Genomic DNA, 56,590 nt, shown 5'->3' on the forward strand with positions numbered 1-56,590 from the left:
GTTCCTAAATTCCTATAATTCCTGTAAAAAAAACACACTCACAGAAAAAAATTATTTTTATGATGGCCAAAATCCCAAAAGATAAAAAATGACCGCACTTTATCCTTTAACCAAGTGACTACGTTCGCTTACCTGATATTAAACGAGATTTAATGATATTACTTGATTATTGCTTTTCCCTCATTTAGATTGAATTGGGATTTTAGATCCCTGTTTAGATCCCTCTAGACAAAAGCAATCAGAGAAGAACCCAGTAAAATCAAGGCTTGAGCGTTAAATGTTGCTGTTCCCTCTCACCGCCATGTAGCTTGTCAAATAACGTCTTTTCTGTCAAAAAACAACGTAAAAACAACACTTTAACAACTTTCTATTTGTTGTTTTCGTTCGCTATTGTTTGTTATTGTTCGCAGCTTTAACCCCCAGAATAACCCCCACTAAATTTTAGGGCTTTTTACTGGGGGTTAAAATGCGGTAGTTTTTCATTTTATTGAGAGTTACCACAATGGCAAAACTTGTAAAACCTTTAACAAATACTACCATTCAAGCGCTTAAACCTAGCACAAAAGAGTATTCAAAATCTGATGGGCGAAATTTAAATATTCGTATTTTTCCAAATGGTGCAAAGATATTTTATTTTGTGTACAAATGGGCAAATAAGAAAAAAAATTAGTTTGGGGGCTTATCCCACGCTTTCCCTTGCTTTAGCCCGTCAATTGGCTGAAGAATGCCGAACGTTGCTATTACAAAATATAGATCCTTTGGAATATCGAAAAAAACAGCAATTAGAAACCGAAGAAAAGAAAATCACCTTTGCAGAAATGGCGATGAAATGGCGTGATAAGCGCTTGAAATTGGGGAAACTCAAGGCTCAAACCGTAAATGAGGCTTTTCGCCGCGTGGAGTTGCATTTATTCCCTAAAATCGCAGATCTGCCGATTGATGAGGCAAATTATGAAACTTTTGCGCCGGCGCTTTCACCGCTGAAAAATTCCAATACGCTTTATAAAATCAATATTGCGATTAATCAGATTTTTAGAATGGCAGAGGATGAAAATTTAATCGTGAAAAATCCTTTTAGAAAGATTCACGATGAATTTACTTATGTGGAGACTAAGAACCATCCAACCATAGCCCCTGAAGATTTGCCGCACTTATTCAAGGTTTTGCAGAATTCAGATGTTAAAAAACCGACCGCACTTTTAATCGAGTGGCAGTTATTGAGCATTTTGAGAAGTTCCGAGGCGGTGACGATAGAATGGGCGGATATTGACTGGGAGGCGAAAGCCTTACATATTCCGGCAGAGCGAATGAAAGGCGGCAAACGTGCGCATAGTGTTCCGCTTTCCTCTCAATCCTTGAATGTGTTAGAGCAAATGCGCCGCTATACGGGCAACCGTAAATATGTATTTTGTAGTCGCGTTGCGCCTTATAACCGCCCTATGAATAGCGGTGCGGCTAATGTGGCATTAAAACGAATGGGATTTAAAGATTTGTTAGTCGCTCACGGCTTGCGCAGCATTGCCAGCACTTATTTACATGAATTAGATCGGTTTTCGTCTGAATCAATCGAATTATGCCTTTCGCATGAAAATAGGGGCAAAGTTCGCAAGGCGTATGATAAATCGAAAAAGTGGAAATCAAGACAGGCCATTATGCAATGTTCGGGCGATGAAAGCCTAGATAATCTGTAGAAGCTCAACCCCAATCTGACAGCCACGTTTAAAATTACAGTATCTGTCAGATTAATTTGAGATTAAATCCTTTTCTACCCAAATGCGGTTTTCCATCAAGCAATGTTTCCATCGATGTTTTTCTGCAGCACATTTTTCCCTGATGGGGTTGATGTTGGTTATAATACACTAACTATTCATCTAAATCAGCTTGCAATGTACTCAAATCCGTATAGATTTCCTTGTGAAAGGAAACTTGGTAAAATTCCTGCAAAATCGTCTTATGAAAGAGTTCACAAATTGTTAGTTTGTAGATGTTTCACTTTGTTACTGTGTTCTATAATCGGCAATAATGTTGCTGACTGTGCATTCTAAGACAATGGTATAAACCTTATCATTTCGTTTGAGAAACCCAAATACAATGGCTTTACCCGTAGTTCCACGATCAAGTTTCCTTTACGATCACCACAGGAGTTATTTTCATCTGCTTTAATTTCACCTTCAAATGTTTCTAAGTAAAGTCTGTTTTGATAGATGAGGAGACGTCAACAATGAAAGTAGTATGCTGCAGTCGTTTTGTTTACATTTACCAACTCTGCTGTTGGTTCCACCGTCACTCAAGCAACAAACAGCTCAATGAGTTTATATTGTTTGCTCTGACTTAGACGACTTTTTCTCATTAGGATATTGCATCCTAAATAGAAAATTTGTCAGTTATCTAGGATAGTCCCAAGTTTTAACTTACAAAAGGTCTATTTGCTGATATATCCCTCAAACAAAAAACCCGACTTAAAGTCGGGTTTTTTGTTTGAACGTATGAAGAAACTATTCAGCTACAACAATTACGTTTAATGATGCAAATACTTCACCGTGAAGTTGGAAACGAACATCATGTTCACCAAGGGTACGAATTGGACCGTTTGGTAAACGAACTTCACTTTTAGTGATTTCAACACCAGCTGCAACTACAGCTTCAGCAACATCACGTGTAGTAATTGCACCGAATAAACGACCTTCATCACCTGCTTTAGAGGCGATAGTCACAGCTCCAAGCGCTTCTAAACGTTCTGCACGCTCAACCGCTGCGGCTAATGCTTTAGCTGCTTTTTCTTCTAATTCGGCACGACGTGCTTCAAAATGTTCAATGTTAGCTTTTGTTGCCATAACCGCTTTACCTTGCGGGATTAAGAAGTTACGAGCAAAACCTGATTTAACATCTACTTGGTCACCTACATTACCTAGGTGAGCAATTTTATCTAAAAGAATAACTTGCATTTGACCTTCTCCTTCTTAGTGATGATGTGCATCAGAGTAAGGTAATAACGCTAAATAACGCGCGCGTTTAATTGCACGGGCTAATTGACGTTGGTACTTCGCACGAGTACCGGTAATACGGCTTGGTACAATTTTGCCGCTTTCAGAAATGTAGTTCTTTAATGTAGCGATATCTTTGTAATCGATTTCTACAACATTTTCCGCTGTAAAACGGCAGAACTTACGACGACGGAAATAACGTGCCATTTGGCTGTCTCCTAATCTATAAATTCGATTTGCTCGGCATGTAATACTAACTGACTAAAACCTCTTGAAGTTTTGTGTGAGGTAATGAAACCTACAATCAATAGTTGACTGCCGACCGTAATGCTTTGAGTTTTTTCTACTAATTGATTACCACTAATTTGAATAGGCATTTTTAACCAAGCTTGGCGTGATAAACCACTTTCAAACTGCTCGGAACGATGTTCCAACCAAAACTGGCAATGTTTAATGCCATTAGGGCTTTTATATCGCTTTGGTAATTGACAAACTGTGCCGATTAATGAAAAGCGATTATCAATTTTTGAATTACTCTTCAGCATCCTCAAAATCGTTGTTTTCAACTTCAGTTAAAACTTTACGATCATCTTTAGCTTTAACCATTGGGGACGCTTCTGTTACGGCGTGCTTAGTGTGAATAACAAGACTGCGTAATACAGCATCGTTATAACGGAAAGTCGTTTCTAGCTCGTCGATGACTTGTTGAGGCGCTTCTACATTCATAAGCACATAATGTGCTTTGTGTAATTTATTAATTGGGTACGCTAATTGACGACGACCCCAATCTTCTAGGCGATGAACTTGACCACCAGCTTCTTTAACAGAACCTGTGTAACGTTCAATCATACCTGGTACTTGCTCGCTTTGGTCCGGATGAACCATAAACACGATTTCGTAGTGACGCATGACTGCTCCTTACGGGTTAATCAGCCTTTGACATAGATTAGTCACCAATCTGCAAAGGCAAGGAACGAAAAATTGAATGTGACTAAGGGTTGCGGATTATATCAAAATTTTTGTTTTTTGCAACCGATTTGCAGTTTTTTAGGCAAGAAAAAACCGATAACTTATATCGGTTTTCTTTTTCCATTAATTCCATTAAAACTAACGACTACGGAAAATAATACGTCCTTTACTTAAATCGTAAGGCGTCATTTCTACCGTCACTTTATCACCGGTTAAAATACGAATGTAGTTTTTACGCATTTTGCCGGAAATGTGAGCCGTCACGACATGACCGTTTTCTAACTCTACACGAAACATGGTATTCGGTAATGTTTCTAAAATTGTACCTTGCATTTCAATGCAATCTTCTTTTGCCATTGTATCCTCTAAAAAATAACTGATTTTTTTGACCGCACTTTCAGCGGTAATTTAAGAAAAACGGGCGGATTATAGCCGTTTTTGCGTTGAGGTGAAAGGTGAAAATCAAGTTGTGTTGAAAAAATAACCTTTTTGTGTAGGAAGGATTCAATAGTTCAATGATTTACAAACCCAAATCACGTTCTATAATAACCGCACTTTAATAGAAGATAGAATATTATGAGCTCAAAAAAACACTTAGGGCATACCGCCCGCAAACGTTTCGGACAAAATTTTTTGCACGATAACAATGTCATTCAGAATATTGTGGCGGCGATTTATCCGCAAAAAAATCAATTTTTATTGGAAATAGGCCCGGGGCTTGGCGCATTAACCGAGCCGGTTGCCGAACAAGTCGATCGTTTAACTGTGGTGGAACTGGATCGTGATCTTGCCGAACGTTTACGTCATCACCCATTTCTACATCACAAAATTACTGTCATTGAAAATGATGCAATGCAATTTGATTTTGGCGAGCTTTATCATCAAGAGAATTTGTCAGAGAAAGGGCAAAAGTTACGTGTATTTGGAAACCTACCCTATAACATTTCTACGCCATTGATGTTTCACTTATTTCAGTATCATTACATCATTCAAGATATGCACTTTATGCTACAAAAAGAAGTGGTGAAACGTCTGTGTGCCGCACCAAATAGCAAAGCTTATGGACGATTAACCATTATGGCACAGTATTTTTGTCAAGTTATGCCCGTTTTAGATGTTCCGCCAAGTGCTTTCAAGCCTGCGCCAAAGGTAGATTCTGCAGTAGTGCGTCTTATTCCCCATGTAAACTTGCCATATCCAGTGAAGGATTTGTATTGGCTCAATCGTGTTTGTTCACAAGCCTTTAATCAGCGTCGTAAAACATTACGCAATGCACTTTCTACACTATTTTCTCCTGAAAATTTGACCGCACTTGATATTGATTTAAATGCTCGTGCGGAAAATCTCTCTATTGCCGATTATGCCCGCTTGGCGAATTGGTTAGCGGCTAATCCTCCTGCTGATGTAAACAAAAAAGATGAAATGGTTGAGTTTGAGTAATAGGATATGTAGTAAAAAAGAAAGGATTTATATCCTTTAGAAATGAAGTTGTGGGAATTAAAGTGTGGTGAAAAATGACCGCACTTTTTTATTTTTAACTTGCCAAAAAATGAAAAATCTCTAAAATGAACGCTCGTTCATTCCTGGGGTAAATGTTTCCCCTTTTTTATTTTCAAACCTAAGACTTTTTTATGCGGCACTCTAAAACAGATCTTGCCGAGCAAATTTTTATGGCGGTAGATTGCCTGATGGCAAAAGAGGGTTTAAATCAACTTTCGATGCATAAATTGGCAAAAGAAGCCAAGGTCGCAGCAGGAACGATTTATCTTTACTTTAAAAATAAAGATGAGTTGTTAGAACAATTTGCTAGGCGTGTGTTTGCTATGTTTATGGCAGCATTGGAGAAGGATTTCGATGAATCGGAATCTTTTTTTCAACAATATCGACGGATGTGGTGGAATATTTGGCAGTTTTTGCAAGAAAATCCGACGGTTTTATCAAACTTAAATCAGTATCAGTCTTTACCTAATTTTGCTGAACTTTGTCGGGAAATGGATAATAGTCGTTGGGATCATTTTTGTTTGCAAGCCAAGGCTGCAAATGAATTAGCGGATTTACCCGATGAGGTTCTTTTCCAGCTCAGTTTAAAAACGGCAATGACAATGGCATCGGATATTAAGTTTTTAAATGTGGGACTTACCCATGAAATTTTAGAATCTGTGGTTGAACGCTCTTGGCGGGCAATTCAGAAATAAGAGCAATTTTTTGTATTACGGAGCTTTAAACAACATGAGTCAAACTCAAATAACTCGACCAAAACGCTCGCATGTTTTCTTTATGAAAATTATTTTAGTAGTGTTTGTCTTAATTTTTGCCGGTGTTATCGGTTTTAATGTGTTACGTGGCATTATGATTGGTAAGGCAATTGCTAATATGCCGGAGTCTTCAAGTCCTGTTACTGCATTGGAAGTAAAGGCAAGCGAGTGGACTCCTGTGATTAATACCACAGGGCTTGTGCGTCCAAATCAAGGAGCGATGCTGAGCGCTCAAAACGCAGGAGCTGTCTCTAAAGTATTTGTTCAGAATGGGCAAATAGTTAAGAAAGGTGATTTGTTGGTTGAGCTTGATAGCACTGTTGAACGTGCGAGCCTTCAAGCGGCACAGGCACAACTTCCGGCATTACGCCAAACTTATCAGCGCTATGCAAATTTATTGGCAAGCAGTTCGGTTTCCCGTCAAGAGGTGGATAATGCTAAATCTGCGTATGATGCGCAAGTGGCGAATATTGAATCCTTAAAAGCAACCATTGAACGTCGTCAGATTGTGGCTCCTTTTGACGGTAAAGCCGGTATTGTAAAGGTGAATGTTGGTCAATATGTGAATGTGGGTACCGAAATTGTTCGTGTAGAAGACACTAGCTCTATGAAAATTGATTTTGCGATTTCACAAAATGAGCTAGATAAATTGCATCTTGGACAACGTGTTACCGCAACAACAGATGCTCGCCAAGGGGAAACCTTTTCTGCGCGTATTACGGCGATTGAACCGGCAATTAATTCATCAACCGGTTTAGTGGATATTCAGGCGACTTTCGATCCGGAAGACGGGCGTAAATTGCTTTCCGGTATGTTCTCACGTTTACGTATTGCGCTACCGACAGAGATGAATCAGATCGTTGTGCCACAAGTGGCAGTGAGCTATAACATGTACGGTGAAATTTCTTATTTGTTAGAGCCGTTATCCGAAGAAGATAAAGCGAAATTTGCCGATAATCCAAAATTAGATTCACTCTATCGCGCAAAACAAATCACGGTATTTACCAAAGATCGCCAAGGGATTTATTCCCAATTACAAGGTGATGAAGTGAAAGTGGGTGATAAAATTATTAACGGTGGTCAGCAAGGTATTGGTAATGGCAGCCTTGTTGAGTGGATTAAGAAAGATATCGTTGGTGGAACCGAACCTGCGAAGAAAACCAATCTCTAATAGGCTAGGAAATACGAATGAAATTTACTGATATATTTATTCGTCGCCCTGTTTTAGCGGTTTCGATTAGCTTGCTTATCATTATTTTAGGTTTGCAGGCGATTTCGAAATTGGCAGTGCGTGAATATCCTAAAATGACAACCACGGTGATTACCGTGACTACGGCTTATCCGGGGGCAGATGCGAGCTTGATTCAGGCGTTCGTGACTTCCAAATTGGAAGAATCCATTGCTCAGGCGGATAATATTGATTATATGTCCTCATCTAGTGCGCCAAGCTCTTCAACAATTACTGTGAAGATGAAATTAAATACGGATCCCGCAGGGGCGTTGGCGGATGTTTTGGCAAAAGTGAATGCAGTGCGTTCAGAATTACCAAGTGGCATTGAGGATCCTACGGTGGCGTCCTCATCCGGAGGAACGGGGATTATGTATATTAGTTTCCGTTCTAACAAGTTGGATTCCAGTCAAGTGACGGACTATATCAACCGTGTAGTAAAACCTCAGTTCTTTACGATTGAAGGGGTAGCGGAAGTACAAATCTTCGGTGCGGCAGAATATGCGATGCGTATTTGGTTAGATCCGCAAAAAATGGCCGCTCAAAATCTTTCAGCTTCACAAGTGATGTCTGCACTTTCTGCTAATAACATTCAAACGGCAGCGGGGAGTGATAACGGTTATTACGTCAGCTATCGCAATAAGGTCGAAACCACCACCAAATCCGTGGAACAGTTAGGTAATTTGATTGTTGCCTCTAACGGTGATGATTTAGTGCGTTTGCGTGATATTGCGACGGTTGAATTAAATAAAGAAAGCGATAATTCTCGTGCAACTGCAAATGGTGGAGAATCCGTTGTATTAGGTATTAATCCGACTTCTTCTGCGAATCCATTGACTGTGGCTGAAAAAATCCGACCGCTTTATGCAAGCATTAAGAAGCAGCTGCCGGACAGTATGGAATCGGATATTCTCTATGATCGCACAATCGCCATTAATAGCTCTATTAATGAGGTGATAAAAACGATTGTTGAGGCTACGGTGATCGTATTAGTGGTGATCCTAATGTTTATCGGCTCACTGCGTGCCATTATTATTCCGGTATTAACGATTCCGATTTCATTGATCGGGGTGCTAATGATGTTACAAAGTTTAGATTTCTCTATTAACTTGATGACATTATTGGCATTGATTCTCGCCATCGGTTTGGTGGTGGACGATGCGATTGTGGTATTAGAGAACGTTGACCGCCATATTAAAGAAGGGGAAACCCCGTTCCGAGCAGCAATTATTGGTACTCGTGAAATTGCGTTACCGGTGATTTCAATGACCATTTCCTTGATTGCGGTTTACTCGCCGATGGCGCTCATGGGGGGGATTACCGGGACATTATTTAAAGAGTTTGCCCTCACCCTTGCCGGTTCGGTATTTATTTCCGGTATCGTGGCATTAACCCTTTCTCCAATGATGACGAGCAAATTGCTGAAATCTAATGCTGAGCCGACTTGGATGGAACGTAGAGTTGAACATACACTGTCTAAAATGAACAATGTGTACAACTATATGTTGGATATTGTGATGCAAAATCGTAAATCCATGGTGGTGTTTGCCGTGGCGATTTTTGCCACATTACCATTCCTCTTTAACTCGCTTTCAAGTGAATTAACGCCAAATGAAGATAAAGGGGCATTTATTGCCATTGGTTCTGCGCCTTCTAATGTGAATGTGGATTATATCCAAGATGCTATGACTCCTTATATGAAGACAGTTATGGATACACCGGAGGTATGGTTTGGGATGAGTATTGCGGGTGCACCAAGTTCGAACCAATCACTCAATATTGTGACATTAAAGGATTGGAAAGAACGCTCACGTAAACAACCGGAAGTCATGAACGAATTGAATGCAAAAGCAAAAGCTATTCCGGAAGTGTCGGTATCTGCCTTTAATTTCCCTGAGATTGACACGGGGGAACAAGGACCTCCTGTTGCTATCGTGTTAAAAACAGCACAAGATTATAATGCGTTGGCAAATACCGCTGAGAAATTTTTAGCCGCAATGCGGGCATCGGGTAAGTTTGTTTATACCAATCTTGATTTGAAATACGATACCGCACAAATGACGATTTCGGTAGATAAAGAAAAAGCAGGAACCTATGGCATTACGATGCAGCAAATTAGTAACACATTAGGAAGTTTCCTTTCTGCTGCAACTATTACCCGTGTGGATATTGATGGACGGGCTTATAAAGTGATTTCACAAGTAAAACGTGATGATCGCTTATCACCGGAAAGTTTCAAAAATTACTATCTCACGGCAAGTAATGGGGAATCCGTACCATTAAGTAGTTTGATTAGTATGGAATTGGAGACACAGCCTACTTCTTTACCTCGTTTTAGCCAGTTAAATTCTGCTACGATTCAAGCGGTACCAATGCCGGGGACATCCACGGGTGATGCGGTGGCATGGCTACAACAGCATGCCGATACGACTTTACCACAGGGCTATACTTACGATTTCCGTTCGGAATCCCGTCAGTTAATCCAAGAGGGGAATGCGTTGGCGGTCACTTTTGCATTGGCTGTGGTGATCATCTTCTTAGTATTGGCGATTCAGTTTGAATCTATCCGAGATCCAATGGTCATTATGATTTCTGTACCCTTGGCGGTAAGTGGGGCGTTATTGACGTTGAATTTCTTATCTTTCTTTGGTATAGCAGGCACAACATTGAATATTTACTCACAAGTAGGCTTAATTACCTTGGTGGGCTTGATTACAAAACACGGTATTTTGATGTGTGAAGTAGCAAAAGAAGAGCAATTATTGCATGGCAAAAACCGCATTGATGCGATTACCGCCGCGGCTAAAGTGCGTTTGCGTCCAATTTTGATGACAACCGCTGCGATGGTGGCAGGTCTGATTCCATTGCTTTATGCAACGGGGGCTGGTGCGGTATCACGTTTTAGTATCGGTATCGTTATCGTGGCCGGTTTGTCGATCGGTACAATCTTTACCTTGTTTGTCCTTCCGGTGGTTTATAGTTATGTAGCAACCGAACATAAACCATTACCGGTATTTGAAGAAAATGAAGGCAAAGCCGCGCATTAATAAAATACTTTAAAATTCAACCGCACTTTTGGAAACGAAAGTGCGGTTTTGTTTTTTTTGCTCTCTTGTAGGGACACACTGCGTGTGTCTGTTTGTAACGTATTGAAATAATTTATTCTTTATAACGGACACACGCAGTGTGTCCCTAGGTTCTGTTAACATTTCTATTTTTGTGTGTTTGCTACATAATACTGAACGTTTTTTATTTTTTTGAGGCTTCGTAAAGTTTCATCGCCTCAGGGAGTAAACGGCGTAAGTTTTCTTGACGGTCTTCATCTGTTGGATGGGTCGATGCCAAGGCATCTAATGCCCCTTTTGAACCACCGGAAGCTTTTTTCATTTTATCCCATAACCCTGGGGCAAATTGCGGATTAAAGCCTGATTTTGCCATAAGCAATAAACCCACTTCATCTGCTTCGGTTTCAGCACTACGTGAATAAGGTTTATCTAATGCAAAATCTTTCGTTAAGCTAATCGCGATTCCACTTAAATCTGATCCCACAACAGTGGAAAGGGCAATATGCCCAATTTGAGCGGCAATGCCTGTGGCCATTCCAAAGTTCGCTTTCGCTTTACCGTGTTCTTTCAGGGCATGCGCCATTTCATGTCCCATGACGGTCGCAATTTCATCATCATTGAGTTTTAATGAATCCACTAATCCCGTATAAAACGCCATTTTTCCACCCGGCATTGCCCACGCATTTAATTCTTTAGACTTAATAACCGTGATTTGCCAGTTAAAGGGTTGACCGGTTTGATTTTCTTTATTGGCGTAAGGTACCATTTTGTTGAAAATTTGGTGAATCCGTTTTGCTGTTTGAGAAGTGGTATCCACTGCACCTTGAGTGCGAATTTTCCCCATTTCTTGTGCATAACTGGAGGCCGCTTGCTGATTGATTGAGGCTGAATCTGCACAGGCATTGAGCATAAAAGCCGCGACAGAAGCAAAGGCAAAAGATTTGATGTATTTTTTCATTTGAGATTCCTATTGAGAGAACAAGGGTTAGAGATAGTGGAATTATAAGGAAAGCTCACTTAAATTGTCTAATAAAAAACAATTGAGTTTTGAAATTGTACTACTATAATAGTGCAAAACTCACTTCAAGGAATCATTTATGAAACAACAAAAATCCCCTTCATTATTGGGCGGTGCGATGATCATTGCCGGCACCGCAATTGGTGCCGGTATGTTGGCGAATCCTACATCAACTGCGGGCGTATGGTTTATCGGTTCGATTATTGCACTGGTTTATACATGGTTTTGTATGACAACATCCGGCTTAATGATTTTAGAAGCCAATTTGCATTATCCCACCGGTTCAAGTTTCGACACAATTGTCAAAGACTTACTTGGCAAAGGTTGGAATGCGATTAATGGTTTGTCCGTTGCATTTGTGCTTTATATTTTAACTTACGCCTATATCACCTCAGGTGGTGGCATTACGCAAAATTTATTAAATCAACTGTTGAGTTCCCCTGAAAGTGCGGTTGAAATTGGACGTACTTTCGGTTCATTAATCTTCTGTATCGTCTTAGGAGCATTTGTATGGCTTTCAACCAAAGCAGTCGATCGTTTTACCACGATATTAATTGGTGGAATGGTGATAGCCTTTTTTCTTTCCACAGCAGGTTTGTTGGGATCAGTAAAAACGGAAGTTTTGTTGAATACTATTGCACAAGGTGAGCAACAATATTTACCTTATTTATTGACCGCACTTCCTGTGTGTTTAGTTTCCTTTGGTTTCCACGGCAATGTCCCAAGTTTGGTCAAATATTACCACCGTGATGGCAATCGTGTGATGAAAGCTATTTTTACCGGTACCGGCTTGGCGCTCATTATCTATATCTTGTGGCAGCTTGCGATTCAAGGCAATTTACCCCGTGCGGAATTTGCGCCGGTGATTGAAAAAGGCGGAGATGTTTCAGCATTGCTAGAAGCACTACGTAAATATATTGAAACGGATTATATTGCGGTCATTTTGAATTTCTTTGCTTATATGGCAATTGCCAGTTCTTTCCTTGGCGTGACGTTGGGATTATTCGACTATATTGCGGATTTATTTAAATTTGATGATAGTCTGATGGGCAGAACAAAAACGACGTTGGTGACATTTTTACCGCCTCTACTTTTAAGCCTTCAGTTTCCTTATGGTTTTGTCGTCGCTATTGGTTATGCAGGTTTAGCGGCAACCATTTGGGCGGCCATCGTGCCGGCATTGCTTGCGAAGGCGAGCCGTCAAAAATTCCCGAATGCCGATTATAAAGTTTATGGCGGTAATTTTATGATTGGTTTTGTTATCCTCTTTGGCATATTGAACATTGTGGCACAAGTTGGTGCTAATTTAGGCTGGTTTGCGAGTTTTATGGGATAATGTTATCCCCATCTTATTCCAAGGGGCGTATGTATGTCATACGCCCTTTTAAATTTTATGACAGGAATCATATGAAAAATAAAACCAGTGTTTACGATACGGAGAACTTCTTTAAGCTTTATCAAAAACTTCGTGCTAACCCGATTAGTCTGAATGAAATTGTGGAAAAACCGACAATGCTTTCCCTTTTGCCTGAGCTTCAAGGTAAAAAGTTACTTGATCTTGGTTGTGGTACAGGTGGGCATTTACAGCTTTATCTGGAACAGGGGGCTCGTACTGTTGTGGGCGTTGATTTATCCGCCAATATGTTAAAACAAGCGCAAATAGAGCTAGAAAAGTGCGGTCAATTTCACGGGCGTTTTTCCTTACATCAGTTAGCGATGGAAAACCTCGCAGATTTACCTGATGAAAATTTTGATGTTATCAGTAGTTCTTTTGCTTTTCATTATGTGCAGGATTTTCCGGCGTTATTGGCGGCAATTCATGCAAAATTAAAACCAAAAGGTACATTAGTATTTTCACAAGAGCACCCCATCACAACTTGCCATAAAGTGGGAGAACGCTGGGAAAAAGATGAAAATAAACAACAGGTAGCCTATCGCTTAAATTATTACCGTGATGAAGGAGAGCGTGATCGAAACTGGTTTAAGCAAACTTTTAAAACCTATCACCGTACCATGGCAACCATTATCAATCATTTAATTGAAGCCGGTTTTCAAATTGAACAAATGGCTGAACCTATGCTTGCCGAACAACCGGAATGGCATTCGGAATTTAGAGATTTAGAGCATCGTCCTGTGCTGTTATTTGTAAAAGTGAAAAAGAAAGAGGAAAAACTATGACAACCCCAATTCGTCATCTTAATGTATTATTATCATCAATGAAACCTGAACTCAATGAGGGGGCTTACTATTTTGCAACACTAAAACTGGAGCAAAATTTGCCCTCTGCCGCCCTGATTGCGACTATTCGAGAGAAAGAAGGCTTGTCAGTCGTGGTGACGGAAAAAACGGCGAAAGATTATCACCTTGATGTGCAATTTAAGGCCGCTTGGATTACGCTGACGGTCCATTCCGATTTAGCGGCTGTTGGTCTGACCGCCGCCTTTGCTAAAGCCTTAGGCGAGGCGGAAATCAGTTGTAATGTGGTGGCAGGTAATTTCCATGATCATATTTTTGTCCCCTATGAACAGGCTGCACTGGCTATGGAAACCTTGCATACATTACAGCGAATATCTTCGGAAAATTGTCAAAAATAAACTGGAATTTCAGTGCGCTTTATGATATAAAACGCACCGCTCTTTTGCTGTTAAAAAAGAGTAAATTTAAATAACACACACATATCGCTAAGGCTTCATCGGGGTGCCAAACGGTCGATGAGCTGATATGTGGAGGCTCAACCCCAATAAAAAGGAAAATATTATGGCACAAGTTTCAATGCGCGATATGATCAACGCGGGCGTACACTTCGGACACCAAACTCGTTACTGGAATCCACAAATGAAACCTTTCATTTTTGGTGCTCGTAACGGTGTTCACATCATCAATCTTGAAAAAACTTTACCTTTGTTTAACGAAGCATTGGCTGAATTAACGCGTATTGCAAGCAATAACGGTAAAATTTTATTCGTTGGTACAAAACGTGCGGCATCAGAGGCAGTTCAAGCTGCAGCATTAGACTGTCAACAATATTATGTTAATCACCGTTGGTTAGGTGGTATGTTGACTAACTGGAAAACCGTTCGTCAATCAATTAAACGTTTAAAAGATTTAGAAACTCAATCTCAAGACGGTACTTTCGACAAATTAACCAAAAAAGAAGCGTTAATGCGTACCCGTGAGATGGAGAAACTTGAATTAAGCCTTGGCGGTATTAAAGATATGGCTGGTTTACCGGATGCATTGTTCGTTATCGGCGCAGATCATGAACATATTGCTGTAAAAGAAGCGAATAATCTTGGTATCCCTGTATTTGCTATCGTTGATACAAACTCTACTCCTGCCGGCGTAGATTTTGTTATTCCTGGTAATGATGATGCGACTCGTGCAATTCAACTTTATGTTACTGCAGCAGCAGCAGCGGTAAAAGAAGGTCGTGGTAACGAGACTGCAGTAGCAGAAGAATTAGCGGCGGCGGATGCTGAATAATTCAGGGTATTAAAATAAGGCGTAGCCCTTATTAATCAAAACGATTAATTGGCACAGGGGCGAAAATTGCCCCTGTATTTTTATCTAAAAAATGTGGTGAAAAATAACCGCACTTTCAGACAGAGGATTGGAAAAATGGCTGAAATTACAGCAGCATTAGTTAAAGAACTTCGTGAACGTACCGGTGCAGGTATGATGGAATGTAAAAAAGCATTAGTTGAAGCTAACGGTGATATTGAGTTAGCAATTGACAATATGCGTAAATCCGGTCAAGCAAAAGCAGCGAAAAAAGCAGGTCGTGTCGCCGCTGAAGGTGTTATTATTGCACGTGTTCAAGCCGGTTTCGGTGTGTTGGTTGAAATGAACTGCGAAACAGACTTCGTGGCAAAAGATGCCGGTTTCTTAGGTTTAGCGAATGAAGTAGCTGATTACGCAGCAGCGAATAAAGGTACCACTATTGAGCAACTACAAGCACAATTTGAAGAAAAACGTGCGGCATTAGTGGCAAAAATTGGTGAGAATATGACAATTCGTCGTGTTGCTTACCTTGAGGGTGACGTGATTGCACAATACTTACATGGTGCGAAAATTGGTGTATTAGTGTCAGGTGAAGGTTCAGCTGAAGAATTGAAAAAAGTAGCAATGCATGTTGCCGCATCTAAACCTGAATTTGTAAACCCGGAGGATGTATCAGCCGAAGTAGTTGAGCATGAGCGTCAAATTCAAATTGATATAGCAATCAATTCAGGTAAACCAAAAGAAATCGCAGAAAAAATGGTTGAAGGTCGTATGAAGAAATTCACCGGAGAGGTTTCTTTAACGGGTCAAGCATTTGTTATGGATCCTTCAGTTTCAGTAGGCGACTACTTAAAATCTGTCAATACCAAAGTGACTAATTTCATTCGTTTAGAAGTAGGCGAAGGTATTGAAAAAGTAGAAGAAGATTTCGCAGCAGAAGTAGCGAAAATCACTGGTGGTAACGCTTAATTTTTCTGTTTTTGAATATAAAGCCGATAGTTATTATCGGCTTTTTTGTTATTTATACTGTCGAGGGCGAATATCAATCGCCGGATCTGCATCTTTACGGTACTTTTCATCAATACGTTTTTGTAAGCCTGAGTCATCTTTATCATCTTCATTGGAAAATAAATTTTCTTCATCAGTGAGTTTTGAGTTTTTAATTCCCATCCAATTTGCGATGCCTTCTAAAAAATTTAGTCCCGATTTAAACACTTTATATTCTTTGCGTTCAATGTCATCAGAGGAAATTTTAAAGAGGGGAACATCGTGGTGCTGACGACTAAAACAGTTTTGATTAAACAATATATTGTGTTTTTCATCTTGTTGGTGGCATAGTCCGTGATCGGAGAGATAGATCATTGAGAAAGCACGGTGATTTTTGTGTTCATTTTCTTGAAGCTGTTCATAAACTTGTTTTAGAAAATCATCAGTTTTTTTGATGGAAGAAATATAGCAGTTTAAGTAGGTATGGTTAGGTTCAATGTTTTCATCTTTAAATATTTTCGGATAGTCTTCCACACGATCGCAGGCAAGTGGGTGAGATCCGTAAATATGTAATACAATGAAACGTTTACCTTGTATTGGATCTGCTAATACTTGAGATAATTTGGGCAATAAATCAAAATCACTGTAGTTAGTTGAATTAAAGCTCCCCCCTTTTTTGAGAAAAAATGTTTCATCAGCTTTTGAGGCGAGAGAGGAAACGGGGGTATCGAACTCCCCTAATAACCCTTGATTTGATAGCCAATAAGTTTTGATACCGGCTGATTTGACCAAATCAACTAAACTTAATTCATAGTTTGGTTCCCATTTTTCTTTGTTTGGTAGAGTGAGCATTAAACGTAAAGAGGAAACAGTGTTGGTACCGGCAGACCGGAAGCCATCAATTAGAGTGCCTTTGGCACTAGACATAAATGGCGTATTGTTAATAGGGTATCCGTAAGCATGGTGATAGTCTTTGCGTGCACTTTCTCCAAGCACTATCACATAATCATCATAGCGAGAATGTTCTAGTGTTGATTCCCCCCATTTAGCTGACAGTGACATTTGTTTTAATTTCTTCATTTCGTCATAAACATTTAATGTGGCACTGAGGGTTTCTTTTATTGGCTCTGACAGCGGGAGATGATATGTAAAGAGTAAAGTAGTTAATACGATAAAGGTTTTATTTCGATAAAATTTGATGTTAAATTTGACCGCACTTTTGTATTGTATCAACACTAAAATAGGAATGCTGAGGGCGATAAAGTAGCTACTAAGGGGAATTTGTAATAGAAATTCTTTGGTTTCCAAGAGATCCGTGGAGAAAACAGAAGCGATATATTGGTAGCTCGGCGCACCAAAATTTAGTCCTGTTGGCGTGTAAAGTGCATGAATAAAAGCAAGAGGCAACATAATAAAGTAAAATGCTTTTTTGCTGCAGCTTAATAATAAAATAGTCGCACTCGTGAGAAAGATGATTCCAATACTTGGTTTGGGAAACATTCCGGAACCGATCAACATCAAATAGCCAGCGAGAGTGGCACAGGAAAAAACAAAAAGTGCGGTTAAAATTGGTTGTATTTTTTGTACGTTCATATTTTCTTTATTAAGCATAGTAATGCTGCTTATTATCCATCTTTCAATCAGAATTTCCATCTTTAACTTCTTCACTCTTGTTTCGTTATTCTATAAAATAAGTCAATTTTTTTAAGCCAAAAAGGAAAAGACAATGAGCCAACCAATTTACAAACGTATTTTATTGAAATTAAGTGGTGAAGCATTACAGGGTGATGAAGGATTTGGTATTGATCCTTCCATTCTTGATCGTATGGCGTTGGAGATCAAAGAATTAGTCGAAATGGGCGTAGAAGTTGGTGTGGTATTAGGCGGTGGAAACTTGTTTCGTGGTGCGAAACTAGCCAAAGCCGGTATGAATCGTGTCGTGGGCGATCATATGGGAATGCTTGCTACCGTGATGAATGGATTAGCGATGCGTGATGCGTTACATCGTGCAGATGTGAATGCGAAGTTGATGTCGTCTTTCCAATTAAACGGTATTTGCGATACTTATAATTGGTCTGAGGCGATTAAGATGTTGAGAGAAAAACGTGTGGTGATTTTCTCGGCAGGAACAGGTAGCCCATTTTTCACGACTGATTCAGCAGCTTGTTTACGTGGTATTGAAATTGAAGCGGATGTTGTGTTAAAAGCAACAAAAGTGGATGGGGTATATGATTGTGATCCTGCGAAAAATCCGGAAGCGAAGTTGTATCACAATCTTTCTTATGCGGAAGTGATTGATAAAGAATTGCAGGTAATGGATTTGGCGGCATTTACACTAGCACGGGATCACGGTATGCCGATTCGTGTGTTTAATATGTGTAAATCGGGTGCATTACGTAATGTCGTGCTAGGAACCGAGGAAGGTACAACAATTTGTTAATCAGATTGTAATATAAAAAAACGGTAGATTAAGTTCTACCGTTTTTTTATTTGTGTCTATCCGGCTATAGCCCAAATTCCTTGTAAAAGATCGAATAGTAAATTATTGATAAAGAGTAGGATAAATACGATCACCATCGGTGAAAAATCAATCATGCCGATTGTCGGTAGAATTTTTCTTATGGGGCTGAGTAACGGTTCTGTCAACTGATAAAGTGCATAAAAAATAGGGTTGTTGCCTTGGTTAAACCAACTTGAGATTGCACTAATGAAGAGGACGTAAAAGATGGCGACACCTATTGCTTTGAAGATACTTAATATACCTAAAATTAACATCACATCCACGGCTAAACCAAAGTGGAGCACGGATTTTAGTGCTCCAAGAAGAAAAATGACGAAAAGAGCCGAGGTATCAATATTTTTGATCGTTGGGGCAAGTTTTCGGACCAGTTTAAGTATCGGTTCTGTTGCTTTGACTGCAAATTGAGAAAGGGGGTTATAGTAATCCACTCGAGCAAATTGCAACCATGTTCGTAAAATTAATACAAGGGCATAAAAATTGATAATTGAACCAATAAATAATGCAGTTTGGGATAATTCCATTATAGCCATCCTTTTCGTCTGAAATAAATGTAAGGGGTGAGTGCGGCGGCAATCATTAAGCCGATAGCCATTGGGTAGCCGTATTTGAAATGCAACTCCGGCATAAATTCAAAGTTCATTCCATAAGTGGATGCAACTAGCGTTGCCGGTAGGAACATAACGGATACGACCGAGAAAAATTTCATAATTTTATTCTGCTCAATATTGATATAACCCATTGCCGCTTGCATGAGAAAATTCACTTTTTGGAACAGTGATTCGTTGTGCGGTTGTAGAGATTCAATGTCTCGTAGGATTTCTCGTGCCTGTTCCAGCTGGTTTGCGGGCAAACGGGTTTTGCGTACCAAAAAACCGAGTGCACGTTGAGTATCCATCAAACACAAACGGACTTTAGAGCTGGTATCTTCTTGTTCGGTTAGGGTGTTTAGGGCTTCATCAAAAGCCTCGTCCTGTTTGCCGTTTAAAATAACACGACTTAGCGCTTCTAAATCGGCATAAACATTTTCAATCACATCCGCAAGTTGTTCGATTTTAGTTTCAAAGAGATCAAGTAGTACTTCATACGAATTACATTCTAACAAACGCTGGTTGCGAGAACGCATACGATATAAACGGAACGCGGGAAGTTCCCTATCACGTAAGGTAAATAAACGCCCGTCACGGATTGTAAATGCGACGCTGGCTAAATCTGCATAGTTGTTTTCATCTTCACAATAAAAGAATGAGTGGAGATGTAAGCCATCTTCATCTTCAAAAAAACGTGCGGATGCTTCGATGTTTTCTAATTCAAGGAAAGAGGCAAGGCTCTGTCCCAGGCTTTCTTGAAGCATTTCACGCTCTTCGCCCGTTGGTTCAAGTAAATCAAGCCAAATTGCGTTACTGAGATTGGCTTGATCTTCATCAATGCGAACTAAACGGGAATCATTGATAGCAAAAGCGTTGATCATTTCATACTCCTTTTAGGATTATGAACAGCTAACCGTGAACATACAAGAATGTCAAACGAATAAAGTGCGGTTAAAAATTTCGGTATTTTCGTTTGGTTTAAAGATGCCGAAAGTGGTAGACCTACCGACGAACTCTCGCCGATAGTCATATTGACATGAGGCGGGAGACTAAAGTGATATTCGGTATCGACTATGACTGTCCAAAGTGTGTGTCCTTCTCGTTAAAAAATCGGGCGAATGTTACGCTTGAAAGAGGTATTCGTCAAGTTTTTATCGGTCAAAATGGGGCATCATGCCCCAATTAATAATTAGCGGGTATATTGGTTAATTGCTGAAGCAATTTCTTGATCTTGATAAATATTATTGACAATGTCATTGAAAGTCTCACCTAGCACCTTTTGGATCTCGTCATTATTTGCGTTGAAGACACCGGATTGAGAACGTGTCGCATTAAAGGCTTTATTATAGCTTCCAGTCGCACCTTGAACATAAACGGTCACTTGAATTTTTCCGGTGAGGTTATAGCGTAAATTACCTTGTTCAACATGAGTGAAAAATTCTTTGATTTCAACGGTTACACCGGCATTAGCATTATTTGATTGCCCAATGCGAAACCCCTTACTGACTAAGTTTTGTTGCATGACTTGTTGGAATAATTGCGTCACGCTGGGTGAAGCGTTGAGCTTTATTAACTCTCCATTTTTTGTGTAACGAGAAATATCTTGCTGTGCACGAGCATCTTTTGTTGTGACATATACAACGGCGGATTGATTAATATTCAAAGATGCATTTGGGGCTGACGGCGTAAAGGTGAGTGTATTGGATTGGGCTTGGCAACCGGCAAGGAAAAGTGTCGTTGATGCAAGACTAATAACGGATAATGTTTTGATTTTATTTGTTAGTTTCATAATTTCCTCAATTAATTGAATTGAACTGTGTTATTCTTGCAAACTTAATGACTGATGTATAGCTTTTCCACAAAATTTTATTGGAGTATTCGGGATGTCAAAACAACAAGAATTACTAGCAAAAATTCACGCTGAATTTCAACCGCACTTTGCAACGGTAGAAAATGAAAGTCATATGCATAGCTCCGGTCGTGGTGCGGATTCTCATTTCAAACTCGTCATTGTGAGTGATGTATTTGATGGTATACGCAAAGTACAGCGTCATCAAAAAGTCTATCAATTATTTGCCGATGATTTACAAAATGGGATTCACGCATTGGCTCTACATCTTTACACGAAAGAGGAATGGAAGAGTCTTGGCGAAGTATTTCCAACATCACCAAATTGTAGGGGCAGTGGATTATAAGTTTATTCTTTTTATATGTTGTAACCATTTATATGTATATTGGAAAAAGTTCACAAATTTTTCACAAAAAGTAGGCCTTAAGGTGGAATGAAAAACGGATTTTCGCTAGAATGGGGCGTTTAAATTTTATATTTTCAAATTTAGGCTGAGTAGTGATTTTATTTACTTGCCTAAAAATTAAACAAATTTGAGTTTTTTTAATTATGTGTCAGTTATGAATGCTTTGGTTTTTTAGCATTTTCTGTCACGCTCAAACACGAGATTGCATTTAATTTTAGTTATTTGCAATCGTATTTTTAACCTTGAAAAGTAGTGCAAATAGTATGATTACAATTAAAAAAGGCTTGGATCTTCCTATTGCAGGAAAACCGGCACAAGTAATCCACAACGGTAATGTTGTGAATCAAGTTGCGATTCTTGGTGAGGAGTATGTGGGGATGCGTCCTTCTATGAAGGTGCGCGAAGGTGATGTTGTCAAGAAAGGTCAAGTACTTTTTGAAGACAAAAAAAATCCCGGTGTGGTTTTTACAGCCCCAACAAGCGGTACTATCACTGCGATTAATCGTGGCGAAAAACGTGTATTACAGTCTGTGGTAATTCGTGTGGAAGGTGATGAACAAATCACTTTTGCGAAGTACAATGCGGATGAGCTTAATACCCTTTCTTCTGAACAAGTAAAACAAAACCTTGTGGAATCGGGTTTATGGACGGCATTACGTACGCGTCCTTTTAGCAAAGTTCCTACACTTGAAAGCGAACCTTCTTCTATCTTTGTGAATGCAATGGATACTAATCCATTGGCGGCGAACCCTGAAGTCGTGTTAAAAGAGCATGGGCAAGATTTTATCCATGGTTTGACTGTATTAAGCCGTTTATTCCCAAGCAAACCATTACATCTATGTAAAGCCGGCGATACCAATATTCCGACTGTGGATTTATCAAATCTTCAGATTCATGATTTTGGTGGCGTTCATCCGGCGGGTTTAGTGGGCACTCACATTCACTTTATCGATCCTGTTGGTATACATAAAACCGTGTGGCACATCAATTATCAAGATGTGATTGCCGTTGGTAAATTATTCACAACCGGTGAACTTTATGTTGATCGCGTTATTTCTCTTGCCGGTCCGCAAGTGAAAGCCCCTCGTTTAATTCGTACGGTGATTGGTGCAAATCTTTCTCAATTAACTGAAAATGAGCTAAGTGCGGGTGAAAACCGAGTTATTTCCGGTTCTGTACTTTGTGGTAATACGGCGAAAGGTGTACATGACTACCTAGGTCGTTATGCATTACAAGTTTCTGTGATTGCTGAGGGAAACAATAAAGAATTCTTTGGCTGGATTACTCCGCAAGCAAATAAATATTCGATTACCCGTACCGTGTTGGGTCATTTTGGTAAGAAACTATTCAATTTCACTACCGCTGAAAATGGTGGTGAGCGTGCGATGGTGCCAATCGGTAACTATGAGCGTGTGATGCCGTTGGATATTTTACCAACCTTACTGCTACGCGATTTAATCGCCGGTGATACCGATAGTGCTCAAGCATTAGGTTGTTTAGAGTTGGATGAGGAAGATTTAGCGCTTTGTTCATTCGTTTGTCCAGGCAAATATGAATATGGCTCAATCTTGCGCCAAGCTTTAGAAAAGATTGAGAAGGAAGGTTAGAAATGGGTTTAAAAAATCTTTTAGAAAAAATGGAACCCGCGTTTTTACCTGGTGGTAAATACAGCAAGCTTTATCCGATCTTTGAATCGATTTATACCTTGCTTTATACACCGGGTACCGTGACGCACAAAAACACCCACGTGCGTGATGCGTTAGATTCAAAACGTATGATGATCACCGTGTTCCTCGCATTATTTCCAGCGATTTTCTATGGTATGTACAATGTGGGTAACCAAGCGATTCCCGCATTAAATCAATTAGGCAATTTAGAACAATTAATTGCAAATGATTGGCACTATGCACTGGCTAACGGTTTAGGGTTAGATCTAACATTAAACGCAGGTTGGGGCAGTAAAATGGCCTTGGGTGCAATTTTCTTTTTGCCAATTTACTTAGTGGTATTCACAGTTTGTACTATTTGGGAATTATTATTCTCAGTAGTTCGTGGCCACGAAGTCAATGAAGGGATGTTTGTATCTACAATTCTTTTCGCCTTAATTGTTCCGCCAACTTTACCATTATGGCAAGTCGCACTGGGTATCAGTTTTGGTATCGTTGTAGCAAAAGAAATCTTTGGTGGTGTAGGGCGTAACTTTATGAACCCGGCTCTTGCAGGTCGTGCCTTCTTGTTCTTTGCCTATCCGGCACAAATTTCCGGTGATACGGTATGGACTGCGGCAGATGGTTTCTCCGGTGCAACTGCACTTTCACAATGGTCACAAGCAGGTCAAGGTGCGTTACAGCATACTGTAACCGGTCAGCCAATCTCTTGGATGGATGCATTTATTGGTAATATCCCGGGCTCAATGGGTGAGGTATCAACTTTAGCCATTTTAATCGGCGGTGCAATTATTGTGTTCACCCGTATTGCCTCATGGCGTATTATCGCTGGGGTGATGATTGGTATGATTGCAACTTCAACATTATTTAACCTAATTGGTTCTGAAACGAATCATATGTTCTCAATGCCTTGGCACTGGCACCTTGTTTTAGGTGGTTTTGCATTGGGAATGGTGTTTATGGCAACGGATCCTGTTTCAGCTTCATTCACCAATACCGGTAAATGGTGGTATGGTGCGTTGATCGGTGTCATGGCTGTATTAATTCGTACTGTAAACCCGGCTTATCCGGAAGGAATGATGTTAGCAATTCTGTTTGCAAACTTGTTTGCGCCAATTTTTGACTACATCGTTGTTCAAGCAAATATCAAACGTCGGAGAGCAAGAACAAATGGCTAAGTTTAATAAAGACAGTGTAGGCGGCACGATTTTTGTTGTGTTGCTACTAAGTTTAGTTTGCTCCATTATTGTTGCGGGTTCCGCAGTGATGTTAAAACCGGCACAAGAAGAGCAGAAATTACTTGATAAACAAAAAAATATCCTAAATGTTGCAGGCCTTTTACAGGAAAAAACAAATGTAAAAGAAACCTATGCAAAATTTATTGAACCACGTTTTGTTGATTTAGCAACAGGTGATTATGTTCAAGAGTCTGATGATTCTCAAGAAGCGATTCCTGCCGAACAAGATAAGGCGAGAATCCGCACTCGTGGGAAAACGGCAGAAATTTATCTTGTGAAAGATGAACAAGGTCAAACTCAGCAAGTGATTTTACCTGTTTATGGTACAGGGTTATGGTCTGTCATGTATGGATTAGTCTCTGTTCAACCGGATGGCAATACAATTAATGGGATCACTTATTATCAGCATGGTGAAACGCCGGGGTTAGGTGGTGAGATTGAAAACCCAAATTGGGCAGGTTTGTTTAAAGGTAAAAAATTGTTCAATGAACAACACCAACCGGCTGTTCGCATCGTGAAAGGTCAAGCACCAAAAGATGAGCATAGTATTGATGGCTTGTCTGGCGCAACCTTAACAGGTAATGGCGTTCAGGGTACTTTTGACTACTGGTTCAGTGAAAATGGCTTTAGTAAATATCTTGAAAAACTTCATGCAGGAGCGAACTAATGTCTGGAAAAACAAATTTAAAAGATCTGTTGTTAGCTCCTATTGCTAAAAACAACCCGATTGCGTTGCAAATCCTTGGGATCTGTTCTGCATTAGCGGTAACAACGAAATTAGAAACTGCATTTGTTATGGCTATTGCGGTAACTTTAGTAACAGGGTTATCAAACTTCTTTGTTTCCTTAATCCGTCACTATATTCCTAACAGTATTCGTATTATCGTACAACTTGCGATTATTGCTTCATTGGTAATTGTCGTTGACCAAATATTAAAAGCTTATGCTTACGGTTTGTCCAAGCAGCTTTCAGTATTCGTTGGCTTGATTATTACAAACTGTATCGTAATGGGTCGTGCAGAGGCTTTCGCAATGAAATCACCTCCACTTGAAAGTTTCGTGGACGGTATTGGTAACGGTTTGGGTTATGGCGCAATGCTCATCATTGTTGCGTTCTTCCGTGAACTTATCGGTTCAGGTAAATTATTCGGTATAACTATTCTTGAAACTATTCAAAATGGTGGTTGGTACCAAGCAAACGGTTTATTCCTACTTGCACCAAGTGCATTCTTTATCATTGGATTTGTCATCTGGGGATTAAGAACTTGGAAACCGGAGCAACAGGAGAAATAATCAATGGAACATTATATTAGCCTATTTGTGAAGGCCGTCTTCATTGAAAATATGGCACTTTCCTTCTTCTTGGGGATGTGTACATTCTTGGCGGTATCAAAAAAGGTATCTACCGCTTTTGGTTTAGGGATTGCAGTAACTTTCGTATTAGGTGTTGCTGTACCGGTTAACCAGTTGATTTATGCGAACATATTAAAAGAAAATGCATTAATTGAAGGTGTAGATCTGTCATTCTTAAACTTTATCACCTTTATCGGCGTGATTGCAGGTCTAGTGCAAATTCTTGAGATGGTATTAGATAAATTTATGCCGTCTCTCTATAACGCACTGGGGATTTTCTTGCCTCTTATCGCAGTAAACTGTGCGATTTTCGGTGGCGTATCCTTTATGGTTCAACGTGATTACAATTTTCCTGAGTCTATCGTATACGGTTTCGGTTCCGGTTTAGGTTGGATGCTTGCTATTGTTGCACTTGCTGGCTTAACGGAAAAAATGAAATATGCAGATATTCCGGGTGGTTTGAAAGGCTTAGGTATTACTTTCATCACGGTTGGTTTAATGGCGTTGGGCTTTATGTCCTTCTCCGGTATTCAATTATAAGGAGTGTAATCAATGAGTGATTCAGTAATTCTTGCACTCGGTATTGCTGCATTTACGGTTATCGTATTGGTATTAGTGGCAATCATCTTATTTGCGAAATCAAAACTCGTGGACTCCGGGGACATTACAATCGGTATTAATGATGATCCTGACAAGGCAATCACATTACCTGCCGGTGGAAAATTATTAGGCGCATTAGCAAGTAAAGGAATCTTTGTCTCTTCTGCTTGCGGTGGCGGTGGCTCTTGTGGTCAGTGTATTGTGAAAGTGAAAAGCGGTGGTGGTGAAATTCTTCCTACCGAACTTTCTCACATTAACAAACGTGAAGCTAAAGAGGGTTATCGTTTGGCTTGCCAAGTGAATGTGAAAGGCAATATGGAAGTTGAACTTCCGGAAGAAATCTTCGGTGTGAAAAAATGGGAATGTACCGTTATTTCCAACGATAACAAAGCAACTTTCATTAAAGAGCTTAAATTAGCGATTCCTAAAGGTGAAGAAGTGCCTTTCCGTGCGGGTGGTTATATTCAAATTGAAGCTGAGCCTCACACTGTTCACTATAAAGACTTTGATATCCCTGAGGAATACCACGAAGACTGGGATAAATACGATTTATGGCGTTATGTGTCTAAAGTGGATGAGCATATCATTCGTGCTTATTCCATGGCTTCCTATCCGGAAGAAAAAGGCATTATTATGCTTAATGTGCGTATTGCAACGCCTCCACCTCGTCAACCTGACGCACCTCCGGGTCAAATGTCTTCCTACATTTGGTCATTAAAAGCAGGTGATAAAGTGACAATTTCCGGGCCGTTTGGTGAATTCTTTGCCAAAGAAACCGATGCGGAAATGGTCTTCATCGGTGGTGGTGCGGGTATGGCACCAATGCGTTCACACATTTTCGACCAGTTAAAACGTTTACATTCTAAACGCAAAATCTCATTCTGGTATGGTGCACGTTCTAAACGTGAAATGTTCTATGTGGAAGATTTTGATACGCTTCAAGCGGAAAATCCAAACTTCAAATGGCATGTGGCTCTTTCTGATCCATTGCCGGAAGATAACTGGGATGGCTATACCGGTTTCATTCACAATGTACTTTATGAAAACTACCTGAAAAATCATGAAGCACCGGAAGATTGTGAATACTATATGTGTGGACCTCCGGTAATGAACGCAGCGGTAATCAAAATGTTGAAAGACCTCGGCGTTGAAGACGAAAACATCTTGTTAGATGACTTCGGTGGATGATTTAATTAGTTAAAACACCATGAAAATTGACCGCACTTTGTGATGAAGTGCGGTCAAAATTTAAAGCGTTTTTTAGGGACGTATGGCATACGCCCTTGTTGCTATTCAGATTACAGGCAAACTGATTGAAAAGTCAGTTTGCCTATATTCACCTCATTAGGAAAAATAAATGAAGAAAATATTGAGCGGACTACTTGCTGTTGTTTTCGCTTGCTCACTGGCGGCCTGTAAGAAAGAGGCTGAAGTGATCACATTAAGTGGTAAAACCATGGGTACAACCTATCATGTAAAATATATTGATGATGGTTCTGTGAGTGAAAGTTCACAAAAGACCCATGAACAGATTGATAGCATTTTTAAAGACGTCAATGCCAAAATGTCCACTTATATTAAGGATTCGGAATTAAGCCGTTTTAACCAAAATACTCAAGTCAACACGCCTATTGAAATTTCAGCAGATTTTGCGAAAGTGTTGGCAGAAGCCATTCGGATACATCAAATCACTGAAGGGGCGCTTGATGTGACTGTTGGACCGGTTGTGAATTTATGGGGGTTTGGTCCTGAAAAACGCCCGGAACGCCAACCGACACCGGAACAACTTGCAGAGCGTCAAGCTTGGGTAGGGCTTGATAAAATTACCCTTGATATGACTGGTCAAACCCCAACATTAAGTAAAGCCGTTCCACAAGTTTATGTTGATCTTTCTTCCATTGCGAAAGGTTTTGGGGTGGATCAAGTGGCAGAAAAATTGGAACTGCTCAATGTACAAAACTATATGGTGGAAATTGGAGGTGAAATTCGAGCCAAAGGAAAAAACGCAGAAGGAAAACCTTGGCAAATCGCCATTGAAAAGCCTAATATGACGGGAGAAAGAGCGGTCGAAAATGTGATTGGTTTAAATAATATGGCAATGGCAACCTCCGGCGATTACCGTATTTATTTTGAAGAAAACGGCAAACGTTTCGCCCATGAAATTGATCCGAAAACCGGTTATCCAATCCAGCATCATCTTGCCTCAGTCACGGTATTTTCGCCAACAACAATGACGGCAGACGGTTTATCAACGGGTCTATTTGTACTCGGGGAAGAAAAAGCCCTTGAAGTGGCGGAGAAAAATGATCTTGCGGTCTATTTAATCATCAAAACCGAAAATGGCTTTGAAACAAAAATGTCATCCTCATTTAAAAAATTGATGGAAACAAAGGAATAATCATGCAAACGTTATTTTTTACCCTCATCGCCTTTGTGGCGATTATTTTACTGATGTCGATTGGCTTTATTATCAAAAAGCAGAGCCTAAAAGGCAGTTGCGGCGGTTTATCCACCTTGGGGATAGCCAAAGCCTGTGATTGTGATAAACCTTGCGATACACTTCAATTAAAACTTGATGCAGGTGATGAACAAGCCAAAGCAGAGTATGAACAAAAATTTGCGAAGAAAAATGATGATTCGCAGTTCTATGAGGTGAAATAATGTTCTATCTGGATCAAGTACGTTCGGCGCTATTTGGTATTAGTGTTGCTGATGCTTTAGGTGTTCCTGCAGAATTTATGGATCGTGCATCTCTAAAAGCTACACCGATTATAGGAATGCAGAGTGGAGGTATACATAATCAAGAGCTAGGGACTTGGTCTGACGATAGTTCGCTTACATTTTGTCTTGCAGATAATCTTGAACTTAATTTTAATTTAGAAAAAATCGCAAATAGCTTTCTAAAATGGGTTGAAGAAGATTATTGGCGTCCGAGAGGTGAGATTTTTGATATTGGGATAGCAACCCGTAAATCCATTTTTAACCTCTATACTGGTGTACAACCTGAATTATCAGGCGGTGAATCTGAACTTGATAATGGAAATGGTGCATTAATGCGAATTTTACCCTTAGTGTTTTTCACGTTTGATAAAAATATTGATGAACGTTTTACTTATACGAAAAAAATGGCTTCAATAACTCATCGGCATATTCGTTCTATTATTGCGTGTTTCTATTACTTAGAATTTGCTCGTTATTTGCTAAAAGGTCTAGATAAATTAGATAGCTACATGCGTTTACAAAAAGAAATACCAAGTTATTTAGCTACACTAAATATATCCAAAACTGAAATAGACATGTTTGATCGATTATTTAAACAAAATATTGCGCAATTCAATGAGGATGAAATTGAAAGCTCGGGTTATGTATTGCATACATTAGAAGCCAGTATTTGGTGTTTATTAAATAATGACGATTATTCTTCTACGGTATTAAATGCTGTTAATTTAGGTGAAGATTCGGACACGACTGCTGCTGTTGCTGGCGGACTCGCTGGATTGTTGTATGGTATTGACTCAATTCCACAAGAATGGATGAATGTGTTAGCAAAAAAAGAAGAGATAGAACAATTATCAAAAAAATTTTTTAATGCAATGAAAAGGTAATTTCAATTGTATCTTAGTGAGTAAAAAATAATTTCTTCTAATTATTTTAGTAATCAAACCAATGTGCTTCGCCTTAACCGAAGTTACGGGAGAATTTATGTTAATTTCAAAAACTTATAATCAATATTTCCCTCAACTCACATCAGAACAACTTGCCGAAAACGCCACAAAAAAAGTGATTTGTGGAATGTCCGGTGGGGTAGATTCCTCAGTGTCCGCATTTATACTTCAACAACAAGGCTACCAAGTGGAAGGTTTGTTTATGAAAAACTGGGAAGAGGACGATGATACGGACTATTGCACTGCGGCAGCCGATCTTGCGGATGCGCAAGCTGTGTGTGATAAGCTCGGCATTAAACTGCATAAAATCAATTTTGCGGCAGAGTATTGGGATAATGTATTCGAGCATTTTTTAACGGAATATAAAGCTGGCCGTACGCCGAACCCTGATATTTTATGTAATAAAGAAATTAAATTTAAAGCATTTTTAGACTATGCCGCAGAAGATCTTGGCGCAGATTATATCGCCACAGGGCATTATGTTCGCCGTGCCGGTGATGATGAAAATGCACAGCTATTGCGTGGTTTGGATGCCAATAAAGATCAAAGCTATTTTTTATATACCCTAAGGCATCAACAAGTAGGACAAAGTCTTTTCCCTGTGGGGGAAATTGAAAAACCAATTGTGCGTGCCATTGCAGAGGATTTAGGTTTAATTACCGCGAAAAAAAAGGATTCAACGGGCATTTGTTTTATTGGTGAGCGTAAATTCAAAGATTTCTTGGCGCGTTATTTACCGGCACAGCCTGGGGATATTCGTACGGTGGATGGCGAGGTGATTGGTCGCCACGATGGCTTGATGTACCACACTCTCGGTCAGCGTAAAGGCTTAGGCATTGGCGGTTTGAAAAATGCCGGAGAAGAAGCTTGGTATGTGGTGGATAAAGATGTGGAAAATAATGAATTGATTGTCGCTCAAGGGCATGATCATCCTCGTTTATTTTCTAACGGGTTAATTGCAAAGCAGCTGCATTGGGTGGATCGCCAACCGATTCGCGAATCGTTACGCTGCACAGTGAAAACCCGTTATCGTCAAACAGATATTCCTTGCGTAATAGAACCTATTGATAATGACACCATCCGTGTTGTTTTTGATGAACATCAAGCTGCCGTGACTCCCGGACAATCTGCCGTATTTTATCTGGAGGAGGTTTGTTTAGGCGGAGGGATTATTGAGGAGAGAATATAGTTTTTTATTTTAAGTGCGGTGAAAAATACAAGTGTTTTTCACCGCACTTTTACTCGCCAATATCTACTAATTTGAAATAATCATCATTTTTTGATAGAATTCGCCCGCTTTTAGAAATAATCTCTCAATGCCTACTGAGTATTTCTACCAAAATCGCACTTCTATGTGCTGTCATTGTAGTGGTTCCACTACACACTTTTTGCCTAATGGCAATGTTTTGAATAAATCGAATTTTTAATTTATAGACTTCATTTTAAGGGGAAAGGTTTGTCTTTATCTCAATTTATGGAAAAGCGAACGTCATTTAATCCTTTTGTGATTGGATTAACGCTGTTTTTTGTTTTATTACTGGTGGCGATGATTTTAATCGCACCGGATCAAACTCAAGCATTATTAAACCAAGCGAAAGCCGGTATCTTTGCAAATTTTAGCTGGTTTTATGTACTAGTATTCTCAGTTTTTTTAGGCTTTTTACTGATTTTGTCCGTAAGTAGTTTGGGGAATATTAAACTTGGCAGTAATGAGGAAGAACCTGAATTTAGCTTCCTCTCTTGGCTTGCTATGTTGTTTGCAGCCGGTATGGGGGTGGGGTTAATGTTTTTTGGGGTGGCAGAACCATTAACCCATTATCTTTCTGAAATCACCAGCGGTGCGGCGGAGCACCGCCAACAAGAGGCATTATTGCATACATTATTTCACTGGGGCATTCATGCTTGGGCAGTATATGGCACGATTGCATTAGCCTTAGCTTATTTTGGTTTCCGTTATAAACTCCCCTTAGCCTTACGCTCTTGTTTTTACCCACTATTGAAAGATCGCATAAATGGAAAAATGGGCGATCTCATCGACATTATGGCATTACTTGCCACCTTATTCGGTATTATTACTACTCTAGGCTTTGGCGCTTCTCAGTTAGGGGCAGGGTTGCATCAAATGGGATGGGTGAGTGAAAATACTTTTACATTACAAATTATTGTGATTGCTGTAGTCATGAGTCTAGCGGTTTTTTCTGCGATCTCAGGTGTAGGGAAAGGGGTAAAAATACTGAGTGAATTAAATTTATCACTGGCATTTTTGTTACTCATTTTTGTATTGGTTACAGGACCAACATTGTATTTGCTATCGGCATTTAGCGACAACATTGGTACTTATCTCCGCAATTTGGTACAACTTAGTTTCAAAACCTATGTGTACGAGCAAGAACATACGGCTTGGTTCAGTGGCTGGACGGTGCTTTACTGGGCATGGTGGTGCTCATGGGCACCTTTCGTGGGGCTATTTATCGCCCGTATTTCCAAGGGACGTACTATCCGTGAATTTATTTTTGGTGTATTGGTGATTCCAAGTATATTCGGTATCCTCTGGTTTACCGTATTTGGTAACACTGCCATTTGGTTAAATGATGGTGAGGCAGCCGGTGCATTAGGGAAAATGATTTCATCACCGGAAACTTTACTGTTTAAGTTTCTTGATTATTTACCATTACCGACTATTAGCGGGTTGGTGAGTTTGCTCGTGATCTCGTTATTTTTTATCACCTCAGCAGATTCGGGGATTTATGTTTTAAACAATATTGCTTCTCGTGATAAAAGTCTTATATCGCCGAACTGGCAAACCGTGATGTGGGGAATATTGATGTCAGTGGTCGCAATCGTATTAATGCAATCAGGGGGGTTAGCAAATTTGCAGACGATGACATTAATGGTGGCATTACCCTTTGCTGTATTAATGTTAGTCATGTGTTTTAGCTTGTGGAAAGGGTTAAATGCAGATAAAAAATATTTTTCGACTAAGGTGAACCCAACGAGTATTTTCTGGACAGGTGAAAAATGGAAAGAACGTTTAGAGCAAATGATGAGCCAAACACAGGAAAAAGATATTCTGCGTTTCTTGAAATATACGGCTTTACCGGCTATGCGTGAATTACGCCAAGAACTGATCGGAAAATATAATTTAACAGTGCAAGTCAATACCTTGTTTGACCAAGATGAGCCTGCTGTGGAATTAGTCATTCAAAAAGAATCAATGCTTGATTTTATGTATGGCATTAAATCGGTGGGACGCGAAGTCTCTGAACAATTAATCAATGATGAAAATCTTCCGCATATTCAGTACAGCACGACTTACGAACCTTATACCTATTTTTTTGATGGGCGTATCGGTTACGATGTGCAATATATGGATCAAAACGAGTTGATCGCAGATATGTTGAAACAATATGAGCGCTATTTAAGCCTACTTGATGATGTAGGGCAGGAGTTAATGGCTCACGAGAGAACAGAATTAGCAGAATAATTTTTCCCTCGTCAGTGCGGTCAAAAACATCGGTTTTTTAGGTATTATGTTGGTAAATGGACAAAGCGGAAATCTCAATAAATTAAGAGAACAATGCTTATTTCTTCCACAATAGATTGAAATAATTTTATAGTAGGTACATATCCCACCAATAAAACTAAAATAATCTTGAATACTGCGACATAATGCTGGTTCTTGACCGCACTTTTATACATTGTTTAGGGCTAAATATTTTCCTTATGGTACAAAATAATGTGGCACAAAATGGCTATCGTTGCCAGTCACCGCTGTGAAATCCTCACGTAATCCCATACCGCAAGCCACATCACCGATAACCCACGAACCGATAACAGGATACATACCGTCAAAATTCGGTAGTTCAAATTTTTGTTGGTAAATATAACCGGACGTATCATAAAACGCTGAATGTTCGCTACCTTTGGCGGCAAATTCCACACCATTACTTTTTTCATAATAGAATAGGTTCGCACCTTCCCGACCAAGCAATGGTTTTTTCACCCAAATTGCGTTTTGGTCGGTAATATCAAATTTGTTGAAATACGCAGGCAGTAAATTCGGGTGATTTGGATAACGTTGCCATAATTTTGCGAGCAGAGCTTTATTGCTTAATAACATTTTCCAAGCAGGTTCAATAAAATGGGTATTGGCTGTCGGGATATGTTGGGCAAATTCGGCACCGCTTAACCATTCCAAAGGATAGAGTTTGAACAGCATATCAATAGGCGTATCGTTTAAATCGACAAACTCTTTACTTTCCTTGTTATAACCAATGTCTTCCACCGCAAGTTGATGGATATTCCAGCCGGCGTTGTAAGCGACATCTGAGAGGTAATCTAAATTTCCCCAATCTTCCCGTCCGGCCTCTTGCATGGCGCTAAAATAGAAATCACTTTTTCCACTCTGTTGTTTGAGAAAACTGAAATGTTTAAGTAATTCTTCGTGGATCCAATTAAATTGGTCACGGTGTTGTAACCCTTCAATTTGCTCCAGCCACTGCCATTGCACGACTGCGGCCTCTAATAAAGACGTTGGTGTATCGGCGTTGTATTCAAACATTTTTAAATTTTTGCCATCATAGCCAAAATCAAAACGTCCGTATAAATAGGGCGCTTGCTTGCGCCACGAGTCTTCAATTAACTGTTTTTGCAAATCGGTGAAACGATAATGGGTGTAATCTCCTTGTCTGATTTCATCGGCAACAAAATCTAAACACACTGTGTGCAGTTCATTCGTGGTGTCTTCAATCCGATCAATTTCCGCTAAGCTAAACTCATAAGCAACATTATCAGACCAATAATGAGAACCATCACTGGAAGGCAAATTGTAATAATCAAACCCGACATCAAGCAGTTGTTGCACCATATCGGGACGGGTTGGAAAACCGGTTACGCGTTTCATTTTAGCCTCCGCTACTACGGTTTGAATTGCTTGGGCTGCTAAAACCGCCTCGTGAAATCGGTTTGCTGTTCATACTTCCGGCATTGCCTTTTACGAGCATTGGTTTGCCTACGGAACGATTAGTTTGAGGCTGGATCACTTGTCCGCTCGGAGTGGAGACAGCGCGATTACTTGGATGATAGCTCGGACCTAAAAAGTTACTCATCGCACGGGCTGCCATATAGCCCATCACACCTCCTGCAATTGCTGCACCTAAGGAAGGATCGCTACTTTCAGCATTGGCAGTCGGTTCCCCGTTTGCATTGTTGGATTCAGATGCTGCCGGATTGTTTTGGTTAGCGTTTTGCCATTCACCATTGACGGCATTAGCATTTTCACTGTTATTACGTAAGCCTAAACCGGAGAGAGAAGCGTTGTTTTGTTGTGCTTGAGCACTCACATTAGTTGGTGCTGTTTGTGCATTTTCTGTATTTTTGTCTGCTTCGCATAACTCGATTTTTTTCCAATCAGCGAGGCAGTCCTCAAGGGAATGGTACACATCCCTTTGTACTTCTTCTTCCGAACAGCCACCAAGTAATGCGACAATGGAAAGGGTAACGAGAATTTGGTTTTTCTTTTTCATAGCCATAATAGTTCAGTTAAGTTGTTGATTTCTAACGTTGGTAAAAGAGAGGCTTGTGGAAAATCCATAAGATGTTTATCTGATAAATTAATCCACACCGCTTGGCAACCTGCTTGAATCGCCCCTTGAACATCAGTCGTTAAGTTATCGCCCACATGCAAAATTTCTTGTGGCAAAACATTAAAATAGCGTGCTGTTTGTTGAAACAAATCTTTGTGAGGTTTTGCCTTGCCATGTTCGCCACCACGTAAAATAAGGTCAAATTGTGATAATCCGATACGTAAAGGATCCACATTGCCATTGGTGATAGCGCCGAGTTTGTAGCCTGTTTTTAACTGATTTAATACATTTAGCGAATCTTGGGGAACATCAATTTGGTGACGCCAATGTAAAAATTCATTCATTGAGCGTACTAAAGTGCGGTCAATTTCAACCGCACTTTTTCCCTGAGCCTTTAAAAATTGGTGTAATGCTTCTTTTCTCCACGCAGTGACATCTTCGCTTAAGAGCGGATTTTCTTGTGCAATACGTTCTTTCCAATCCAACCACTCTGTTTCAAACGTTGGACATTGAGTTAGGTCTTGCGTGAATTGCACAAAACGTGAGACAGCAGTACGAATCACATCATGGTTGTCATAGAGTGTGTCGTCTAAATCAAAGCTAATGACTTTGAAAGGCTGAAGGTTGCGATAAAATTTCATTTATTTGATGGTTTTCACGCCAAGCCATTGCTCGGCTTTATCGTTAGTGAGTTCTTCTCGTGTCCACATACTCATTAAATTCGGTTGTGGATATTTGTTGCTGTTATAACCGACCAAGCGGGCAAAATCAAATACTGCGTGTGGATAACCATTAATTAAGAGTAGGGCTAAATAACCGCTTTCATCCCAACAAATTTCCAATTTGCGGGCTTCATGATGATTTGAGGTGGAATCCACATTATAAACGTGCAACACATCTACAATTGGTTGAGCGTTTTGACGCATATCCAACGCATAAAAATAGCCTGTTTCGCCGTCATCTTCAAACATCACGGCAAAGTGATCATACCGGGTTGAATGAGTGCCGACTTGTTTGGGTTGTCCGAGGAAGAGTTGATCCTCAAGGGTGAGATGTAACATAATTTCTCCTAATCAAATAGCGTTGTCCACGACTTACTATGGCGTGCTTGAAAACAAAGTGCAATCTGCGCAGCTGTGTTTTTGGCTTCGTCTAAGGGTGGCAGTTCATCTAACGCAAAATAATCGGATTGCAAGGTTTCGGTGTTTGATTGAAATTCACCACTTAATTGCTCACACATCACAAAGGTTTTTAATACACGATAGGCAAAAGGTGGAAAATTGTGTTTATGTTGATCGTGAATGGCAATAATGAAAGTGGGTTTTACCTCAAGACCGGCTTCTTCTTTTACTTCTTTTATTGTATTGCTATGAATGGTTTCTAACACATCACACCAACCGCCGGGTAGCGACCAAAGTCCATCATTTTCTTGCACCAGCAAAATTTTATCGTTTTTGAAAATTACCGCGCGAGTATCCACTTTGGGCGTTTGATAGCCTTCTTCACTGCAGAAAAGATGTTTCACGGTTTCTGTTGGGAGTGCCGTTTTATAGCTTAGCATTTCCGCAGAGAGAGCACGTAAGCGTTCATAACGTTCAATATCGTAGATATTTTTACAATAAGTAAGTCCGTTTTGTGCAATGCTTTGGATTTCAATCGCCCAAGTGAGCCAAGGCTCGGTTAGCAGTGAATGAGTGGGTATAGTCATAAAAAACACCTTAAAAAAACACCGCACTTTTTCCTAAAAGTGCGGTGCGATTTCAGTTTAAATCAACCAAAAATTAGGCTTGACCTTTCACCGCTTTTAAACCCGGGAATGCAGCCGGTGTACCTGCACGTTCTAAGGCTTCTTCGATACGGATTAATTGGTTGTATTTTGCAATACGGTCAGAACGGCTCATCGAACCTGTTTTGATTTGGCCTGCTGCCGTACCTACCGCTAAATCTGCGATAGTCGCATCTTCGGTTTCACCGGAACGGTGAGAAATGACCGCAGTATAACCTGCATCTTTTGCCATTTTAATTGCCGCCAAGGTTTCAGTTAAAGAACCGATTTGGTTGAATTTGATTAAGATAGAGTTTGCAATACCTTTTTCAATTCCTTCTTTTAAGATTTTGGTATTGGTTACAAATAAGTCATCACCGACTAATTGTACTTTGTCGCCAAGTACTTTAGTTTGGTACGCAAAACCATCCCAGTCAGATTCGTCTTGACCGTCTTCGATAGACACGATTGGGTATTCTTTGCAAAGTTCTTCAAGATAGTGTGTGAATTCTTGAGAAGTGAATGAACGACCTTCGCCTTTCATTTCATATTTGCCGGTTTCTTTGTTGTAGAACTCGGAAGAGGCGCAGTCCATCGCTAAGGTAACATCTTTACCTAATACGTAACCGGCTTTTTCTACTGCTTCTTTGATACAAGCCAAAGCGTCTGCGTTCGAGGCAAGATTTGGTGCAAAACCGCCTTCATCGCCAACTGCAGTGCTCATCCCTTTTGCTTTTAATACTTTAGCAAGATTGTGGAATACTTCCGCACCGATACGAAGTGCTTCACGTAATGTTTTCGCACCAACCGGTTGAATCATAAATTCTTGAATATCAACATTGTTGTCAGCATGTTCACCACCGTTGATGATGTTCATCATTGGTAAGGGCATAGAATAGACGCCCGGCGTGCCGTTGAGTTCTGCAATGTAAGCGTATAATGGTAAGCCTTTAGATGCCGCCGCTGCTTTAGCGTTTGCTAATGAAACCGCTAAGATGGCGTTTGCACCGAAGTTAGATTTATTTTCTGTACCATCTAAGTCGATCATGATTTGGTCGATCTCAGCTTGGTTTAAGGCTTCTTTACCTACTAATGCGTCAGCGATAGGGCCATTTACCGCCGCAACCGCTTTTAATACACCTTTGCCTAGGAAACGTGATTTGTCACCATCGCGTAATTCTAATGCTTCACGGGAACCGGTTGAAGCACCAGATGGCGCTGCTGCTAAACCAACAAAACCGCCTTCTAAATGAACTTCTGCTTCAACAGTAGGGTTACCGCGTGAGTCGATGATTTCACGACCAATCACTTTAACAATTTTTGCCATTTTTGTTTTCCTCTTTAAGTTAATAAAAATGTGTATTAGGTGAACCTAAATCGCGCGTTATGATAAAGCTATTTTGTTTTTTTGTCTTGCAAAAAATGCACTTGCTTTGATCTTTGTCTAATTTTTGAGGGATAGAAAAATGAAAGTGCGGTTAAAATTTTCATAGAATTCTGACCGCACTTTATTATATCAAGTTAGAGTTTTTCTACTAACTCAATGGCCGCACCGATATAGGTTGCAGGGGTAAGTTGTTGTAAACGGGCTTTTTCTTCCGACGGAATCTCAAGTTTCTCTATAAATTCCCGCATAGCTTGTTCATCTACACGTTTACCACGAGTGAGCTCTTTGAGTTTCTCATAAGGTTTTTCAATACCATAACGGCGCATAACGGTTTGAATCGGCTCAGCCAACACTTCCCAGTTTTGGTTGAGTTCATCACGTAAATGCGGCTCATTAACTTCTAATTTACTGATACCTTTACGGGTCGCTGCATAGGCGATTAAACAGTAACCTACGCCCACGCCAAGATTCCGTAAGACGGTGGAGTCCGTTAAATCCCGTTGCCAACGGGAAACTGGTAGTTTTTGTCCTAGATGGGTCATTACGGCATTAGCAAGACCAAGATTGCCTTCTGAGTTCTCAAAATCAATCGGGTTCACTTTATGCGGCATCGTGGAAGATCCAATTTCACCGGCAACGGTGCGTTGTTTGAAATGATTTAATGCAATGTAGCCCCAGAGGTCTCGATCGAAATCAATGATGATGGTGTTGAAACGCACGATGGTATCAAAATATTCGGCGATGTAATCATGAGGTTCAATTTGTGTCGTGTAGGGGTTCCAGTTCAAGCCGAGCGAGGTAACAAATTCTTCGCTGAATTTATGCCAATCAAGATCCGGATAAGCGGATAAGTGGGCGTTGTAGTTGCCCACCGCACCATTAATTTTGCCCAGAATCTCATTTTGTTGCAGTTGTTTGAATTGGCGGCGTAAACGATAGACCACATTGGCCATTTCTTTTCCGACAGTCGTTGGGGAAGCCGGCTGCCCATGTGTGCGTGAAAGTAAGGGGATGGTTTTATATTCGTTTGCTAGGCGGGTAATTTCATCAATCAGTTTTTGCCATTCGGGTAAAATCACGGTATCACGTGCTGTTTTTAGCATTAATGCATGGGAGAGATTATTAATATCTTCAGAGGTGCAGGCAAAGTGAATAAATTCTGACACTTTTGCTAATTCCGGTAGCGCTTCACTTTTTTCTTTTAAGAAATATTCCACCGCTTTTACATCATGATTGGTGGTACGTTCAATTTCTTTGATGCGTTCCGCATCTTTTAGACTAAATTCGCTGACAATTTTATCAAGGTAATCGTTTGCTTCTTGAGATAAATGAGATACTTCCGGAATGGCGGTGGTTGCGGCTAATTTTTGTAACCAGCGAACTTCGACAGTTACACGGAATTTTAGTAAACCGAATTCACTAAAAATATCGCGAAGTGCGGTTGCTTTGTCTTGGTAACGTCCATCAATTGGGGAAATCGCAGTCAGTGCGGAAAGTTGCATAAAATAACTCCGGTGTATTAAGGAATGTTGATCATTAAGAATAAATTGTTAAATAAATTTCTTCTGCTGTCTTGATAACTTTTCCTCGGGAGAAGAAAAGTTGCCATTTATTGCCGCCCATTTGTCGCCACAATATGACAGAACGAAGCCCGGCAAGCAAACAAGCACGAACTTTATCTTGAATAAATGGTTGCTGTAGATAGTTGGCCTCTCCGTTTATATGAATTTTTTTCCCCAAAGGGCTGATGATATCAACATAAGTGCTTGCCATAATTGACAGCATTCTTTCGCTTAGTAATCCGTGGTATGTCAATTGTTCCGGTAAGCGTTGAATACGTTGGGCAAGTTGCGATTTGGCTTCAAGATTTTTACTGAGTCGTTTTTCTAAGTACAACAGGCCACCCCAACAACTGACAATATTTTGATCATCAAGTGTGGAAAATTGTTCAATAAGTGTTTCTAAACCCAGTTCTAAATGGTACAGCTGCCCGCCAAAAACATCGAGTGCATTTTCCGGCTGAGTTTGTAAGAGAGAGCGAATCGTTGTTTGAAAAGCATCTTGATCTTCAATTTTACCTTTCGTTGCCAATTGATTGACCAACGCAGCAGATTGAAATACGCCAGCAAATGCCAACACAATGTCATGATAATTTTTCATAAAAGAAACGTAATAGACGCAATAAACAGGCTGAAATTGCGTGCAATATAGCATTTTTGCCATCGGTTTTGAACTCTCTCATTAAAAAACGCTATATCTTTTGATATGATACCGCCAATTTGTTTGCAAGATAAAAAGGATAAAGTATGACAAAACCAATCGTATTTAGCGGTGTACAACCTTCCGGTGAGTTGACTATCGGAAACTATTTAGGCGCATTGCGTAATTGGGTGAAAATGCAAGAGGATTATGAATGTATTTTCTGCGTGGTGGATTTACACGCAATAACGGTTCGTCAAGATCCGGCGGCATTGCGTAAAGCGACCCTTGATGTGGTGGCACTTTATTTGGCTTGCGGTATCGATCCTAATAAAGCGACAATTTTTGTTCAATCCCATGTGCCGGAACATACCCAATTAAGTTGGGTGCTCAACTGTTATACTTATTTTGGTGAAATGAGCCGTATGACGCAGTTTAAAGATAAATCGGCACGTTATGCAGAAAATATTAATGTGGGGTTGTTTGATTATCCGGTGTTGATGGCGGCGGATATTTTACTTTATCAAGCCAAAAGTGTGCCGGTGGGGGATGATCAAAAACAGCATTTGGAAATTACCCGTGATATAGCAAACCGTTTTAATGCACTTTATGGCGATATTTTCACCATTCCTGAAATTTTTATTGGCAAAGCAGGAGCCCGTATTATGTCATTACAGGATCCGGAAAAGAAAATGTCAAAATCTGATGATAATCGAAACAATGTCGTCACACTTTTAGAAGATCCAAAATCTGTGGCGAAGAAAATTAAACGTGCGGTGACGGATTCTGATGAACCGCCAATGGTTCGTTATGATGTGAAAAACAAGGCCGGCGTATCGAATTTATTGGATATTCTTTCTGCGGTAACAGATAAATCCATTGCCGAACTGGAACAAGAATTTGAAGGAAAAATGTACGGTCATTTAAAAACGGCGGTGGCTGATGAAGTATCAAATTTACTTGCAGAGTTACAAGCTCGTTTCCAAGAATACCGTAATAATGAAGCCTTGCTTGATGACGTTCTTCGCCAAGGGGCGGAAAAAGCACGTGTTAAAGCACAAGAAACCTTAACAAAAGTCTATGAAGCGGTAGGCTTTGTGGCGGCAAAATAGAGATAAAAAGGAAAGAAAGATGGCAATTCAAACAGAAAAACCCATTGAATGTGTGGGCTGTAATACTTTCGATATGAAATCATTATTTGATAATCGAGATTGTACCCAAAAGATCAACTATATCTATGACACCCAAGAACAAGCGCAAACCGCACTTGATTTCTTCACTGAGAAGGCCCGTGAGGTTGAAAGTGAACCTTGTGAAATTCAGTCGGAAATCAGTAAAGTCGATGGCGGCTATTTATTAAAGGCAAAATTTGCTTTTTGCTGTCAGGCGGAATTGGTGATCTTCCAAATGAAGGCGGCATAACGCAACGAAAAGTGCGATTGAAATTCTCTGAATTTACGCAACATTATGAAGTAGGGACACACTGCGTGTGTCCGTTATAAAATAAAATTATTTCAATATGTTACAAGTGGACACACGCAGTGTGTCCCTACGAACCTTAAACCACCTTTTCCAAGCGCAATAGAATACGAAGTTTCTCTCGGTTTATCCAATTTGCCGAGCAAAGCACATAGCATTAATCGGTGAACTAAGCAAAGCCATTTGGGTTTATCGTGAACGGGCAGATTTTAACCCCGTGCGGATTGAACTTGCTATTGTCCTGTTTATGGATAAACAAAACACCGCTGCTATGGCGCAGTTATTCCGACAATATATTCTACAACCGTCAAAACCTGAATTTGATTTTTGAGAAATCCTTTTAAATTCTATTGTAAATTGAGGACGCTGTGCCAGCCTCCCCACAATCTCTATTTAGAAAGAAAAATCTTGATTAATAACCAAATTGCCGCAGCATCATCTACTAGGCCCAAAGGGCCGAGTATGGCTTCCGGTAAAATATCAATCGGGCTAAGCAGATAAATCAAAATCGCCACGATTTTGAGTAATTTTGTTTTATTCATTTGAGAAAACATAGCTTAACCTTCAAGCTTATCGGCGTGATGGATCATCACAAAACGCTCCCAAAGCTGTTCTTCCGTTTCTTGATGATCGGGGTCAGGTTTAATACAATTCGTAATCGGGCAAACTTTTTGACAGGTTGGCGTGTCATAATGCCCAACACATTCAGTACAAAGTACAGGATCGATCACATAAATTTCATCACCGACAGAAATGGCCTCATTTGGACATTCCGGTAAGCACATATCGCAATTCGTGCATTTTTGAGTGATGAGTAATGCCATAATGATCCTTACAATGAGTGAAATAGAAAGTGGCGGATTATAGCCGACAAACACAAAATTGACAAAAAACAAACGTATTTTATGAAAAAGCAAATTTCCACAATTTCCATTATCGCTCTTGCGGCATTCAGTCTCTGGCAATACTTTAACGAAGGGAAAATGCCTCCCAAACCGTCTCAATCTTCAACACCGGTATCTTCTCCTCAAACGAGTAAAAGTGCGGTCAAAAAGCAGGATATTTTTGTTGATTATGATGTGGTGATGCGTGATGATCCCATTGGACAAAATGCTACTGCACCGGTGGATTATTATATGTTAGTGCTTTCTTGGTCACCGGCTTTTTGTGCTTCTCAGCGTGAAAAATATGGCAACGAATTACCTTCGTCAGTGAAATATCAATGTGAAAATAACCGCACTTTTGGCTGGGTGGTACATGGTTTGTGGCCACAAAATGCCAAGGCAAGCTCTGTGGCGGATCACCCCCGTTTCTGTCAAGGGGATTTACCGCCATTATCGAAATCACTCCTTGAACCTTATTTAAGTTTATCTCCTGGTGCAAAACTATTACAGGGCGAGTGGGAAAAACATGGTAGCTGTGCATTCAGCTCAGCAGAGCAGTATTTCGCCAAGGAATGGGCATTGTTTAGTGCGTTACGTTTACCGAAAGAAAAGTTAGAAAAGAGGGAATTATTCCGTTGGATGAAACAAAATAATCCATCACTTAAAAATGCCTATCTTGGCGCAAGTAGGAATGAATTGTTCATTTGTTATGATAAACAGTGGCAGGTGATCGATTGCCCGAAGTAATTGGGATTTCTTTGATCTAAATCGTTACAACATTCTGAGAACTCGGTATAATGTGCAAGTTTCAATTTTAACTTTAACCAACAAAGAGGATAGATTATGTCAGTAATCAAAATGACCGACTTAGATTTAGCGGGCAAACGTGTGTTTATCCGTGCAGATCTTAATGTACCGGTAAAAGACGGCAAAGTGACTTCCGATGCACGTATTCGTGCAACCATCCCAACTTTGAAGTTAGCCCTTGAAAAAGGGGCGAAAGTGATGGTGACGTCTCACTTAGGTCGTCCGACTGAAGGGGAATTTAAACCTGAAGATTCTTTACAACCGGTTGTTGATTATTTGAACGAACATCTTGATGTTCCTGTGCGTTTAGTGCGTGACTACCTTGATGGCGTGGATGTAAAAGAAGGCGAAATCGTTGTTTTAGAAAACGTTCGTGTAAACAAAGGTGAAAAGAAAAACGATCCTGAATTAGGGAAAAAATATGCTGCACTTTGTGACGTATTCGTGATGGACGCATTCGGTACCGCACACCGTGCACAAGCTTCAACTTATGGTGTTGCTGAATTTGCGCAGGTTGCTTGTGCCGGTCCATTGCTTGCCGCTGAGTTAGATGCCTTAGGTAAAGCGTTAAAAGAACCTGCTCGTCCAATGGTGGCAATTGTAGGCGGTTCTAAAGTTTCCACAAAATTAGAAGTGTTAAACTCTCTTTCAAAAATTGCTGATCAAATTATCGTGGGTGGCGGTATTGCAAATACGTTCATCGCTGCGGCCGGTCACAATGTAGGTAAGTCTTTGTATGAAGAAGATTTAATTCCTGTGGCAAAAGAATTAGCCGCCAGTACGGATATTCCCGTTCCGGTTGATGTGCGTGTAGGAACAGAATTTTCTGAAACAGCACCAGCAACCGAAAAAGCCGTGACTGAAGTAAAAGACGATGAATCCATTTTTGATATTGGTGATAAATCTGCAGAGCAATTGGCTGAAATCATCAAAAATGCGAAAACCGTTTTATGGAATGGGCCAGTAGGCGTGTTTGAATTCCCTAATTTCCGTAAAGGGACTGAAGTGATTTCTCACGCTATTGCCAATAGTGATGCATTCTCTATTGCCGGTGGTGGTGATACCCTTGCCGCGATCGATTTATTTGGCATTGCAGATAAAATTTCTTACATTTCAACCGGTGGCGGTGCATTCTTAGAATTTGTCGAAGGTAAAGTATTGCCTGCGGTGGAAATTCTTGAAAAACGTGCGAACGGTTAATTAACCGAATATGATGATGGTGTGTGTTAAATGACATACACCATATAAAAGTTCTTAACATTTAAAGAAGGAAACAACAAGATGGGTTTATTAGATATTGTAAAACCGGGTGTATTGACCGGTGAAGATGTGCAGAAAGTGTTTGCTTATGCAAAAGAGAATAATTTTGCTATTCCGGCAGTAAACTGTGTAGGTTCGGATTCCGTGAATGCGGTATTAGAAACGGCGGCACGCGTAAAAGCCCCAGTGATTGTTCAATTTTCTAATGGTGGTGCGTCTTTCTATGCGGGTAAAGGTATCAAACCTGCATCAGGTACTCGTGCCGATGTATTAGGAGCGATTGCCGGTGCGAAACATGTTCATACTCTCGCAAAAGAATACGGTGTGCCGGTTATTCTTCACACTGACCACGCTGCGAAAAAATTACTTCCATGGATTGATGGTTTGTTAGAAGCAGGTGAAAAACATTTTGCTGAAACCGGTCGTCCATTATTTTCTTCTCATATGATCGATTTATCTGAAGAGCCAATGGAAGAAAATATGGCAATTTGTCGTGAATATCTTGCTCGTATGGATAAAATCGGGATGACTCTTGAAATTGAAATCGGTATCACCGGTGGTGAAGAAGACGGCGTAGATAATTCAGATGTGGAAGAGTCTAAACTCTATACCCAACCTGAAGACGTATTATACGTTTATGACCAATTAAATCCGGTCAGCCCGAACTTTACTGTTGCGGCGGCATTCGGTAATGTACACGGTGTTTATAAACCGGGTAATGTGAAATTAAAACCGTCTATTCTAGGGGCATCACAAGAATTTGTGGCAAAAGAACGTAATCTTCCGGCTAAACCAATTAACTTTGTATTCCATGGTGGATCAGGTTCTTCTCGTGAAGAAATCCGTGAAGCAATTGGTTACGGTGCAATCAAAATGAACATTGATACTGATACGCAATGGGCAGCTTGGGATGGTATCTTAAACTTTTACAAAGCAAATGAAGCTTATTTACAAGGTCAATTAGGTAACCCTGAAGGACCGGACGTACCAAACAAAAAATACTATGATCCACGTGTTTGGTTACGCAAAATGGAAGAATCTATGTCTAAACGCCTAGAACAGTCTTTCGAAGACTTAAACTGTGTTGATGTTTTATAATCCACAAAAATAGCATAAAATACAACCGCACTTTCTAGTGCGGTTTTTTATATTTGAGTGATGATTTATGCAGATTTCAAAACAGAATTTTCTCCCCTTTTTAGCTAACTTTGGTATTAGTGCTTTCTTTTTATCTGTATTGACTTTTAAAGGTGGGCATAATTTTGCTCCATTCTTTTTAATGGCTTTAGGGATTGGTTACGGTATTTATGGGCTAATTAAAAAGTTTAAATGGAATTTATCTCAAGAGGATAAATGGCTGATTTATAGTTATATTTTTTATTTTTCTGTCTTTGTCCTTTCCTTTTTGGTGAATGATGAAAAGGGAAGAGTGCTAGATAATCCAAGCCGTGCAATTTTATTAATTCCGACTTTAGTTTTATTGTTAAGAATACCGTTAAAGTTATGTGTATTGATTTATGCCATCCCTTTAGGCTCGGTGATTGTCGGGCTTGTCGCTCTTTATGATAAATTTATTTTGCATAGTCCTATGGCGTATTCCCCCCGTACAATGCAAATTCAAGGTGGTGATATTGCCATGTCGTTAGGCTTGTTTAGTCTTGTGATTGGGCTTTATTACTGGCAAAACTCTCAGAAAAAAATCACCGCACTTTGTATTCTTGCCTCATTTTTCGGTATCTTAGGTAGTATTCTTTCGACCGCTCGTGGGGGCTGGGTCGCATTGCCGATTATGCTGATTGTGATGCTATGGATTTACCGTCATTCACTTTCAAAAAAATTCTTCCTTGGGGTGATTAGCTTGTTTGTTATCGCCCTTGTTGGTATCAGTCAAATGCCAAATAGCCGAATGATGGAGCGTTTTTCTTTAATTCATACTGATATTGCTAGCTATGAGAAAAACAATGCCAATACATCGCTTGGGCTACGTTTTGACATGTGGAAAAGTGCGGTTCTAATGATAAAGGAAAAACCAATTTTCGGATGGGGAGAGAAAGGCTCGATAGAAAAGCGTAAGCAAGATGTTCAAGGGAATGTGGTAACTGGAAATATTGGGCAATTCGATCATGCTCATAATCAGTATCTTGATGATTTTTCTAAACGGGGTGTGATTGGATTTATTGCTTTGCTAGGGGTTTTACTGGTGCCGTTGTATCAATTTAAACGCAATTTAAATAGTGCCTCTTTTGATGTTAAATTAGTGGCGACTTTAGGCACAGTACATATTCTTTCAATTATGATTTACTGTTTAAGCCAAGGTTTTTTAACACATAATTCCGGTAATATTTTCTATCTTTTATTAACCGTTGTGTTTTATGCGATGTTAAGGCAAGCAGAAAAAACACAAAATTTGGAGTAATAATGATGAAAAAAATGTTGCTTATTCGTAATGATAAACTCGGTGATTTTATGCAGGCATGGCCGGCTTTCGCTATGCTGAAAGCGTCAAATCCTTCACTAAGACTAACCGCACTTGTGCCGAGTTATACTGCACCACTTGCAGAAATTTGTCCTTATTTGGATGATGTGATTATTGATAGTAAAAAAGACGACAAAGCAGATTTTAACCGCCTTATTCATGAGATCAGAAGAAGAAACTTTGATGCCATAATCAGTTTTTTTTCCAATACGCATAATGCTAAATTAGCTTGGAAAAGCGGGATTAAATATCGCCTCGCTCCAGCAACAAAAGTGATTCAATTTCTTTATAATCATCGCCTCACACAACGCCGTTCCCGTTCAGAAAAATCGGAGGCGGAATATAATCAGGACTTAGTACGGGCATTTTTAAAAAAATACAATATGCCGATTATTGAGCCAAAACCACCCTATCTTGTGTTAGATAAAAGTGCGGTTGAAAATCAGCGTGTTTTTTTACAAGAAACCTTGGGGCTTTCAGCGAAGAAGAAATGGCTTTTTGTGCATAGCGGTTCAGGAGGCTCGGCAACGAATCTCTCGCTTGCTCAATATGCCGAACTCATTCAAGGACTACTCGCGGTGCTTGATTGTCAAATAGTGTTGACCGCCGGCCCGGGTGAAAGTGAGCAAGCTCATGAACTGGCACAATTAGTGAGCGATTCACGCGTGGTTATTTATGATAAAAATAAAGGGTTGGTTGATTTTGCCCATTCTTTAGCTTGTGCCGATTTATTTATTGCCGGTTCGACAGGGCCGTTGCATTTAAGCAGTGCCTTTAATCTTCCAACGGTAGGGTTTTATCCCAATAGCCGTTCCTCTCAACCAAGGCGTTGGAAACCGATTAACGATTTGGATAAGCACCTCGCATTTTGTCCGCCTGCCGGTAAAGAAACACAAATGAATTTAGGCTTAATTTCAATCCCACTGGCATTAACGAAGATCATTCCTTTCATTCAACGAGTGTGGCAGGTGGGAAATTAAACGAAGATAGCCCTGTACAATCCAACCAATTCCGGTGGCGAATATGAGTGTGCCAATCCCTACGGTGCCACCGAGGATAAAGCCTAATAGACAAACAGATACTTCAAGGGTTGTACGAACAATACCCACATTTAGCTGAAAACGTTGGCATAATCCCACCATTAAGCCGTCCCGAGGTCCTGCCCCCAAATGACAGCTGAGGTAAAACGCTGTGCCTAATCCATATAACGAGATCCCAGCAAGACCAAAGGCGATCCGTCCTGAAAGTGCGGTCGGTGGTGGTAAAATTTTTGTGGTCAGCCCTAGAAAGAAAGCGATTACAATCATATTTAAAATTGTGCCTAACCCAAAACGCAGCTTTAACGGTAGCCAGGCAAGCATCACAATGCAACTGATAAAAAATGATGACCAACCTATGCTGATTTGAGTTTGTAACGCTACCCCTTGAGAAAGCACCGTCCAAGGCGTTGATCCTAACCCTGAAAGTACAATTAATCCATCACCTATCCCTAAAGTAGCCAAGGATAAGATTAAAACCAATAAAGTTGAGAAATTTGCAGACCACAAGGAACTTGCCGCCCAACGAGGATAGGGAAGAACTCGGGATTTTTTCATAAATTACCTAGAGGGAGAAAAGATTACTATGCTACTGGAAACAGATTAAAACGAAAATATTTTAATGCCATATTATATAACAGAATTGATTTTCCTTATTCTTGATAATGTGATCTAAGTCACATTCTTAAAATTGCCTTACTAGAAGGGCTGAACTACAATACCCCATCTTTTCTATTCAGGTAAATATTATGCTTGCTTCACTTCAAGATATCCTCGATACCGTTAAAGCCAATAACCTTACTTATCACCAAAAATTAATGATGCTGGGCAATATTGCCGAGCGTCTGTTTGATCCAAGAGCACTACTTGGTTACACCGATGAAGAGTGGGGCTTTTTGCAGAATCAAATGATTTGTGATTTATGCGAAGGTTACGCCATTTATCGTCCACGCTATATTTTGCCGGATTACAATGTGTATATTCAAAAAGGTTGTGAGTTTTTAGAATTACCGCCACCAAAAGATCTTGATGAAGTGCTTGATGGCTTGCTTATTCTTTACTCTCATGTGCCTTCCATTACGACCTATCCGGTTTATGTGGGTCGGCTAGATGTATTGCTTGATCCCTTCATTACGGATGAAGAAAAAGACTACATCAAAATCAAACGCTTCTTGAATCATATTGATAAAACTGTGCCGGATTCTTTTTGTCATGCCAATATTGGTCCCTATGATACCAAAGCTGGTCGCCTGATTTTACGGGCAGTGATTGAGCTTGAAGCACCTACGCCAAATATGACAATCCGCTATGATAAAACAAAAACAAACCGTGAATTTGCCGAACTTGCGGCAAAAGCCTGTCTGTTAGTTTCTAAACCTTCTTTTGCCAACGATGCTTACTATATCGCTGATTTAGGCGAAGAATATGGCGTGGCAAGTTGTTACAATGCACTGCCTGAATGTGGCGGAGCTTATACATTAACGCGTTTACGCCTTGGCACTATCGCCCGGGCTTGCAAAAGTGTGGATGAAATGGTGAATGAATTATTACCACGTGTTGCGAAATGCGCTCTTTCTACAATGGATAAACGCCATAAATTTGTGGTAGAAGAAAGCCACTTTTTTAACAGTTCGTTTTTAGAAAAAGAGGGTTTCATTAAACGTACCAATTTTACCGGTATGTTCGCGATTGTCGGATTAGCGGATGCGGCTAACCATTTGTTGCAGTGTGAAGATTTAAATGAAACCTTTGGGAAAAGTAAACGGGGAGATGAAATTGCCACTGCCATTATGGATAAACTGAAGGAAATCACTGAGGAGCATGAAGGTGTGTATGCCGAGCGTACCGGCAACCGCTATTTATTACATGCGCAAGTAGGGGCAAGTAACCATGAGGAAGATAAACGCAACGCGCCGGCACATCGTATTCGTGTAGGTGAAGAGCCAACATTACTTGCTCATCTAAAACAATCCGCCCCATTCCACAAGTATTTCCCATCAGGTACGGGAGATTTATTTGCTTTCGACCAAACCTACGTAGATCATTGCGATGCGGTGGTGGATATTATTGATGGCGCTTTTTCTTTAGGCTATCGCTATATTACAACCTATTTAAAAAATACGGATTTAATTCGTGTAACAGGCTATTTAGTGAAGAAAAGCGAAGTGGAAAAATACCGTAAGGGCGAAGTTACATTACGTGATACCACTTGGTATGGGTCAGGTACGGATGAATGTGCTCAGGTATTTGATCGCCAATTGCGTGATGAACAAGATGTGGAGGCTTAGCGTAAAAATAAATGAAAAGAGCGGTTAATTTTGACTATTTTTCAGTACTATGTAGCAAATGCATAAAATAGAAATCTCAACGATATGTAGGGACACACTGCGTGTGTCCGTTATAAAATCAGGTTATTTCAATATGTTATAAGCGGACACACACTGAGTATGTCCCTACAAGCTCCCCCAGATTTGTGCAACTGCTGCATAATACAGACATTGAGTATTCCTTGGGGCTTGTGCGTTTTATTCTATTCTTTCAATTTTAATATTAAATAGGGCAAACATCATTGCCAGCAGAGGAACGGTATAATTAAAAACAGCATAAGGTGCATATTCAAATGCGCTGACTTGGAGCATAGAGTAAGCATAGACGCCACAAGTATTCCAAGGTACAAGTACAGATGTCACCGTGCCGCCGTCTTCTAAAGCACGAGAGAGGTTTTTAGAATGTAATTTCCGCTCTTTATAGGCGGTCACATACATTCTGCCGGGTAGTAGAATAGAAATATATTGCTCAGAAGTTGTACAATTTGTCACCACTGAAGAAAAAATCGTCGCAATAATTAACATACTGGCATTGCGGGCAAAATGCAAAATCGTTGAAACGACTGATCTCAGCATTCCTGTTTGTTCAGCAATTCCGCCAAAGCTCATTGCGACAATCGTGAGTGAAATGGTGTACATCATTGACTCAATTCCACCGCGATTAAACAGTGTATCAATAATTTCATGCCCGCTTTGAATTTTAAACCCATCGTGCAAAGTTTTAACAGCCGTTCCTACATCACTACCTTGTATAATAACGTGGCAGAGTGTACCAAGCAGTATGCCAATCGTTAATGCCGGAATAGCAGGAATTTTTTTCATCACTAACAATACAACGATCACCGGTACAAGTAATAACCAAGGACTAACAACAAAATTTTGGGTAATATTTTCCATAACATTCTGTATATGGGAAAGATTGGTATGCGAAGTATCAAATTGCATCCCTATATACAAATAGAAACTTAACGCAATAAGATAAGCCGGCAATGTTGTAGTTAGCATATGTTTAATATGCTCAAATAAATCAGTACCTGTAATCCCAGAGGCAAGATTGGTAGTATCGGAAAGTGGCGACATTTTATCACCAAAATAAGCGCCTGAAATCACTGCTCCCGCAACCATTGGGGTAGGAATCCCAATACTTAAACCAATACCAATTGCAGCGACACCGATTGTTCCCATTGTTGACCAAGAACTTCCTATAGAAAGTGTGACGATCCCACAAATAATACAAATCGTGAACAAAAATAATGAGGGCGAAATCAGTTTTAAACCATAATAAATCATGGTTGCAACAATGCCACCACCTAACCAAGCACCGATAGTCAATCCGATCATTATGATGATCACGATGGCGGGGAGAGCCATTTTAATCCCCCGGTAAATCCCCTGTTCAATAGTATCCCAACGATAACCAAATTTCATGGCGACTAATGTAGCTGTAATCGCACCAATAATTAAAGGAACATGTGGCGAAGCCTCAAATTTAATAATAGAAACTGCCATTGCAACCACCATCACAATAACCGGCAGTAATGCATACAGGAAAGGGATATTGATTTGTTGGTTTGATGCTTGAAATTTTGTATTTGACATACAGACCTCCTCCTGAGAAGTACAATTCAAGTAGAAGAATTGTACTTTTTCATAAAAACATAATTGTGTTTAATACATCATTACAGGTTTCCTTATTATCTAACTGACATTTTAGAATGATTAAAGGTTTACATAATCTGTAAGATAACTAAATAAGTCTTTTGGATCTTTCAAATCCGGAGTAAGAGACAATAGATGCGATAAACCCAGTTTTATCACTGTATCATTCATATATCGAATAGCTGAAAAATCTTCAATAGCAAATCCAACAGAATCAAATAAAGTGATCTCCCCCTCTAACTGTCGGGCTGATTCTCCTTTTTGGAAGACTTCAAATAATGGCGTCACAGGAAAATCGGCCGGCATATTTTGTAATTCTCCCTCAATTCGAGTTTGAGGTTCAAATTCAACAAACACACGAGCATTTTTCACTACATCCACATGTAATTCCGTTTTATTGATATTGTCCCCTCCTACGGCATTAATATGCATGCCTGCTTCAATCATTTCCAGCGTGATAATGTTCGCTTTTGAATATTCAGCAGTGACAGTCGTAATAATATCTGCGTTCTTGACTGCCTCCGCCACAGTATCAAAAATCTCAATTTTTAATGAGGTATTCGCTAAATTTCCGGCGAGTTTTTCACTGGCTTTTCGATCAATATCAAATAAGGCTAATTCTTCAATACCAAGCAAATGATGAAAGGCAAGCGCCTGAAACTCACTTTGACAGCCATTGCCAATAATAGCCATTCGTTTACTATTTGGACGGGCAAGATATTGAGCCGCAAGCACTGACGTTGCTGCAGTACGCAAAGCGGTAGTCAGGGTAAATTCACTAATCACATCAGGTTGTCCCGTATCATTACTGATCAAAGCACCAAAGGCTAAAATGGTAGAAAGCCCTTCATTAGGGTTTTTAGGGTGACAATTTACATATTTAAAACTGTACTGCTGTTGATTCGCGATAGGCATTAATTCTAATACCCCGTCTGAAACGTGATGGGAAATTCGAGACGTTTTATCAAAAGCGTCCCAGTTGAGGTAATCCTCTAAAATATAGTCCCTCATTCCTTCTAGCGTTTCCTTAATACCTTGACGCTTAATAATATTAGCAATGTCTTGTGGGCTAATGATAATGGTTGGCAAACTTCCTGAAATAGTAGATGGGTATGACATAACTTTTCTCCTTTTGGTTAATAAAATATTAATGAATTGTTATGACAGCCCTAGTGTGCAAGATTTTTCTATTAATTAAAATAGTGAAATATGCTAATGTTTTAGCAAAATTTAATCATTTTGTTAGGGAGAACTTGCATTATGTCAATTTTGGACGAAACCAATCAAAAATTATTGAGTCTATTACGGGAAAATGCGAGATACTCCATTGCCTTTTTAGCAAAAAAATTAAACGTTTCTCGGGCAACCGTAGTGAACCGTATCGCACGACTTGAAAAAGAAGGTATTATTTTGGGTTATAGGGTTGAGCTTCACTCCACCGTAGAATCTAACGGCATTAAAGCTTGGACAACCGTGATGGTCGATGGTGGTGCAACGTCAGAGGTTGTTCAAACCCTTCGAGGTGAGCCTTGTATCAATGCCATTTATGATACTAACGGACGTTGGGATATTCTTATTGAACTTATCGCTCCGTCATTGGAAGAACTGGGACAAACATTAGAACGAATTCGCTCAATTAAAGCGATTAGTTCTTCTGAAACCTATATCCATTTGAAACGTTACGTTTAACGAAAAAAATCGGCACAAACGTGCCGATAATTCATGAAGTGCGGTCAAAATTTTGTTTATTTTGCCTGAAATTATTTTTTGAAACCGGATTCCACTTCGCGCATATCCGGCAATTGGTGTGCGATCCCTTTATGGCAATCAATACAAGTTTTCCCTTCTGTTTTGATTTTTTCATGCATTTTGGCAGCAACAGGACGTTGTTCGCTAAAATTCATTCTCTCCACATTATGGCAATTACGACACTCTTGGGAATCATTGGCTTTCATTCTTGCCCACTCTCTTTCTGCCATTTCCAAACGATGCTCGTTAAATTTCTCTAACGTATCGACTTTTCCGGTATAGTGCGCATACACTTCTTTCGCCGCAATGATTTTTCGTTTCATTTTTGGCCCAAACTCGTGTGGTACATGGCAATCCGGACAGCTTGCCCCTACACCGGTGCGGGTTTGATAATGCACGCTGTGGAGATATTCGGGGTAGGCATCATTCATATGGCAACTTGCGCAGAATTGTTCGGTATTCGTTTTCTCTAAACCATAATTGAACCCTACCCAAGATAAAATGCCGCCAATGAAAGCCAAGCTAATGATGGTTCCCACCGCAAGACGGCTCGGTTTACGAAACCAATGCCAAAAGCGTACGATGAAATTTGGTTTTTTCTCTGACATAATCCTTCCTTCTTAGTTACCGTAGCCTTTCATCGGTTTGAAATCATTTGGTACGATAGGATCGACATTTGATTGAGAAACGTGGCACTGTAAGCAAAAATAACGGCGTGGCGATGAGCTGGAACCAATGTTTCCGTCACGATCCATAAAGTGTGTTGGGCTGATTCGGGTTGCCCCGCTTAAACGTGAGTTTTCCGGACTATGGCAGTTTAAACACTGGTTCACATTTTTCGTCACTTGATAATTGGCAACACTATGAGGAACCATAGGTGGCTGGTTTACATAATTGAGCGCAGGCAGTTCGCTATGGCGTGGTGAATTGTGGAATTCCGGTGCAATATTTTCCGGTGATTGAGTTAAATCTTTCCCTACCGGTTGAACCTCTGTTGCCATCAATGAACCGGCAAAAAGTGCGGTCATTAATCCGATTAAAATTTTAGATACCTGTTTGGTCATATTAATCACTCCCCTGAATGATCGAATCGAGTCGAAAATTTAAATACTTTTTCAGCGCAAACATCAATACAGCGTCCACAGCTGATACAATCTTTGGAAAGCACGAGTAGGCTTTCGTCTTTTTTTCCGTGTAAAGGTGAACGTAACACTTGGGGTTCGGGGCAGACATTGTAGCAGTCCATGCAATGATCACATTTCGTGCGCTCAATCACTTTAACTCGGATGAGACTTTTTGCACCGATTAAACCATACATTGCCCCAATTGGGCATAAATGGCCACACCAACCGTGTTCGACAATCAATAAATCAAAAAGAAAAATGACTATAATTAACCAAGCTGTCGCACCAAATCCAAAGACAAAAGCACGCCCTAATGCCGCAACGGGATTAATCCATTCCCACAATAGCATTCCGCTTGTCGCACTGCCGACTAAAATCATCGTTAAAATACCGTAGCGTAACCCTCGTGAAAGCTTTGCCGTTTGGCGAATACCGAGTTTACGGCGTAACCATGCTGCGCTATCCGTCACGACATTTAGCGGACAAACCCAACCACAGAAAACTTTACTCCCCAAAACGGCGTAGCAAAATACAATAATTGCCGCACCGATTAACGTCAGCACATCAGGTAAATGCCCTGTTGCAAGGCTTTCGGCAGTAATTAAGGGATCACTTAAAGGAATCGTATCAAACAGCAGGCTACCACTGTAATTACCTTTTAAGATCCACACGCCGAAATAAGGGCCGCTTAAAAACATCGCCAGAATGCTGAATTGGCTTAAACGTCGCCAAAATAAAAAGCGGTTGACATACCACCATCCCCATTTTTGGCGAGCCTCTCTGCCGGCATGTTTAGGTACATTCGCCATTATTTTACCCCTCCCAAAATGGGAGCTAACACAGGCTCAAGCGGCTCGGACGTTGCCATATTTTCAGGCATTCTCGTTGGTACAGAAATTATTGCTTCCGGCGAAAGAGAATGACCGGCTTTCGCCTTTTCTTCCCAACCTAAACGGTAG

General features: G+C 40.1%; 59 protein-coding genes and 3 pseudogenes (1 of these 62 running past the window's edge). 33 read left to right on the forward strand and 29 right to left on the reverse strand.

From position 1 onward, the window contains the following. Window positions 1–502 precede the first annotated feature (502 nt). Together E4T92_RS11180 and E4T92_RS11350 are read left to right on the forward strand one after the other, a co-directional pair. Window positions 503–719 (forward strand): annotated as a pseudogene (locus tag E4T92_RS11180) (Arm DNA-binding domain-containing protein); the annotation flags it as partial. A gap of 318 nt (window positions 720–1,037) precedes the next feature. Then, window positions 1,038–1,691 (forward strand): tyrosine-type recombinase/integrase, encoded by a 654-nt coding sequence (locus tag E4T92_RS11350; RefSeq protein WP_348631393.1) that lies wholly within the window; start codon window positions 1,038–1,040, stop codon window positions 1,689–1,691. A 51-nt stretch (window positions 1,692–1,742) separates the two neighbouring features. On the opposite strand, the pseudogene E4T92_RS11140 reads toward E4T92_RS11350, so the two are convergent. The 7 genes and pseudogenes from E4T92_RS11140 to infA form a co-directional block, all read right to left on the reverse strand. Then, window positions 1,743–1,971 (reverse strand): annotated as a pseudogene (locus E4T92_RS11140) (IS481 family transposase); the annotation flags it as partial. Between the two features lie 37 nt (window positions 1,972–2,008). After that, window positions 2,009–2,350: pseudogene (locus tag E4T92_RS01440) on the reverse strand (IS1595 family transposase); the annotation flags it as partial. A gap of 145 nt (window positions 2,351–2,495) precedes the next feature. Next, window positions 2,496–2,945 carry a 50S ribosomal protein L9 gene (gene rplI, locus E4T92_RS01445; RefSeq protein ID WP_135093140.1) on the reverse strand — a complete coding sequence of 150 codons (450 nt, stop codon included), beginning with the start codon at window positions 2,943–2,945 and terminating at the stop codon, window positions 2,496–2,498. A 15-nt stretch (window positions 2,946–2,960) separates the two neighbouring features. Next, entirely contained in the window at window positions 2,961–3,191 is a 231-nt protein-coding gene (gene rpsR / locus E4T92_RS01450) for a 30S ribosomal protein S18 (RefSeq protein ID WP_018355466.1), read from the reverse strand. Window positions 3,192–3,202: 11 nt separating this feature from the next. Beyond that, the gene (gene priB, locus E4T92_RS01455) at window positions 3,203–3,529 is read right to left on the reverse strand and encodes a primosomal replication protein N (protein ID WP_135093141.1); all 327 of its coding nucleotides are present in this window, start codon (window positions 3,527–3,529) and stop codon (window positions 3,203–3,205) included. Next, on the reverse strand, window positions 3,516–3,893 hold the full coding sequence (gene rpsF, locus E4T92_RS01460; protein ID WP_077541550.1) for a 30S ribosomal protein S6: 378 nt from the start codon (window positions 3,891–3,893) through the stop codon (window positions 3,516–3,518). The genes priB and rpsF overlap by 14 nt, the downstream gene beginning before the upstream one ends. Before the next feature lie 198 nt (window positions 3,894–4,091). After that, window positions 4,092–4,310 carry a translation initiation factor IF-1 gene (gene infA / locus E4T92_RS01465; RefSeq protein WP_005627617.1) on the reverse strand — a complete coding sequence of 73 codons (219 nt, stop codon included), beginning with the start codon at window positions 4,308–4,310 and terminating at the stop codon, window positions 4,092–4,094. A 219-nt stretch (window positions 4,311–4,529) separates the two neighbouring features. Between infA and rsmA the strand changes: the two genes are divergently transcribed. The 4 genes from rsmA (at window position 4,530) to E4T92_RS01485 (ending at window position 10,483) form a co-directional block, all read left to right on the forward strand. After that, entirely contained in the window at window positions 4,530–5,393 is an 864-nt protein-coding gene (gene rsmA / locus E4T92_RS01470) for a 16S rRNA (adenine(1518)-N(6)/adenine(1519)-N(6))-dimethyltransferase RsmA (protein ID WP_135093142.1), read from the forward strand. A gap of 191 nt (window positions 5,394–5,584) precedes the next feature. After that, window positions 5,585–6,148 carry a TetR/AcrR family transcriptional regulator gene (locus E4T92_RS01475; RefSeq protein WP_077541554.1) on the forward strand — a complete coding sequence of 188 codons (564 nt, stop codon included), beginning with the start codon at window positions 5,585–5,587 and terminating at the stop codon, window positions 6,146–6,148. Between the two features lie 34 nt (window positions 6,149–6,182). Continuing rightward, window positions 6,183–7,379 (forward strand): efflux RND transporter periplasmic adaptor subunit, encoded by a 1,197-nt coding sequence (locus tag E4T92_RS01480; protein ID WP_167753976.1) that lies wholly within the window; start codon window positions 6,183–6,185, stop codon window positions 7,377–7,379. A 17-nt stretch (window positions 7,380–7,396) separates the two neighbouring features. After that, window positions 7,397–10,483, forward strand: coding sequence for an efflux RND transporter permease subunit (locus E4T92_RS01485; RefSeq protein WP_135093144.1), 3,087 nt, complete (start codon window positions 7,397–7,399; stop codon window positions 10,481–10,483). A 202-nt stretch (window positions 10,484–10,685) separates the two neighbouring features. On the opposite strand, the gene E4T92_RS01490 is transcribed toward E4T92_RS01485, so the two are convergent. Then, complete coding sequence (locus tag E4T92_RS01490) at window positions 10,686–11,459, reverse strand: M48 family metallopeptidase (protein ID WP_135093145.1); 774 nt, start codon at window positions 11,457–11,459, stop codon at window positions 10,686–10,688. Window positions 11,460–11,598: 139 nt separating this feature from the next. Between E4T92_RS01490 and mtr the strand changes: the two genes are divergently transcribed. From mtr to tsf, 5 genes are all read left to right on the forward strand, one after another. Next, window positions 11,599–12,855 carry a tryptophan permease gene (gene mtr, locus E4T92_RS01495; RefSeq protein WP_135093146.1) on the forward strand — a complete coding sequence of 419 codons (1,257 nt, stop codon included), beginning with the start codon at window positions 11,599–11,601 and terminating at the stop codon, window positions 12,853–12,855. A 71-nt stretch (window positions 12,856–12,926) separates the two neighbouring features. Then, complete coding sequence (locus tag E4T92_RS01500) at window positions 12,927–13,697, forward strand: class I SAM-dependent methyltransferase (protein ID WP_135093147.1); 771 nt, start codon at window positions 12,927–12,929, stop codon at window positions 13,695–13,697. Next, window positions 13,694–14,113: an ACT domain-containing protein gene (locus E4T92_RS01505; protein ID WP_135093148.1), complete on the forward strand. Its 420-nt coding sequence runs from the start codon at window positions 13,694–13,696 to the stop codon at window positions 14,111–14,113. Before E4T92_RS01500 ends, E4T92_RS01505 begins: the two co-directional genes overlap by 4 nt. A 163-nt stretch (window positions 14,114–14,276) precedes the next feature. Further along, window positions 14,277–15,002, forward strand: coding sequence for a 30S ribosomal protein S2 (rpsB, locus tag E4T92_RS01510; protein ID WP_077541568.1), 726 nt, complete (start codon window positions 14,277–14,279; stop codon window positions 15,000–15,002). 135 nt (window positions 15,003–15,137) lie between these two features. Continuing rightward, on the forward strand, window positions 15,138–15,989 hold the full coding sequence (tsf, locus tag E4T92_RS01515) for a translation elongation factor Ts (protein WP_135093149.1): 852 nt from the start codon (window positions 15,138–15,140) through the stop codon (window positions 15,987–15,989). A gap of 48 nt (window positions 15,990–16,037) precedes the next feature. On the opposite strand, the gene E4T92_RS01520 is transcribed toward tsf, so the two are convergent. Further along, entirely contained in the window at window positions 16,038–17,600 is a 1,563-nt protein-coding gene (locus E4T92_RS01520; RefSeq protein ID WP_135093247.1) for a sulfatase-like hydrolase/transferase, read from the reverse strand. 133 nt (window positions 17,601–17,733) lie between these two features. Here E4T92_RS01520 and pyrH point away from each other — a divergent pair, with 133 nt between their 5' ends. Further along, a complete protein-coding gene (gene pyrH / locus E4T92_RS01525) occupies window positions 17,734–18,447 on the forward strand; it encodes a UMP kinase (protein ID WP_135093150.1) in 714 nt (237 codons plus the stop codon). Between the two features lie 56 nt (window positions 18,448–18,503). Here pyrH and E4T92_RS01530 read toward each other — a convergent pair whose 3' ends face one another. From E4T92_RS01530 to E4T92_RS01540, 3 genes are all read right to left on the reverse strand, one after another. Continuing rightward, window positions 18,504–19,049, reverse strand: coding sequence for a YggT family protein (locus tag E4T92_RS01530; protein ID WP_135093151.1), 546 nt, complete (start codon window positions 19,047–19,049; stop codon window positions 18,504–18,506). Continuing rightward, window positions 19,049–19,996 (reverse strand): magnesium/cobalt transporter CorA, encoded by a 948-nt coding sequence (gene corA / locus E4T92_RS01535; protein ID WP_135093152.1) that lies wholly within the window; start codon window positions 19,994–19,996, stop codon window positions 19,049–19,051. Before corA ends, E4T92_RS01530 begins: the two co-directional genes overlap by 1 nt. A gap of 308 nt (window positions 19,997–20,304) precedes the next feature. Further along, on the reverse strand, window positions 20,305–20,904 hold the full coding sequence (locus tag E4T92_RS01540) for a YajG family lipoprotein (RefSeq protein ID WP_135093153.1): 600 nt from the start codon (window positions 20,902–20,904) through the stop codon (window positions 20,305–20,307). Window positions 20,905–20,998: 94 nt separating this feature from the next. Here E4T92_RS01540 and E4T92_RS01545 point away from each other — a divergent pair, with 94 nt between their 5' ends. From E4T92_RS01545 to E4T92_RS01600, 12 genes are all read left to right on the forward strand, one after another. Then, window positions 20,999–21,310, forward strand: coding sequence for a BolA/IbaG family iron-sulfur metabolism protein (locus tag E4T92_RS01545; protein ID WP_135093154.1), 312 nt, complete (start codon window positions 20,999–21,001; stop codon window positions 21,308–21,310). Between the two features lie 323 nt (window positions 21,311–21,633). Continuing rightward, window positions 21,634–22,977, forward strand: a complete 1,344-nt coding sequence (locus E4T92_RS01550) for a Na(+)-translocating NADH-quinone reductase subunit A (protein ID WP_135093155.1) — start codon at window positions 21,634–21,636, stop codon at window positions 22,975–22,977. Between the two features lie 2 nt (window positions 22,978–22,979). Further along, window positions 22,980–24,215, forward strand: coding sequence for an NADH:ubiquinone reductase (Na(+)-transporting) subunit B (locus E4T92_RS01555; protein WP_135093156.1), 1,236 nt, complete (start codon window positions 22,980–22,982; stop codon window positions 24,213–24,215). After that, window positions 24,208–24,942: a Na(+)-translocating NADH-quinone reductase subunit C gene (locus tag E4T92_RS01560; protein WP_077541587.1), complete on the forward strand. Its 735-nt coding sequence runs from the start codon at window positions 24,208–24,210 to the stop codon at window positions 24,940–24,942. The genes E4T92_RS01555 and E4T92_RS01560 overlap by 8 nt, the downstream gene beginning before the upstream one ends. Then, on the forward strand, window positions 24,942–25,568 hold the full coding sequence (locus tag E4T92_RS01565; RefSeq protein WP_018356312.1) for an NADH:ubiquinone reductase (Na(+)-transporting) subunit D: 627 nt from the start codon (window positions 24,942–24,944) through the stop codon (window positions 25,566–25,568). The genes E4T92_RS01560 and E4T92_RS01565 overlap by 1 nt, the downstream gene beginning before the upstream one ends. Before the next feature lie 3 nt (window positions 25,569–25,571). Then, on the forward strand, window positions 25,572–26,168 hold the full coding sequence (gene nqrE, locus E4T92_RS01570) for an NADH:ubiquinone reductase (Na(+)-transporting) subunit E (RefSeq protein ID WP_018356313.1): 597 nt from the start codon (window positions 25,572–25,574) through the stop codon (window positions 26,166–26,168). Between the two features lie 12 nt (window positions 26,169–26,180). Then, window positions 26,181–27,416 (forward strand): NADH:ubiquinone reductase (Na(+)-transporting) subunit F, encoded by a 1,236-nt coding sequence (gene nqrF, locus E4T92_RS01575; protein WP_135093157.1) that lies wholly within the window; start codon window positions 26,181–26,183, stop codon window positions 27,414–27,416. A gap of 169 nt (window positions 27,417–27,585) precedes the next feature. Then, window positions 27,586–28,626, forward strand: coding sequence for an FAD:protein FMN transferase (locus E4T92_RS01580; RefSeq protein ID WP_135093158.1), 1,041 nt, complete (start codon window positions 27,586–27,588; stop codon window positions 28,624–28,626). A gap of 2 nt (window positions 28,627–28,628) precedes the next feature. Continuing rightward, window positions 28,629–28,889, forward strand: a complete 261-nt coding sequence (gene nqrM, locus E4T92_RS01585; protein WP_135093159.1) for a (Na+)-NQR maturation NqrM — start codon at window positions 28,629–28,631, stop codon at window positions 28,887–28,889. Beyond that, the gene (locus E4T92_RS01590) at window positions 28,889–29,833 is read left to right on the forward strand and encodes an ADP-ribosylglycohydrolase family protein (protein ID WP_135093160.1); all 945 of its coding nucleotides are present in this window, start codon (window positions 28,889–28,891) and stop codon (window positions 29,831–29,833) included. The genes nqrM and E4T92_RS01590 overlap by 1 nt, the downstream gene beginning before the upstream one ends. 97 nt (window positions 29,834–29,930) lie before the next feature. Further along, window positions 29,931–31,082 carry a tRNA 2-thiouridine(34) synthase MnmA gene (gene mnmA, locus E4T92_RS01595; protein ID WP_135093161.1) on the forward strand — a complete coding sequence of 384 codons (1,152 nt, stop codon included), beginning with the start codon at window positions 29,931–29,933 and terminating at the stop codon, window positions 31,080–31,082. Between the two features lie 267 nt (window positions 31,083–31,349). Beyond that, the gene (locus E4T92_RS01600) at window positions 31,350–33,377 is read left to right on the forward strand and encodes a BCCT family transporter (protein ID WP_135093162.1); all 2,028 of its coding nucleotides are present in this window, start codon (window positions 31,350–31,352) and stop codon (window positions 33,375–33,377) included. A 237-nt stretch (window positions 33,378–33,614) separates the two neighbouring features. On the opposite strand, the gene E4T92_RS01605 is transcribed toward E4T92_RS01600, so the two are convergent. From E4T92_RS01605 to hflD, 8 genes are all read right to left on the reverse strand, one after another. Beyond that, entirely contained in the window at window positions 33,615–34,796 is a 1,182-nt protein-coding gene (locus tag E4T92_RS01605) for a glutathionylspermidine synthase family protein (protein ID WP_135093163.1), read from the reverse strand. A gap of 1 nt (window position 34,797) precedes the next feature. Further along, complete coding sequence (locus E4T92_RS01610) at window positions 34,798–35,418, reverse strand: hypothetical protein (RefSeq protein WP_135093248.1); 621 nt, start codon at window positions 35,416–35,418, stop codon at window positions 34,798–34,800. After that, a complete protein-coding gene (locus E4T92_RS01615) occupies window positions 35,415–36,119 on the reverse strand; it encodes an HAD-IA family hydrolase (RefSeq protein WP_135093164.1) in 705 nt (234 codons plus the stop codon). The genes E4T92_RS01610 and E4T92_RS01615 overlap by 4 nt, the downstream gene beginning before the upstream one ends. Next, a complete protein-coding gene (locus E4T92_RS01620) occupies window positions 36,120–36,539 on the reverse strand; it encodes a DUF2251 domain-containing protein (protein ID WP_077541605.1) in 420 nt (139 codons plus the stop codon). 8 nt (window positions 36,540–36,547) lie between these two features. Further along, window positions 36,548–37,186 carry an NUDIX hydrolase gene (locus E4T92_RS01625; RefSeq protein WP_077541607.1) on the reverse strand — a complete coding sequence of 213 codons (639 nt, stop codon included), beginning with the start codon at window positions 37,184–37,186 and terminating at the stop codon, window positions 36,548–36,550. A gap of 73 nt (window positions 37,187–37,259) precedes the next feature. After that, window positions 37,260–38,570: a phosphopyruvate hydratase gene (gene eno / locus E4T92_RS01630; RefSeq protein WP_135093165.1), complete on the reverse strand. Its 1,311-nt coding sequence runs from the start codon at window positions 38,568–38,570 to the stop codon at window positions 37,260–37,262. A 194-nt stretch (window positions 38,571–38,764) separates the two neighbouring features. Next, window positions 38,765–40,132 carry an adenylosuccinate lyase gene (purB, locus tag E4T92_RS01635; protein ID WP_135093166.1) on the reverse strand — a complete coding sequence of 456 codons (1,368 nt, stop codon included), beginning with the start codon at window positions 40,130–40,132 and terminating at the stop codon, window positions 38,765–38,767. A 34-nt stretch (window positions 40,133–40,166) separates the two neighbouring features. Beyond that, window positions 40,167–40,790, reverse strand: a complete 624-nt coding sequence (hflD, locus tag E4T92_RS01640) for a high frequency lysogenization protein HflD (protein WP_077541759.1) — start codon at window positions 40,788–40,790, stop codon at window positions 40,167–40,169. A gap of 146 nt (window positions 40,791–40,936) precedes the next feature. Here hflD and trpS point away from each other — a divergent pair, with 146 nt between their 5' ends. Continuing rightward, the gene (gene trpS / locus E4T92_RS01645) at window positions 40,937–41,941 is read left to right on the forward strand and encodes a tryptophan--tRNA ligase (protein ID WP_135093167.1); all 1,005 of its coding nucleotides are present in this window, start codon (window positions 40,937–40,939) and stop codon (window positions 41,939–41,941) included. 19 nt (window positions 41,942–41,960) lie between these two features. Beyond that, on the forward strand, window positions 41,961–42,251 hold the full coding sequence (locus E4T92_RS01650; RefSeq protein ID WP_135093168.1) for a YfcZ/YiiS family protein: 291 nt from the start codon (window positions 41,961–41,963) through the stop codon (window positions 42,249–42,251). A gap of 446 nt (window positions 42,252–42,697) precedes the next feature. Here the strand turns inward: E4T92_RS01650 and E4T92_RS01655 are convergent, their stop codons facing one another. Beyond that, entirely contained in the window at window positions 42,698–42,850 is a 153-nt protein-coding gene (locus E4T92_RS01655; RefSeq protein WP_135093249.1) for a DUF1232 domain-containing protein, read from the reverse strand. 15 nt (window positions 42,851–42,865) lie between these two features. Next, complete coding sequence (locus E4T92_RS01660; protein ID WP_077541617.1) at window positions 42,866–43,132, reverse strand: YfhL family 4Fe-4S dicluster ferredoxin; 267 nt, start codon at window positions 43,130–43,132, stop codon at window positions 42,866–42,868. An 81-nt stretch (window positions 43,133–43,213) separates the two neighbouring features. On the opposite strand from E4T92_RS01660, the gene E4T92_RS01665 reads away from it, so the two are divergent. From E4T92_RS01665 to E4T92_RS01685, 5 genes are all read left to right on the forward strand, one after another. Further along, window positions 43,214–43,939, forward strand: coding sequence for a ribonuclease (locus E4T92_RS01665; RefSeq protein WP_135093169.1), 726 nt, complete (start codon window positions 43,214–43,216; stop codon window positions 43,937–43,939). Between the two features lie 96 nt (window positions 43,940–44,035). Continuing rightward, window positions 44,036–45,199, forward strand: a complete 1,164-nt coding sequence (pgk, locus tag E4T92_RS01670; protein ID WP_135093170.1) for a phosphoglycerate kinase — start codon at window positions 44,036–44,038, stop codon at window positions 45,197–45,199. Between the two features lie 81 nt (window positions 45,200–45,280). Beyond that, on the forward strand, window positions 45,281–46,357 hold the full coding sequence (gene fbaA / locus E4T92_RS01675) for a class II fructose-bisphosphate aldolase (RefSeq protein WP_077541619.1): 1,077 nt from the start codon (window positions 45,281–45,283) through the stop codon (window positions 46,355–46,357). Between the two features lie 67 nt (window positions 46,358–46,424). Further along, window positions 46,425–47,675, forward strand: coding sequence for an O-antigen ligase (locus E4T92_RS01680; RefSeq protein ID WP_135093171.1), 1,251 nt, complete (start codon window positions 46,425–46,427; stop codon window positions 47,673–47,675). A 5-nt stretch (window positions 47,676–47,680) separates the two neighbouring features. Beyond that, window positions 47,681–48,715 (forward strand): glycosyltransferase family 9 protein, encoded by a 1,035-nt coding sequence (locus E4T92_RS01685; protein WP_135093250.1) that lies wholly within the window; start codon window positions 47,681–47,683, stop codon window positions 48,713–48,715. On the opposite strand, the gene E4T92_RS01690 is transcribed toward E4T92_RS01685, so the two are convergent. Next, complete coding sequence (locus E4T92_RS01690) at window positions 48,665–49,330, reverse strand: YitT family protein (protein ID WP_135093172.1); 666 nt, start codon at window positions 49,328–49,330, stop codon at window positions 48,665–48,667. The genes E4T92_RS01685 and E4T92_RS01690 overlap by 51 nt on opposite strands. A 191-nt stretch (window positions 49,331–49,521) precedes the next feature. Between E4T92_RS01690 and E4T92_RS01695 the strand changes: the two genes are divergently transcribed. Further along, entirely contained in the window at window positions 49,522–51,060 is a 1,539-nt protein-coding gene (locus tag E4T92_RS01695; protein WP_135093173.1) for a YjjI family glycine radical enzyme, read from the forward strand. 237 nt (window positions 51,061–51,297) lie between these two features. Here E4T92_RS01695 and nhaC read toward each other — a convergent pair whose 3' ends face one another. Beyond that, window positions 51,298–52,698 carry a Na+/H+ antiporter NhaC gene (gene nhaC, locus E4T92_RS01700; RefSeq protein ID WP_077541627.1) on the reverse strand — a complete coding sequence of 467 codons (1,401 nt, stop codon included), beginning with the start codon at window positions 52,696–52,698 and terminating at the stop codon, window positions 51,298–51,300. A gap of 120 nt (window positions 52,699–52,818) precedes the next feature. Continuing rightward, window positions 52,819–53,877: an ornithine cyclodeaminase gene (locus E4T92_RS01705; protein ID WP_135093174.1), complete on the reverse strand. Its 1,059-nt coding sequence runs from the start codon at window positions 53,875–53,877 to the stop codon at window positions 52,819–52,821. Window positions 53,878–54,018: 141 nt separating this feature from the next. Between E4T92_RS01705 and E4T92_RS01710 the strand changes: the two genes are divergently transcribed. Next, window positions 54,019–54,447: an Lrp/AsnC family transcriptional regulator gene (locus E4T92_RS01710; protein WP_135093175.1), complete on the forward strand. Its 429-nt coding sequence runs from the start codon at window positions 54,019–54,021 to the stop codon at window positions 54,445–54,447. Between the two features lie 71 nt (window positions 54,448–54,518). Here the strand turns inward: E4T92_RS01710 and E4T92_RS01715 are convergent, their stop codons facing one another. The 4 genes in view from E4T92_RS01715 to napG are tightly spaced (at most 12 nt apart) and all read right to left on the reverse strand, a layout consistent with a single transcriptional unit that may run on beyond the window. After that, window positions 54,519–55,115: a cytochrome c3 family protein gene (locus tag E4T92_RS01715; RefSeq protein WP_135093176.1), complete on the reverse strand. Its 597-nt coding sequence runs from the start codon at window positions 55,113–55,115 to the stop codon at window positions 54,519–54,521. Between the two features lie 12 nt (window positions 55,116–55,127). Continuing rightward, window positions 55,128–55,571, reverse strand: coding sequence for a nitrate reductase cytochrome c-type subunit (locus E4T92_RS01720; protein WP_077541633.1), 444 nt, complete (start codon window positions 55,569–55,571; stop codon window positions 55,128–55,130). 5 nt (window positions 55,572–55,576) lie between these two features. After that, window positions 55,577–56,440, reverse strand: coding sequence for a quinol dehydrogenase ferredoxin subunit NapH (gene napH / locus E4T92_RS01725; protein ID WP_135093178.1), 864 nt, complete (start codon window positions 56,438–56,440; stop codon window positions 55,577–55,579). Then, window positions 56,440–56,590: the 3' portion of a ferredoxin-type protein NapG gene (napG, locus tag E4T92_RS01730; protein ID WP_135093179.1), read on the reverse strand. Its footprint extends 656 nt past the window's final position; only the last 151 of its 807 coding nucleotides appear in the window; its start codon lies beyond the right edge, outside the window; its stop codon occupies window positions 56,440–56,442. The genes napH and napG overlap by 1 nt, the downstream gene beginning before the upstream one ends.

Source organism: Pasteurella sp. WM03 (genome assembly GCF_004570945.1).
Classification (GTDB): domain Bacteria; phylum Pseudomonadota; class Gammaproteobacteria; order Enterobacterales; family Pasteurellaceae; genus Rodentibacter.

What these genes read in the sequence shown, in the direction of transcription:
- E4T92_RS11350 (WP_348631393.1), top strand. Translation starts at nt 1,038, where the DNA reads ATGGCAGAGGATGAAAATTTAATCGTGAAAAATCCTTTTAGAAAGATT.
- rplI (WP_135093140.1), bottom strand. Translation starts at nt 2,945, where the DNA reads ATGCAAGTTATTCTTTTAGATAAAATTGCTCACCTAGGTAATGTAGGT.
- rpsR (WP_018355466.1), bottom strand. Translation starts at nt 3,191, where the DNA reads ATGGCACGTTATTTCCGTCGTCGTAAGTTCTGCCGTTTTACAGCGGAA.
- priB (WP_135093141.1), bottom strand. Translation starts at nt 3,529, where the DNA reads ATGCTGAAGAGTAATTCAAAAATTGATAATCGCTTTTCATTAATCGGC.
- rpsF (WP_077541550.1), bottom strand. Translation starts at nt 3,893, where the DNA reads ATGCGTCACTACGAAATCGTGTTTATGGTTCATCCGGACCAAAGCGAG.
- infA (WP_005627617.1), bottom strand. Translation starts at nt 4,310, where the DNA reads ATGGCAAAAGAAGATTGCATTGAAATGCAAGGTACAATTTTAGAAACA.
- rsmA (WP_135093142.1), top strand. Translation starts at nt 4,530, where the DNA reads ATGAGCTCAAAAAAACACTTAGGGCATACCGCCCGCAAACGTTTCGGA.
- E4T92_RS01475 (WP_077541554.1), top strand. Translation starts at nt 5,585, where the DNA reads ATGCGGCACTCTAAAACAGATCTTGCCGAGCAAATTTTTATGGCGGTA.
- E4T92_RS01480 (WP_167753976.1), top strand. Translation starts at nt 6,183, where the DNA reads ATGAGTCAAACTCAAATAACTCGACCAAAACGCTCGCATGTTTTCTTT.
- E4T92_RS01485 (WP_135093144.1), top strand. Translation starts at nt 7,397, where the DNA reads ATGAAATTTACTGATATATTTATTCGTCGCCCTGTTTTAGCGGTTTCG.
- E4T92_RS01490 (WP_135093145.1), bottom strand. Translation starts at nt 11,459, where the DNA reads ATGAAAAAATACATCAAATCTTTTGCCTTTGCTTCTGTCGCGGCTTTT.
- mtr (WP_135093146.1), top strand. Translation starts at nt 11,599, where the DNA reads ATGAAACAACAAAAATCCCCTTCATTATTGGGCGGTGCGATGATCATT.
- E4T92_RS01500 (WP_135093147.1), top strand. Translation starts at nt 12,927, where the DNA reads ATGAAAAATAAAACCAGTGTTTACGATACGGAGAACTTCTTTAAGCTT.
- E4T92_RS01505 (WP_135093148.1), top strand. Translation starts at nt 13,694, where the DNA reads ATGACAACCCCAATTCGTCATCTTAATGTATTATTATCATCAATGAAA.
- rpsB (WP_077541568.1), top strand. Translation starts at nt 14,277, where the DNA reads ATGGCACAAGTTTCAATGCGCGATATGATCAACGCGGGCGTACACTTC.
- tsf (WP_135093149.1), top strand. Translation starts at nt 15,138, where the DNA reads ATGGCTGAAATTACAGCAGCATTAGTTAAAGAACTTCGTGAACGTACC.
- E4T92_RS01520 (WP_135093247.1), bottom strand. Translation starts at nt 17,600, where the DNA reads ATGAACGTACAAAAAATACAACCAATTTTAACCGCACTTTTTGTTTTT.
- pyrH (WP_135093150.1), top strand. Translation starts at nt 17,734, where the DNA reads ATGAGCCAACCAATTTACAAACGTATTTTATTGAAATTAAGTGGTGAA.
- E4T92_RS01530 (WP_135093151.1), bottom strand. Translation starts at nt 19,049, where the DNA reads ATGGAATTATCCCAAACTGCATTATTTATTGGTTCAATTATCAATTTT.
- corA (WP_135093152.1), bottom strand. Translation starts at nt 19,996, where the DNA reads ATGATCAACGCTTTTGCTATCAATGATTCCCGTTTAGTTCGCATTGAT.
- E4T92_RS01540 (WP_135093153.1), bottom strand. Translation starts at nt 20,904, where the DNA reads ATGAAACTAACAAATAAAATCAAAACATTATCCGTTATTAGTCTTGCA.
- E4T92_RS01545 (WP_135093154.1), top strand. Translation starts at nt 20,999, where the DNA reads ATGTCAAAACAACAAGAATTACTAGCAAAAATTCACGCTGAATTTCAA.
- E4T92_RS01550 (WP_135093155.1), top strand. Translation starts at nt 21,634, where the DNA reads ATGATTACAATTAAAAAAGGCTTGGATCTTCCTATTGCAGGAAAACCG.
- E4T92_RS01555 (WP_135093156.1), top strand. Translation starts at nt 22,980, where the DNA reads ATGGGTTTAAAAAATCTTTTAGAAAAAATGGAACCCGCGTTTTTACCT.
- E4T92_RS01560 (WP_077541587.1), top strand. Translation starts at nt 24,208, where the DNA reads ATGGCTAAGTTTAATAAAGACAGTGTAGGCGGCACGATTTTTGTTGTG.
- E4T92_RS01565 (WP_018356312.1), top strand. Translation starts at nt 24,942, where the DNA reads ATGTCTGGAAAAACAAATTTAAAAGATCTGTTGTTAGCTCCTATTGCT.
- nqrE (WP_018356313.1), top strand. Translation starts at nt 25,572, where the DNA reads ATGGAACATTATATTAGCCTATTTGTGAAGGCCGTCTTCATTGAAAAT.
- nqrF (WP_135093157.1), top strand. Translation starts at nt 26,181, where the DNA reads ATGAGTGATTCAGTAATTCTTGCACTCGGTATTGCTGCATTTACGGTT.
- E4T92_RS01580 (WP_135093158.1), top strand. Translation starts at nt 27,586, where the DNA reads ATGAAGAAAATATTGAGCGGACTACTTGCTGTTGTTTTCGCTTGCTCA.
- nqrM (WP_135093159.1), top strand. Translation starts at nt 28,629, where the DNA reads ATGCAAACGTTATTTTTTACCCTCATCGCCTTTGTGGCGATTATTTTA.
- E4T92_RS01590 (WP_135093160.1), top strand. Translation starts at nt 28,889, where the DNA reads ATGTTCTATCTGGATCAAGTACGTTCGGCGCTATTTGGTATTAGTGTT.
- mnmA (WP_135093161.1), top strand. Translation starts at nt 29,931, where the DNA reads ATGTTAATTTCAAAAACTTATAATCAATATTTCCCTCAACTCACATCA.
- E4T92_RS01605 (WP_135093163.1), bottom strand. Translation starts at nt 34,796, where the DNA reads ATGAAACGCGTAACCGGTTTTCCAACCCGTCCCGATATGGTGCAACAA.
- E4T92_RS01610 (WP_135093248.1), bottom strand. Translation starts at nt 35,418, where the DNA reads ATGAAAAAGAAAAACCAAATTCTCGTTACCCTTTCCATTGTCGCATTA.
- E4T92_RS01615 (WP_135093164.1), bottom strand. Translation starts at nt 36,119, where the DNA reads ATGAAATTTTATCGCAACCTTCAGCCTTTCAAAGTCATTAGCTTTGAT.
- E4T92_RS01620 (WP_077541605.1), bottom strand. Translation starts at nt 36,539, where the DNA reads ATGTTACATCTCACCCTTGAGGATCAACTCTTCCTCGGACAACCCAAA.
- E4T92_RS01625 (WP_077541607.1), bottom strand. Translation starts at nt 37,186, where the DNA reads ATGACTATACCCACTCATTCACTGCTAACCGAGCCTTGGCTCACTTGG.
- eno (WP_135093165.1), bottom strand. Translation starts at nt 38,570, where the DNA reads ATGGCAAAAATTGTTAAAGTGATTGGTCGTGAAATCATCGACTCACGC.
- purB (WP_135093166.1), bottom strand. Translation starts at nt 40,132, where the DNA reads ATGCAACTTTCCGCACTGACTGCGATTTCCCCAATTGATGGACGTTAC.
- hflD (WP_077541759.1), bottom strand. Translation starts at nt 40,790, where the DNA reads ATGAAAAATTATCATGACATTGTGTTGGCATTTGCTGGCGTATTTCAA.
- trpS (WP_135093167.1), top strand. Translation starts at nt 40,937, where the DNA reads ATGACAAAACCAATCGTATTTAGCGGTGTACAACCTTCCGGTGAGTTG.
- E4T92_RS01650 (WP_135093168.1), top strand. Translation starts at nt 41,961, where the DNA reads ATGGCAATTCAAACAGAAAAACCCATTGAATGTGTGGGCTGTAATACT.
- E4T92_RS01655 (WP_135093249.1), bottom strand. Translation starts at nt 42,850, where the DNA reads ATGAATAAAACAAAATTACTCAAAATCGTGGCGATTTTGATTTATCTG.
- E4T92_RS01660 (WP_077541617.1), bottom strand. Translation starts at nt 43,132, where the DNA reads ATGGCATTACTCATCACTCAAAAATGCACGAATTGCGATATGTGCTTA.
- E4T92_RS01665 (WP_135093169.1), top strand. Translation starts at nt 43,214, where the DNA reads ATGAAAAAGCAAATTTCCACAATTTCCATTATCGCTCTTGCGGCATTC.
- pgk (WP_135093170.1), top strand. Translation starts at nt 44,036, where the DNA reads ATGTCAGTAATCAAAATGACCGACTTAGATTTAGCGGGCAAACGTGTG.
- fbaA (WP_077541619.1), top strand. Translation starts at nt 45,281, where the DNA reads ATGGGTTTATTAGATATTGTAAAACCGGGTGTATTGACCGGTGAAGAT.
- E4T92_RS01680 (WP_135093171.1), top strand. Translation starts at nt 46,425, where the DNA reads ATGCAGATTTCAAAACAGAATTTTCTCCCCTTTTTAGCTAACTTTGGT.
- E4T92_RS01685 (WP_135093250.1), top strand. Translation starts at nt 47,681, where the DNA reads ATGAAAAAAATGTTGCTTATTCGTAATGATAAACTCGGTGATTTTATG.
- E4T92_RS01690 (WP_135093172.1), bottom strand. Translation starts at nt 49,330, where the DNA reads ATGAAAAAATCCCGAGTTCTTCCCTATCCTCGTTGGGCGGCAAGTTCC.
- E4T92_RS01695 (WP_135093173.1), top strand. Translation starts at nt 49,522, where the DNA reads ATGCTTGCTTCACTTCAAGATATCCTCGATACCGTTAAAGCCAATAAC.
- nhaC (WP_077541627.1), bottom strand. Translation starts at nt 52,698, where the DNA reads ATGTCAAATACAAAATTTCAAGCATCAAACCAACAAATCAATATCCCT.
- E4T92_RS01705 (WP_135093174.1), bottom strand. Translation starts at nt 53,877, where the DNA reads ATGTCATACCCATCTACTATTTCAGGAAGTTTGCCAACCATTATCATT.
- E4T92_RS01710 (WP_135093175.1), top strand. Translation starts at nt 54,019, where the DNA reads ATGTCAATTTTGGACGAAACCAATCAAAAATTATTGAGTCTATTACGG.
- E4T92_RS01715 (WP_135093176.1), bottom strand. Translation starts at nt 55,115, where the DNA reads ATGTCAGAGAAAAAACCAAATTTCATCGTACGCTTTTGGCATTGGTTT.
- E4T92_RS01720 (WP_077541633.1), bottom strand. Translation starts at nt 55,571, where the DNA reads ATGACCAAACAGGTATCTAAAATTTTAATCGGATTAATGACCGCACTT.
- napH (WP_135093178.1), bottom strand. Translation starts at nt 56,440, where the DNA reads ATGGCGAATGTACCTAAACATGCCGGCAGAGAGGCTCGCCAAAAATGG.